The following is a 56,791-nucleotide window of genomic DNA, read 5'->3' as shown; positions in this document are numbered from 1 at the left end:
CGCCACGCCGAGGAACGCCCAGCGCCAGTCGAGATACTCGGCGACCGCACCGGCGAGGAAGGGACCGACCATCGACGGCACGACCCATGCCGCGGCGAAGGCAGCGAAAATCCGACCGTGCAGGTGGGGCGGATACAGCCGGGCGACCACGACGTACAGTGCGACCGTCTGCCCTCCGGTCCCGAGGCCCTGGACGAGTCGTCCGATCAGGAACTGATGCATCGTGACGGCGAAGCCGGAGATCAGCAGGCCGATGATGAAGAGGGTCACGGCGACGTACAGGGCACCGCGCGGTCCGCGGGCATCCGACCATGCTCCGGTCGCGACCATGCCGATCACACTCGTCGCCAGAGTGCCGGCGAAGGCGACGGCGAACAGAGCCTCACCGTTCAGCGCTGCGCTCACGATCGGCATCACGGTGGTGACCGCGAGGGCTTCGATCGCCCCGAGGAAGATCAGCGCGACCGCGCCGAGGGTCACCCAGATGCGTTGGCGGTCCCAGATCGTCGCGGCGTCCGCCGGGGCGGTCATCGACCGACGAGCGCCGCGATGCGCTCGATGGCCTCGGTGAGGATCTCCGGGCTGGTGCCGAAGTTCAGCCGCACGTGGCCCGCGCCCTCCGCACCGAAGGCCGGCCCGAAGTGCAGGGCGACCTTGGCGTCCTTCAGGATGCGCCGCGCGGGATTGTCTCCCCATCCCAGCGCGGAGAGGTCGATCCACGCGAGGTATCCGGCATCGGGGAGGCGATAGCGCGCGCCGGGGAGGCGCGCGGCGAGAAGGTCTTCGAGCAGCACCCGGTTCTCGTCGAGAGTGCGCAGCAGTCCATCGAGCCAGGCGTCGCTCTCCTCAGAGAAGGCGGCGACAGCGGCGAGCAGACCGAACTGCCCGGTACGCCACTCCACCTCGACCGGAAGCCCGCGCACGACGGCACTCGTCTCGTCGTCGGCCGTGACCATGAGAGCGCACTTGAGCCCGGCGAGGTTGAACGCCTTGCTCGCGCTCACCACGGCGTAGCCCACCCGCTGCGCGGCGTCGTTCACGGCGAGGAAAGGGGTGAACCCCGTGCCCGGCTGAGCGAGCGGGGCATGGATCTCGTCCGAGACCACCGCGACGCCGAACTCGTCGGCCAACTCCGCGAGAGCAGCGAGGCTGTCGCGGTCATGCACGGTGCCGGTGGGGTTGTGCGGGTTGCAGAGCAGGATCGCGGTCGCGCCGTCATCGAACGCCGTGCGGATGCCGTCGAGATCGAGCTCCCACCCGGTTCCGGTATCGCGAAGCGGTACACGCTCCACCTCTGCACCGGCCTCGGCCACCAGATCGTAGAAAGGCGGGTACACCGGCGGCGTGACGACGATGCGCTCTCCCGGCTGGGTCACGCGACGGAGGATCTCGACGATCCCCATGCTCACGTCCGCCGTGCTGCGCATCCGGGCGGGATCAGGCTCCCACCCGTAACGCCGGGACGCGAAGGACGCGAACGACTCGGCCAACGGGGTCCGCGAGGCGATGTATCCCGTGTCGCCGATCTCGACGGCACGCTGCAACGCCGTCGAGATGGCCGGAGCCAGCGGGAAGTCGGTCTCCGCGACGAACAACGGCAGGACGTCTGCGGGGTACTCCCGCCACTTCTCGCTGCTGCGCTCGCGGAGCTCCGCCAGAGGCAGGGCCTTCACCTGAAGCATTCTCTCTCCCGAGGTTCCGACACGCGCCGTCGCGGTGTCATCCGATCCGACGCGCGCCGACAACGCCTTCCGGCAATGCTCCTGCGCGGGTCAGATCGCGAAGCCGAGGGCGCGCATCATGTCGCGCCCGTCGTCGGAGATCTTCTCCGGACCCCACGGCGGCATCCACACCCAGTTGATCCGGAAGCGATCGACGACGTTGTCCAGAGCCTGAGCAGTCTGGTCCTCGAGGACGTCGGTGAGCGGGCATCCGGCACTGGTCAGCGTCATGTGGATGACGAGAGCGTCGTTCTCGTCATCCCAAGCGAGATCGTAGATGAGGCCGAGGTCGACGACGTTGATCCCGAGCTCGGGATCCATCACGTCTTTGAGGGCCTCGGTGACCGCGTCGTACTTCTCGTCCGTGAGGGTCGCTGTCATGCGATCAGCCTACGCCTCGATCGGAGCTGCAGGGTCGAGGAAACGGTCGTATCCCTCGTTCTCCAGCCGGTCTGCCAGCTCGGGGCCGCCCTCTTCGACGATCTTGCCCGCGACGACCACGTGGACGAAGTCGGGGCGGATGTAGCGGAGGATGCGGGTGTAGTGCGTGATCAGCAGCACGCCGAGTCCGGTGGACTCCTTCGCGCGGTTGACACCCTCGGAGACGATCTTGAGCGCGTCGACGTCGAGGCCGGAATCGGTCTCGTCGAGGATCGCGAACTTCGGCTTCAGCACCTCGAGCTGCAGGATCTCGTGGCGCTTCTTCTCGCCACCGGAGAAGCCCTCGTTGACGTTGCGCTGCGCGAACTTCGGGTCCATGCGCAGGTTCGACATGGCCGCCTTGACGTCCTTGGTCCAGCCGCGGATCGCCGGTGCTTCGCCGTCGAGCGCCGTCTTGGCGGTGCGGAGGAAGTTCGTCACCGTGACGCCGGGGATCTCGACCGGGTACTGCATCGCGAGGAACAGGCCGGCGCGGGCCCGCTCGTCGACGCTCATCTCCAGGACGTCCTGGCCGTCGAACGTGATGGATCCCGAGGTCACCGTGTACTTGGGGTGACCGGCGATCGTGTAGGCCAGGGTCGACTTGCCGGAGCCGTTGGGGCCCATGATGGCGTGGGTCTCACCGGTGTTCATGGTGAGGTTGATTCCGTTGAGGATCGGGGTGGTCCCCGCCTCGGTCTCGACCGTCACGTGCAGGTCGCGGATCTCGAGAACAGACATTCTTCAGACTTCCTTAATCACAGTCGGATCGATGAGCACGTCATCGCCGTCGATCTGGACGACGTAGACCGGGACGGGCTCATAAGCGGGGAGATTCTGGGGCTTGCCGGTGAGCAGCGAGAAGGCGGAGCCGTGTGCCCAGCACTCCACCGTGTCGCCCTCGACGAAGCCTTCAGACAGCGAGATGTCGCCGTGGGTGCAGGTGTCGCCGATGGCGTGGATGACACCCTCGCCGTCTTTGATCACCGTGATGGGCACGCCGCCCGGGTCCACGCGCAGAGGCATGTCCTGTTCCAGGTCGGCGACGCCGCAGACGCGCTCGGCGGTCATGCACTCACCTCGGCGAGCTCCGTCTCGATGGCTGCGAGCAGCTCGGCCTCGAGGGCGGGGATGCCCAGGCGCTGCACGATGTCGGTGAGGAATCCGAGCACGACGAGGCGTCGCGCCTCTTCCTCGGTGATACCGCGCGCCTGCAGGTAGAACAGCTGCTCGTCGTCGAAACGACCGGTGGCGCTCGCGTGACCGGCACCGAGGATGTCACCCGTCTCGATCTCGAGGTTCGGGATCGAGTCGGCGCGTGCACCTTCGGTGAGGACGAGGTTGCGGTTCGCCTCGTAAGAGTCGGTGCCCGTCGCGTCGGCGCCGATGAGGACGTCGCCGATCCAGACGCTGTGCGCGCCCTGACCCTGCAGCGCGCCCTTGTAGAGGACGTCGCCCTTGGTGTGCGGGCCCTTGTGGTGCAGGTACACCTGGCTCTCGAGGTGCTGCCCGGCGTCTGCGTAGGAGAGGCCGTAGAGGTAGCCCTCGGAACCGGCGCCGGCCAGCTCGACGTTCGGGTTGACGCGCACGATGCCGCCGCCGAAGCTCACGACGAAGTGCTTGAGCGTCGCATCGGCGCCGACCCGAGCCTGGTGTGCGGCCGCGTGAACCGCGTCGTCCTCCCACTGCTGAAGGCTGATGACCGTGAGCTTCGCGCCGTCGCGGACGATGATCTCGACGTTCTGCGCGTACTGCGCGGAACCGGTGTGCTGGAGCACGACCGTCGCAGAGCTGTGCTCCAGTGCCTCGATCACGATGTGCGCGTCGGCACGGCGCTGCGCTCCGAGACCCGCGATGGAGATGAAGACAGGCTCGGCGACCTCTTCCTCGCGCGGGATGCGCACGTGGAGTGCCTCGGTGCTCCCCTGCCACGCGACGGCGGCCGTCACGTCTTCCGCGAGGAAGACCTCGCCACGGGGAGCCGCACCGATGGCGAGCGGAGCGGCGATGTACTGCTCCCCCGCGCCGTACGTGTAGCTGACACCGTCGTTCGGCGACGCCACCTCGAACAGCGAGGTGAGCTGCGCGACCGGGGTGTGCTTCCAGTTGACCTCGCGCCCGGTCGGGGCACCGAAGTCGGCGGGCTCGAAGGAGTGCGGCCGCTCCGAGCGGGTCTGCACCGGGACGAAGCCCGCGGCGGCGACCTGGGCCGCCGGGTCGATGTGCGCGCCTTCGGGCGCGTTGCTGTGCTGCGCCTCGGCAGGCGCTGTCGTCGAGGCCGTCACTAGCCGACCGATCCTTCCATGCCCATCTCGATGAGCTTGTTCAGTTCCATCGCGTACTCCATGGGCAGCTCACGCGCGATCGGCTCGATGAAGCCGCGCACGATCATCGCCATCGCCTCGTCCTCTGGCATGCCGCGGGACTGCAGGTAGAACAGCTGCTCCTCGCTCACCTTCGAGACCGTGGCCTCGTGGCCGAGCTGCACGTCGTCGACACGGATGTCGATCGCCGGGTAGGTGTCGGAGCGGGACTTGGTGTCCACGAGCAGGGCGTCGCACCGCACGGTGTTCGCGGAGTGGTGTGCCGCAGCATCCACTCGCACCTCGCCGCGGTAACCGGCGCGTCCCCCACCGCGGGCGATCGACTTCGAGACGATCGACGACTGCGTGTACGGGGCCATGTGGATCATCTTCGCGCCGGCGTCCTGGTGCTGACCGGGACCGGCGAAGGCGACCGACAGCGTCTCGCCCTTGGCGTGCTCGCCCATCAGGTAGATCGACGGGTACTTCATCGTCACCTTGGAGCCGATGTTGCCGTCCACCCACTCCATGGTCGCGCCCTCGTACGCCACGGCGCGCTTGGTGACCAGGTTGTAGACGTTGTTCGACCAGTTCTGGATCGTCGTGTAGCGAACGCGGGCGTTCTTCTTCACGATGATCTCGACGACGGCCGAGTGCAGGGAGTCCGACTTGTAGATCGGAGCCGTGCAGCCCTCGATGTAGTGGACGTAACTGTCCTCGTCGGCGATGATCAGCGTGCGTTCGAACTGACCCATGTTCTCGGTGTTGATGCGGAAGTACGCCTGCAGCGGGATCTCGACGTGCACGCCCTTGGGAACGTAGACGAACGAGCCGCCGGACCACACGGCCGTGTTGAGAGCTGCGAACTTGTTGTCGCCGGCGGGGATCACGGTGCCGAAGTACTCCTCGAAGAACTCGGGGTGCTCGCGCAGCGCGGTGTCGGTGTCCATGAAGATGACACCCTGCTGCTCCAGGTCCTCACGGATCTGGTGGTAGACGACCTCGGACTCGTACTGCGCCGCGACGCCGGCCACGAGGCGCTGACGCTCGGCCTCGGGGATGCCGAGTCGCTCGTAGGTCTCACGGATCTCGGCGGGAAGGTCTTCCCACGTCTGCGCCTGCTTCTCGGTGGAGCGGACGAAGTACTTGATGTTGTCGAAGTCGATCTCGCTGAGGTCTGCACCCCAGGTCGGCATCGGCTTGCGTCCGAAGAGCTGGTACCCCTTGAGGCGGGTCTTCAGCATCCATTCGGGTTCGTTCTTGAGGCCCGAGATCCCACGGACGACGTCTTCGGAGATACCGCGTTTCGCGATGGCACCCGCAGCATCCTCATCGTGCCAGCCGAATTCGTACACCCCCAGACCGTCAAGCTCCGGGCGGTCGATCAGCACATCCGACATCCAACACTCTCCTCACAGGTCCCAAACGGTGTCATCCGCCCCGACACACCTGATCCCCGTCGAGCCTGCGGGAGCGGGTGCCGTTGGTGGGCCCTCATCACCGGCGCTTCCATCGCGCCTAAACTGTTGACGATGCTTCAGCGCTGTCAGCGCTCATCGCAACAATCCGATTCTACAGGTTCCGCCTGACAGACGGGCCATGCCCGCCGCGTCTCGTGCGGTCCGGAGGACTTATGCCCGACACGATGATCCCCGCCACCTCGACGACGCAGGGGGTCCCCCCTCGTTCCTCGTCCTGGGGTCGTGCGTTGACGGTCTTCGCGTGGTTGTCGTTCATCAGCGAGACGATCATCATCGGCACCGGCGGGGCCGTGCGGCTCACCGGCTCGGGCCTCGGGTGCTCGGACTGGCCGCTGTGCACCCCGGACTCCCTCGTGCCGATCCTCGAGGTGCAGGGCATCCACGGGATCATCGAGTTCGGCAATCGACTGATGACCGGCGTCGTCGGCATCATCGCCCTGGCGGTCGTGCTGCTGGTCCTGCATCTGTTCAGCGGAAAGCGCGGCCTGGTCAACGCCCTCTGGTTCGCACTGGGTGGGATCGTCGCGGCTGTCGCAACGTTCGCCATCGCCACTCCCCTGCATTTCCCCGCCTCGCCGATCGCCCTCGCCGTCCTGCTGGTCGCCGTCATCGCTGCAGCCGTCCGCTCGGTGCGCACTACTCCCACCCGGCGCGACCTCGTCCTGCTCGCCTGGCTCACCCTGATCGGCGTGGTGGCCCAGGCGCTCGTCGGCGGCATCACGGTCCTGACCGGCCTCAACCCCTTCATCGTGGGCTTCCACTACACGTCCTCCCTGCTGCTCGTCTGCATCACGGCGGCCTTCCTCGTACGCCTGAAGACCTCGCCCGGACCTCGCGAGCGCGCCGTTCCCGTCTGGTTCGCCGCCGTCACCCACGTGACCGGTCTCGCCCTGGCCGTCACGATCGTCTTCGGTGTGCTGACGACCGGATCCGGTCCGCACTCCGGCGATGCCGACGTGCTGCGCCACGGGTTCGACGCGACCGTGCTCGCGCACGTGCACTCGTGGCCGGGCTACATCCTCGCGGCGCTGGTCCTGTTCCTGACGGTCTCCGCCTGGGTGCTGCGCCTGGAGCCTCGACGCTGGCTGCTCGTGCTCGTGCTGGCGATCCTCGTGCAGGTCGGGGTCGGCATCTGGCAGGCCAGAGAAGGACTCCCCCCGCTGCTCGTCGGCATCCACATGGTCCTGGCCTCGCTCTCGGCAGCCGCCTACACCGTCGTGGTGCTGCGCCTCAAGCGTCCGGTACCCGTCGACGCCTGAGGGCCCGCACAGTCGTTCCATAGCTTCCACATCGCGGACTCATCAGCGCATCCGCGAGGGTGGGCGACATGAACAAGTCACTCACACGAAGCATGGGGTTCTGGCTCCTCCTGGTCGTCTCCCTCGCCACCACGGCGGTCGGCGCCTGGTTGATCTCGGGTCAGATCGGCACGATGACGACCACGTTGCTCGATGGCACGGCCACCGGCGTCGAGGTCTACGTCGGCCAGTCGCTCGTCGTGGTGGGTGCCGGAGTGCTCGCGGCCGGAATCGTCGGCATCCTGCTGACGCTCGCGCTCGTCGCCGCGCGATCGCTCGTCCCTGCACCGGCACCGGCGGTCGTCGAGGCCATCGACTGGACCGTCGAGGCTGAGGAGACGCCCGCTCCCGTCGCCACGACCCCGTCTGCGGACACGACCCCCGCGAGCGGAGATGTCGTTCACGAAGACGAGGTCACCAGAGACGACGCCCCGGCCACCGACGCGAACCCGGACAGCTCACCCTCGATCACCCGCTGATCGACCACCGGGCAGGAAACGACGAAGCGGCGCCGAGGAATTCCTCGGCGCCGCTTCGTCGTTCGGAATCAGTGTCAGAACGGGAGCAGCGGATCGACCGCGACCGCGACGAAGATCAGCGTCAGGTAGGTGATCGAGGCGTGGAACACGCGCATCGGACGCGGCTCGGTGCCGTGGACCGCACGGTTGTAGAGGCGGTGCGACTCGTAGATGAACCATCCGCCGAAGACCGCAGCGGAGATCGTGTACACGAGGCCCATGTTCGCGATCGGTACCAGCAGGAGCGAGCAGGCGACGGTCGCCCACGCGTAGAGGATCACCTGGAGGCCGACCTGCGAGGCATTGCGCGTGACGCCGAGCATGGGGACGTCGACGTCCTCGTAGTCGTCCTTGTACTTCATCGACAGCGGCCAGTAGTGCGGCGGCGTCCAGAGGAAGACGAGGAGGAAGAGGATGAATGCCGGCCAGTCGAGCGAACCGGTGACCGCGGACCAGCCGATCAGCACCGGGAAGCAGCCCGCGATGCCGCCCCACACGATGTTCTGCTCGGTGCGGCGCTTCAGGATGATCGTGTAGATCACGACGTAGAAGAAGATCGCCGTGGCCGAGAGGGCCGCCGTGAGCCAGTTGGTCGTGGCGAGCAGCCAGACGGTCGAGGCGATGGCGAGCGTCCACGAGAAGACCAGGGCACCGCGAGGGCTGACCTCGCCTGTGACCAGCGGACGGTTCTCGGTGCGGTGCATGTGCGCATCGATGTCGCGATCGAGGTACATGTTGAAGGATGCGGCGGAACCGGCGCTCAACGAACCGCCGATGACGGTCGCCAACACGAGCCACAGGTTCGGCAGTCCCCCCTGCGCCAGGAACATCACCGGCACGGTCGACACGAGCAGGAGCTCGAGGACACGCGGCTTGGTGAGCGTGATGTAGGCCTTCACCGTGCGACCGATGGACGACTTCCTCACGGTCTGATCAGACATCGTCGAGATCTCGATCGCCTCCTCCGCACGTGTGACCGGACAACCTCTCCAGTGTATGACACTGGATGACGTGTTCCGGCTCGCGGGCCCGCGTAGCGCAAGTCACCTCACCGCTATGCTGAAACCACTCGCGCGCCCGGCGATGTGCACACCTCTCCGTGATGATGCGGATGCGCCAGGGAATACGGGCGCCCTCGAAACTGTCGGAAAGGGCATGAACGTGTCGGAATTGCAGTGGGATGAGATCGATCGGCGCGCGGTGGACACCGCACGAATCCTGGCGGCCGATGCCGTGGAGAAGGTCGGTAACGGTCACCCCGGCACAGCCATGAGCCTCGCTCCGGCGGCATATCTCCTGTACCAGCGCGTGCTGCGCCACGACCCGAACGATGTGGACTGGCTCGGTCGCGACCGCTTCATCCTCTCTGCCGGCCACTCCTCCCTCACCCAGTACGTCGAGCTCTACCTCGGCGGCTTCGGGCTTGAGCTCGACGATCTGAAGGCACTGCGCACCTGGGGCTCGCTGACACCGGGCCACCCGGAGTACGGCCACACCAAGGGCGTCGAGATCACCACCGGTCCGCTCGGACAGGGCCTCGCCTCGGCCGTGGGCTTCGCCTACGCCGCCCGCTACGAGCGCGGTCTCTTCGACCCCGAGGCCGCGGCGGGAACCAGCCCGTTCGACCACTTCGTATACGTGATCGCCGGAGACGGCGACCTGCAGGAGGGCGTGACCAGCGAGGCCTCCTCGCTCGCAGGCCACCAGCAGCTCGGCAACCTGATCGCGATCTACGACTCGAACCAGATCTCCATCGAGGACGACACGAACGTCGCCTTCACCGAGGATGTCGCGAAGCGCTACGAGTCCTACGGCTGGCAGGTGCAGGTCGTCGACTGGAAGAAGACCGGCGAGTACGTCGAAGACGTCGCCGAGTTGCACGCCGCCATCGAGGCTGCCAAGGGCGAGACCGCCAAGCCCTCGCTCATCATCCTCAAGACGATCATCGGCTGGCCGTCGCCCGGCAAGCAGAACTCCGGCAAGATCCACGGCTCCGCTCTCGGCGCCGAAGAGCTGGCCGCCACGAAGAAGGTCCTCGGGTTCGACCCCGAGCAGAGCTTCGTCGTCGCCGACGACGTGATCGCGCACACCCGCGGACTCGCGGCCCGCGCCGCCGAGGCCCGTGCCGCATGGCAGGAGTCGTTCGACGCCTGGGCCGCGGCGAACCCCGAGAAGAAGGCACTGCTCGACCGCCTCGAAGCACACCAGCTCCCCGACGACATCACGAGCGCGCTGCCCGTGTTCGAGGCGGGCAAGGAAGTCTCGACCCGCGCGGCATCCGGCCAGGTCATCAACGCCCTCGCCGCTGAGCTCCCCGAGCTGTGGGGCGGTTCGGCCGACCTCGCAGAGTCGAACCTCACGACGATCAAGGGCGCGCCCTCGTTCATCCCCGCGGAGTGGTCGACCCACGAGTGGTCGGGCAACCCCTACGGCCGGGTGCTGCACTTCGGCATCCGCGAGCACGCCATGGGCGCGATCATCAACGGCATCGTGCTGCACGGACCCACCCGCGCGTTCGGCGGCACCTTCCTCATCTTCAGCGATTACATGCGCCCGCCCGTCCGTCTCGCCGCGCTCATGAACGTGCCGAGCATCTTCGTCTGGACGCACGACTCGGTGGCCCTCGGTGAGGACGGCCCCACCCACCAGCCGATCGAACAGCTGGCAACGCTCCGTGCGATCCCGAACTTCACGGTCGTGCGACCTGCGGACGCGAACGAGACGGCCGCCACATGGCTGGAGATCCTCCGTCGCCACGAAGGACCGGCAGGCATCGCGCTGACGCGCCAGAACATCCCGGTGTTCGCGCGTGGCGAGGGCGCGGCATCGGGCGACACGTTCGCCTCGGCGGACAACGCGGCCAAGGGTGCCTACGTGCTCGCCGAAGCACCGAACGGCACGCCGGACGTCATCATCGTGGCCACGGGCTCCGAGGTGCAGCTGGCGGTCAACGCCCGTGAGGCACTGGCTGCCGAAGGCGTGAACGTGCGCGTCGTCTCCGCCCCGTCGCTGGAGTGGTTCGACGAGCAGGACGCGGAGTACCGCGAGAGCGTGCTGCCGGCCTCCGTCACCGCCCGCGTCTCCGTCGAGGCGGGCTCGGTGCTCAGCTGGCGCGGCATCGTGGGCGACCGCGGCCGCTCGGTCGGCATCGACCACTTCGGCGCCTCCGCCGACTACAAGACCCTCTTCGAGAAGTTCGGCATCACCACCGAGGCCGTCATCGCGGCCGCCCGCGAGACCATCGCGGCCAACAGCACCAAGGAGAACGCATGAGCACCCCCACCGCACAGCTCGCCGCCGCCGGCGTCAGCATCTGGCTCGACGACCTCTCCCGCACGCGCATCGCCTCGGGCAACCTGGCCGATCTGATCTCGTCGCGCAACGTCGTGGGTGTCACGACCAACCCGACGATCTTCGCGAATGCGATCACCGACAAGAACGACACGTCGTACGACGCACAGGTCACCGAGCTCGCCGCCTCGGGCGCGACGGCGGAGGAAGCGGTCTTCGCCGCGACCACGCAGGACGTCGCGGCAGCCCTCGACGTGTTCCGTCCCGTCTGGGAAGCCTCGAACCACGTCGACGGCCGCGTCTCGATCGAGGTCTCCCCCGACCTCGCGCACGACACCGCGGGCACGGTCGCGCAGGCCAAGGAGCTGTGGGCCAAGGTCGACCGCCCGAACCTGCTCGTCAAGATCCCCGCGACCAAGGCCGGCCTTCCGGCCATCGCCGAGGCGATCGGGGCGGGGATCAGCGTCAACGTCACGCTGATCTTCAGCCTGGAACGCTACGCCGAGGTCATCGAGGCCTACCTCACCGGTCTCGAGACGGCGAAGGCCGCAGGCATCGACCTGTCGACCATCCACTCCGTCGCCTCGTTCTTCGTGTCGCGTGTCGACACCGAGACCGACAAGCGCCTCACCGCGATCGGCACGGATGCCGCCGAAGCGCTCAAGAGCAAGGCCGGTCTGGCCAACGCACGCCTCGCCTACGAGCTGTTCGAGAAGACCTTCGCCGGTGACCGCGCCACGGCGCTGCTCGACTCCGGTGCGAACCTGCAGCGTCCGCTGTGGGCGTCGACCGGTGTCAAGGACCCGGCCCTTCCCGACACCCTGTACGTCACCGAGCTCGTCGCCCAGGGCGTGGTCAACACGATGCCCGAGAAGACGCTCGAGGCGACGTTCGACCACGGCGTCGTCACGGGCGACACGATCACGGGCGGTTACGAAGAGGCACGCGCCGTGTTCGCCGGCCTCGCCGAGGTCGGGATCGACTTCGCCGATGTCACCCAGGTGCTGGAGGACGAGGGCGTCGCGAAGTTCATCGACTCCTGGCACGACCTGCTGACGCAGGTCGCCGAGGGTCTGGAGTCGCAGCGATGACGTTCTCGATCCACACGTCCGGTGCAGCACGCGCCGCGATCGATGAGACGGTGCCCAGCCTCGTCCACGATCTGGTCGCCTCTCGCATCACCGGCGGGGACGCGACGCTCTGGGGGCCGGCCGCCGAGGCTGAGGCATCCGTCCGGCTCGGATGGGTGGAAGCCGTGTCGATCTCGCGTCCGCTGGTCGCCGAGATCGTCGCGCTGCGCGCCGACCTCAACGCCAAGGGCGTCACGCGCGTCGTGCTCGCGGGCATGGGCGGATCCTCGCTCGCCCCCGAGGTCATCGCACAGACCGCCGGAGTGCCGCTGACCATCCTCGACTCGACGGCTCCGGGCCAGGTGCTCGCCGCTCTCGACGAGGGCCTCGCCGACACGGCGCTGGTGGTCTCTTCGAAGTCCGGCTCCACGGTCGAGACCGACTCGCAGCGTCGCACCTTCGAAGCGGCGTTCCGCGACCTGGGCATCGACCCCGTCGAGCGCATCGTCGTCGTCACCGATCCCGGCTCTCCGCTCGATGTCTCGGCCCGCGAGGCGGGATACCGCGTCTTCAACGCGGACCCCAACGTCGGCGGACGCTACTCGGCGCTCACCGCCTTCGGCCTCGTGCCGTCGGGGCTCGCCGGTGTCGACATCGACGAGCTGCTGAACGAGGCCGAGGCCTCGCTTCTGGAGGTCGCCGTCGACTCGGCAGACAACCCCGCCCTTCGTCTGGGCGCGGCGATCGCGGCGACGGCACCCCGCCGCGACAAGCTCGGCCTCATCACCGACGGCACGCACATCAAGGGCCTCCCGGACTGGATCGAGCAGCTGATCGCCGAGTCCACCGGCAAGGAGGGCACCGGAATCCTCCCGGTGGTCCTGCTCCCGGTCTCCCCCGAGCTCGACCCCGTGCCCGCGGACCTGCAGATCGTGCGGCTGGTCGACGACGCCAACGAGTTCCACCTGCACGAGCGTCACGAGGGCGAGATCCTCGTCAGCGGGACGCTGGGCGCTCAGCTCATCGTGTGGGAGTACGCGACGGCGATCGCCGGTCACCTGCTCCACATCAACCCGTTCGATCAGCCCGATGTCGAATCGGCCAAGATCGCCGCGCGCGGGCTCCTCGACGCACGCCCGGAGCCGACGGCTCCCGCGTTCATCGAGAACGGCGTCGAGGTGCGGGTGTCCGACCCGGCTCTCGCCGCCTCCGGCAGCGTCGAGGGCGTGCTCGATGCGCTCTGGGCCCAGCTCCCGGCAGACGGATACGTGTCGATCCAGGCCTACGTCAACCGTCTCGAGGTGCCGCAGCTCCAGGGGCTGCGCGAACTCGTCGCGGCGGACTCCGGACGACCCACGACCTTCGGATGGGGACCGCGGTTCCTGCACTCGACCGGCCAGTACCACAAGGGCGGGCCCGCGCAGGGCGTGTTCCTGCAGATCCTCGAGCGCACCGAGGTCGACCTCGAGATCCCGGACCGTCCGTTCACCTTCGGACAGCTCATCCAGGCGCAGGCCGCCGGTGACGCCGCCGTACTCGCCGAGCACGGCCGCCCCGTCGTGACGCTGACGATCACCGAGTCCTCCGACGACGTGCTCGCCCTCTTCGAAGCCGCACAGAAGTAACAGCAGGAGAATCCCCCACCGATGTCTGTTCCCATCTCGCGCGGGCACAACCCGCTGCGTGACCCCGATGACCGCCGTCTCAACAGGATCGCCGGGCCCAGTGCCCTCGTGATCTTCGGCGTCACCGGAGACCTCTCACGCAAGAAGCTGATGCCCGCGGTCTACGACCTCGCCAACCGCGGACTGCTCCCGCCCGGGTTCGCCCTGGTCGGATTCGCCCGCCGGGACTGGGAGGACCAGGACTTCGCGCAGGTCGTCTACGACGCCGTCAAGGAGCACGCGCGCACACCGTTCCGCGAGGAGACCTGGACCCAGCTGCTGCAGGGCATCCGCTTCGTCTCGGGCGAGTTCGACAATCCGGACTCCTTCCGCAAGCTCCGCGAGACCATCGAGAAGCTCGACGTCGAACGGGGGACGATGGGCAACCACGCGTTCTACCTGTCGATCCCGCCGAAGGACTTCCCGCTGGTGGCGAAGCAGCTCAAGGAGTCCGGTCTCGTCGGCGAGAACAGTGACGACGACGAGCGCTGGCGTCGCGTCGTGATCGAGAAGCCCTTCGGCCATGACCTCGAGTCGGCGCGGGCGCTCAATGCCGCGCTCGAGGTGGCCTTCCCGGCCGACTCGATCTTCCGCATCGACCACTACCTCGGCAAGGAGACGGTCCAGAACATCCTGGCGCTGCGCTTCGCGAACGAGCTGTACGAGCCGATCTGGAACCGCAACTACGTCGACCACGTGCAGATCACGATGGCCGAGGACATCGGCGTCGGCGGACGCGCGGGTTACTACGACGGCATCGGTGCGGCCCGTGACGTGATCCAGAACCACCTGCTGCAGCTGTTGGCTCTCACCGCGATGGAAGAGCCGATCAGCCTCTCGGCTGAGCACTTGCGCGCCGAGAAGGAGAAGGTGCTCGCGGCGGTGCACGTGCCGGACGATCTCTCCCTCGCGACCGCTCGCGGTCAGTACGCGGGCGGGTGGCAGGGTGGCGAGAAGGTCACCGGCTTCCTGGAAGAAGAGGGGATGAACCCCGAGTCGACCACGGAGACGTACGCCGCGATCAAGCTCGAGATCGACACGCGCCGATGGGCGGACGTGCCGTTCTACCTGCGCACGGGCAAGCGTCTCGGACGCCGGGTGACCGAGATCGCCGTCGTCTTCAAGCGTGCGCCTCAGCACCTCTTCGGGCGCGGAAACGCGTCGGAGCTCGGGCAGAACGCCCTCGTCATCCGCGTCCAGCCGGATGAGGGCGTCACGATCCGCTTCGGGTCGAAGGTTCCCGGCAGCGGCACGAACGTGCGCGACGTGACGATGGACTTCGGATACGGTCACGCCTTCACCGAGGCGAGCCCCGAGGCCTACGAGCGTCTGCTCCTCGATGTCCTCCTGGGCGATCCGCCGCTGTTCCCGCGGCACGAGGAGGTCGAGCTCTCCTGGAAGATCCTCGACCCCGTGGAGAAGTACTGGGCAGCCGAAGGCGGCCCGGTCGAGCAGTACGCGCCCGGCTCATGGGGACCGTCATCCGCTGACGACCTGCTGGCCCGCGATGGACGAGTCTGGAGACGCCCGTGATCATCGACCTTCCCGACACCACCGTCAGCCAGGTCGCGAAGCAGCTGGTCAAGGTCCGCGAAGAGGGTGGAGCCGTCGCCCTCGGCCGCGTGCTCACGCTCGTGATCGCTGCGCGCAACGGCGTCGCAGAAGCGGCTATCGACGCCGCGAACGACGCCTCACGAGAGCACCCGATGCGGGTCATCGTCATCACCACAGGTGAGGGCGAGTCACGCCTGGACGCGCAGATCCGCGTCGGTGGAGATGCCGGCGCCAGCGAAGTCGTGGTCCTTCGCGCCTTCGGAGACGCCGCCAGCAACGAGGAGAGCCTGATCACCGGCCTCCTGCTGCCCGATGCTCCCGTGGTCGCCTGGTGGCCGGAGGCGGCCCCCGTGGCGCCTGCGCAGTCACCGCTCGGCAAGATCGCGCAGCGACGCATCACCGATGCCGCCACCGCGAACGACGTCCGCGACCGGCTCGCGCTCCTGGGCGAGACCCACGCCCCCGGCGACACCGATCTGTCGTGGACGCGTCTGACCCACTGGCGCGAGCAGCTCGCCGCTGTGCTCGACCAGCCGCCGTACGAGCAGATCACCGGCGTCGAGGTGCGCGGAGCCGCGGCCTCCCCGTCGACCGCGCTGCTGGCCGCCTGGCTGCAGATGGCGCTCGATGTTCCGGTGCGCTGGTCCTATGAAGACCCCGAGCACTGGGCGGAGGGCATCAAGTCGGTGCGCCTCACACGCGAGTCCGGCGACATCCTTCTGGAGCGCCCGACTCCCGGCGTCGCCGTGCTCACGCAGCCGGGACAGCCGAACCACGACTTGCACCTGCCGCGACGCACTCTGCGCGAGTGCCTCGCAGAGGAGCTGCGTCGACTCGACCCGGACGTCCTGTACGGTCGAGTCATCACCGAGGGCTGGGAGAAGCTGGGTCCGCCCGAGACAGGAGAGTGACGTCGATGACGACATCGTCCGCAGAGAAGCGGGTCGTGGTGGAAGCCACGCCCGCAGCCCTCGCCACCCGAGTGGCCGACCGGTTCCTGACACGGGTGCGCGCGCGCACGCGCAATGGTCGGATCGCGCACATCGCCCTCACGGGCGGTTCGATGGGCGGTGCGGTGCTGCGTGCGGCGTCCGAGCACCCGCGAGCGGCGGAGATCGACTGGTCGCTCGTGCACTTCTGGTGGGGTGACGAGAGATTCGTGCCGCGCGACGACGTCGATCGCAACTCGCTGCAGTCCCGACAGGCTCTCCTCGACCACATCCCTGTGCCCCAGGAGAACGTGCACGAGGTCGCCGGCCCTGACACCGGCTTGACCCTCGACGAGTCCGCGGCGGCGTACGCGGCGGACCTGGCGCGGTTCGGTACCGACGAGCATCCGTGGCCCTCTTTCGCCGTGTGCTTCCTCGGGGTCGGCCCCGACGGGCACATCGCCTCCCTCTTCCCGGATCGGGAGGAGGTCACGGTGACGGATGCCGCAGTCCTCGCCGTCCGCAACTCGCCGAAGCCGCCGCCCGAGCGTGTCACGCTGACCCGCCCGGTAATCAACTCGTCGAAGCGGGTCTGGCTCGTGATGACGGGTGCCGACAAGGCTTCGGCTCTCGGCCTCGCTCTCGCGGGGGCGAGCTACTCGAGCGTACCCGCCGCCGGCGCCAAGGGGCGCAAGCGCACGGTGTTCTTCGTGGACGAAGCCGCGGCCTCCGAGGTCTCGGCCGACCTGATCGATCAGGCCTACTGAGTCGGTGCCGCCACGCGCGGCCGCTCAGTTCGCTGTCGCTAGGGTCGCTCTGACGAACCGTCGTGCCACGGCGGCGTCTGCGGACGTCCCGAGCCGTCCGAGTGCTCCGGAGCACTCGTCGCGGCGGGCTGCGACGAGGAAGCCTCTCCAGGGCCGCCCTGCGAGGATCCGCCTGGTGTGCTGCCTCGCTGGATTCCCAGATCCTGGCTGTCGCTGAGCACCTGAGGGTGATAGCGGGCGAGCCCGACCACGCCCCAGACGGCGATCCCTCCGGCGACGGCGAAGATCACGAGCACCCACCACGGAGCCGCAGAGGCTTCGCCCAGCACGACCATTCCGATGAGCACGGCGACGAGAGGGTCGACGACCGTGAGCCCGGCGATCACGAGGTCGGGCGGACCCGAGCTGTACGCGGTCTGCACGAAGTATGCGCCGACAGCGGCCGCCGAGACGAGGGCGAGCACGCAGATCCCGGTGATCCATTCGAACTGACCGGCCTCGATGCGCTTGATGACGACCTTGGCCAAGGTGGCGACGAACCCGTAGAGGATTCCCGCGCCGATCACGTAGAACAGGGCGCGCATCCGGCGGCGCAGGATCAGCCAGCAGGCGCCGAGGACGATGATGACTACGAGCAGGAGCGCCAGGATCGTGAAGAGCTCACGGTCGGTGACCTCCTGCTCGGTCGCGTAGATCGCCGCGAAGAACACGAAGAGGAAGATGCCACCCACGCAGCACACGATGGCGGTCAGCGACTGCCGCGTCGGCGAGTGGCCGGAGATCCGCGCGTTCAGCAGCGTCGTGATCACGAGGGCGATCGCCCCGAGCGGCTGGACGACGATCAGCGGCGCCTGCACGAGGGCGGCGAGCTGACAGACCACGGCGAGTCCGAGCATCAGCGTGCCGATGAGCCATGACGGACGGGTCAGGAGGCGCTTGAGCTGATCGAGACTCAGGCCCGAGGCGCCGTTGGCACCGCTGAGGCGTTCGACCTTCTCGACGCCGCGGTGCTGGTACTGGGCGCCGAGGGACATGAAGACGGCGCCTGCGAGAGCGAGCGGGATGCCGAGCAGCAGCCCCGGGTTCTGGAACGCGCCGACGAGCTGATCGCCGACGTCCTCGACCGCGTTCATCCACACCCCAGCATTCACAGTACGACCCTACCTGGCGAGTGCCGCCGACTAGGGTTGTGACGTGGCTGTACTTCCGATTCGCATCATGGGCGACCCCGTCCTGCACTCCCCCGCTTCCCCCGTCGACGAGATCACCGACGACGTCCGCGCCCTCGTCGCCGACATGTTCGAGACGATGGACACCGCCCCAGGGGTCGGTCTCGCCGCTCCGCAGGTCGGAGTGCCCCTGCGCATCTACACGTACGCCTATGTCGATGACGACGACCACCCCTGGCGCGGCGTTCTCATCAATCCCACACTCTGGATGGTGCCGCTCGAACCGGGTGAACCCGACCCGGATCTCGAATCCGAGGGTTGCCTCTCGTTCCCCGGCGAGCGGTTCCCGCTGCGCCGGTCGGAGCGCGTCCACGTCACGGCCACCGACCTGGAAGGGCAGCCGGTCTCGATCGATGTCGACGGGTGGCGTGCCCGCATCATGCAGCACGAGTTCGATCACCTCGACGGCATCCTGTACGTCGATCGCCTGTCGGACAGCGACTGGAAGACCGCGCAGAAGATCGCCCGAAAGCGCGGGTGGGGACGCCCCGGCGCGAGTTGGATGCCCGGCGTCGACGACCTCGAAGGCTGAGCGCTCCCAGCCGAACCACAGCATCCTTCGAGTTGCGTCACAGACTCGCCGGGGGTTAGCGTGTTCGCGGCGGGGGCTTTTCGCATGCCTCCGCATCACGCTTCGGAGGGGAAACAGATCATGATGAAGATGCGCACTCGACGCGCCCTGATGCTCGCAGGATCGGCAGTGGCGCTCTCGGTCGCCCTCAGCGGGTGCAGCGCTCTCAACGGCATTCTCGGCGGCGGTTCCGGCGACGCCAACCGCGACGAGGAGAGCGGCCAGGTCACGGAGAGCTCGAACGTCGGCGTCTTCTCGGTGAAGCTGGGCGACTGCATGCTCGACACCGGTTCCGGCACGATGACCGAAGCCAACATCCTCCCCTGCACCGACCCGCACGACCAGGAGGTGTACTACGAGATCACGATGCCGGATGGCGAGTTCTCCGACACCGACATCGACGCGGCGACGCAGGAGTGCATCGGAGACGCGTACACGACGTTCGTGGGCGTGGCCTACCAGGACTCCGCATTCGATGTCACCACGCTCGTTCCCACCAAGGACTCGTGGGAGCGGAACAACGATCGCGTGATCCAGTGCATCGTCTTCGACCCGGCTGGGCAGACCACGGGTTCGCTGGCCGGCGCCGCGCGCTGATCCACCGTCGACGAAGAGGGCCTCGCCATCCGGCGGGGCCCTCTTCGTCGTTCCGAGGGGTTCAGCCGTCCGACGCACGCAGCGCGAGCCAGGCGGCGACGCGATCGTCGGGGTCCGACAGCGACAACCCGATCAGGTCCTCGATCCGTCTGATCCGCGCGGCCAACGTCTGCCGGTGGATCCGCAACCGCGTGGCGCTCTCACCCCAGGCGCTGTTCGTGGAGAGGAAGACGCGCAGGGTCTCGATGAGCTCGGGTTGCTGCTCGACGCCGCGCAATGGATCCAGAAGCCGACCGATCCGCTGCGTCTGGTCCGCATCCAACTGTCCGAGCACGAACGACACCGTCGGGATCGATGCGTAGCGGACGACGCGCTCCCCACCCGCACGAGCCGTCTCGCAGGCCTGTCGGGCCTCGTCGACACTGCGGGCGAGCGCATCCGTCGTGGCCGGGCGCCCGAGTCCGAGATAGAGCGTCGAGGCGAAGGCCTGCGCCCGATGCGCGATCTCCTGCGCATGATCCTCGCGCACGACGCCGCGGATGAGTCCTCGTTGCGCGGCGAAGACATGCTCGGCCCCGAGTTCGTCGAGCCACAGCGCGAGCAGGTGCTCGACGTCCACTCCGCTCGTGCGTGAGGCCAGGGCGAACCCCACGAGGCTCCGCTCGTGCACGCCCCAGCGTCGGAGAAGCCGTGTCGCCTCCTCCCCTCCCTCCAGCACGGTCTCCAGCATCATGGATCGGCCCAGGCGTTCGAGGTGGCTGCTGTCCCGGGTGCGCATCAGGAGATCGAGCAACGCTGCGGCCTGAGAGCTGAGTTCCCTCCCTCGACCGGAGCTGTCGTTGCGCGGCGCGGTGACCAGCTGCGCGGTGATGTCCTGCCCCGGACCGACAGGATGCACCTGAAGCGCGCGGTGGCGCACCCGCACGGGGCGGCCGACAGCGACCGCGATCGCATCGTCGATGTGCAGGCTCCCCGCGCCTGCGGTCGTGATCACCTCTCCGTGGCGGTCGAGGAGCACCGCCCATCCGTCGATCCGGTGCGCGAGTTCGGCGATGACGCCGGTGATCCCGCTGCGTCGAGCGGCGAGGGTGAGCACCCGCATCGCCGAGGTGATCGCTCTCGCCTCGGCCGCCTGGTCGACGGCGAGCAGGGTCGTCAGCGTCGGCATCAGCAGCTCGTGCGACGTGCCCGCTCGGACGATAGCGGTAACGCCGCCCTCCTCGAGCATGCGCCGGACCGCTGGCGTGTCCGCGCCGGTGACCACGACCACGTCCCGGAAGAGGGTGAGCCGGTCCGCATCGTCGGCGAGTTCGTCCCACTGCGCGGCGTCGACGACGACGAGAGTGGCGAACAGGCGGTCGGTCGGAGCGCCGAAGGACTCGAGAGCGACGACCGAGTTCACATGCCGGGCACTCGACACCCCGCCATGCAGCAGCTCGCCTTGGAGGTATCGCGCCACGGAGGCGACATCACGAGCCACACCTTGATCATACAAAGTGTGAACGGGTGGCACCCCATCCACATATTTGTCGGATGCCCGACGGTCAGCACTCTCCTAGCATCGTCGGCATCCCCTCTCCACCCGAAGGATGTCATGAAAGCTGTAGTCTTCCGCGATCCCCAGTCACCGATCGAGTTCGTCGACGTCGACCTCGCACCCCCGCGCGCGGGTGAGGTGCGCGTGCGCATCGCCGCTGCCGGCGTGTGCCACTCCGATCTGCACGTCAAGCGCGGCGAGTGGGATGCCGCCGCTCCCCTGGTCATGGGCCACGAAGGTTCCGGCGTGGTCACCGAACTCGGCGAAGGAGTCACGACCCTCGCTGTCGGCGATCACGTCGTCCTGAGCTGGGTACCGCCGTGCGGTGAGTGCCGCTACTGCCGAGCCGGTCACGAGGCCCGGTGCCAGAAAGTCGCCACGGTCGTCGCTCCCCTCGGAGTGCTGTTCGACGGCACGTCCCGCCTCAGCCGCGACGGTGAACCGCTGCACCACTACCTCGGCGTCTCCTCGTTCGCGGAGGAGGTCGTGGTTCCCGCATCCGGTGCGGTCAAGGTCCGAGACGACGCCCCGCTCGACGTCGTCGCCGTCGTCGGCTGCGCCGTAGCCACCGGCGTCGGCGCGGTGCTCAACACAGCCGCCGTCGAGCCCGGCTCCACCGTCGTCGTCATCGGTTGCGGCGGCGTCGGACTCAACGTCGTCCAGGGCGCACGACTCGCCGGCGCCGAGCGCATCGTCGCGATCGATGTGCGTCCCGAGAAGACCCAGATGGCGCTGCAGTTCGGTGCGACCGACCGTATCGACGCGTCGCAGGGTGACGCCGTCGCCCAGCTGCGCGAGCTCATCCCCGACGGCGTCGACTACGCGTTCGACGCGATCGGTCGCACGTCCACGACCGAGCAGTCGATCCAGATGCTCGGTCTCGGCGGCGCCGCCGTCATCGTCGGGCTTCCTCCCACGGGCGCCCGCGCATCGTTCGAGCCCCTCGTCCTGGCCGAGGCCGATCAGCGCATCCTCGGCTCGAACTACGGCTCCGTGCGCCCCTCGATCGACGTTCCCGCTCTCGTCGACCGATACATGGACGGCCAGCTCAAGATCGATCCCCTGATCTCGGGGCGGCGCCCGCTGTCCGAAGCCGCCGCCGCGCTCGACGACCTCGAGGCCGGATCCGCGCTTCGCACGCTCCTCATCCCCTGACCGCCCTCGGCGGACCCCACCCCCACCCCTGAAACCCGAATCCAGGAGAACCATGTCAGACACCGTCGTCGCCCCGCCTGGCGCACCCAAGGATGCCGGTCTTCGCACCGGCGTCATGAGCGGACCCGAACTCGCCGCCCAGGCCATCGCCAACATCGCCCCCAGCGCCGTCATCGCCTTCACCGCAGCGGCGATCTTCCTCGGTGCGGGTAACGGCACCATCTACGCCTTCGCTCTCGCCACCATCGTCATCCTGTGCGTGGGCTACTGCGTGGTGGTGTTCGCCCGCAAGCACGCCTCGGCCGGGTCCCTCTACACCTACGTCTCGAAGGGACTCGGCCCGTTCGGCGCGTTCCTCGCCGGCGTCACGCTGCTGATCGGCTGCTTCGGCATCGCCGCGGCCTCGCTCAGCGGATCCGTCAGCTACATGGCGCAGTTCCTGAGCATGCTCGGCCTCCCGGCACAGGGACTCGGCTGGGACATCGGTCTCGCCATCGTGCTCGGCGGCCTGGCGACGCTGTTCACCATCCGCGGCATCCGCCTGTCCGCCCGCGTCTCGCTCGTCCTCGAGCTCGTCTCGGTCGGGATCATCCTCGTGCTGCTGATCGCCGCTCTGGTCTGGGCCGGCCCGGCCGCGTGGGACCCCGCGCAGGTGCTCGCCACCGGTTCGTCGTTCCAGGGCGTCGCCTCCGGCATGGTGCTCGGCATCCTCGGCTTCGTGGGCTTCTCCTCGGCCGACGCGCTCGGTCGTGAGGCCAAGGAGCCGTACAAGGCCATCCCCCGCGCGATCATGTGGAGCGCGCTCGGTGTGGGTGTGCTGTACGTCTTCGCCGCGTACACGCAGATCACCGTGCTCGGAGACGATCTGGCCACCTCGTCCAGTCCTCTGGAGAGCATGTCGGCCCTGATCGGCATGCCGGGCTGGTTCGCCGCCGTGCTCACGTTCGGCGTCTCCGCGTCGTTCTTCGCCGTGGTCGTCGCCCCGCTCAACGTGATCGGACGCATCGTCTACGTGATGGGCAAGGAGGGCGTCGTCGCGGAGCGGTTCGGACGCACGCACGAGCAGCATCTGACGCCGCACCGCGTGCTCATCATCGCCGGCGCTGCGGCCGTCGCGGTCGATATCGTGCTGCTGGTCTCGGGCGCCGCGACCGGAGAGATCCTCGTCTGGGTCAACACCTGGGGCACCTACGGCTACATGGTGGCCTACGCCCTCGTCGCGATCGCCTGCGTCGTCTACACGCAGCGGGCGAAGATGCGCAACGGCCTCGTGAAGGCGTGCGCGACCGTCGCCGTCGTCACGATGGGGTACGTGTTCTTCGCGAACGTCTGGCCGGTGCCGGCATTCCCCTACAACGTGATCCCGTACGTGTTCCTGGCGACGGTGGCCCTGGCCCTCACGCGATACGCCTACCTGGCGCGTCGTCGCCCCGATGTCATCGCCCGCATCGGCAACACCGAGACGAGTGCGATGGACGGCGTCGGCTGATCCTCTCTCGCCACCGTGCAGAAGAGCCCCTTCCATCGAAGGGGCTCTTCTGCGTCCAGCCCATTGCTCGACTTCACGGGGAAACGAGAGAAGCCCCCTCCGTGGAGGGGGCTTCTCTCGTTGGCTCCCCGGCTTGGACTCGAACCAAGAACCTGCCGGTTAACAGCCGGCTGCTCTGCCAATTGAGCTACCGAGGAATGTGCACCGCTGAGCGGGCAACTCGACAAGCTTAGCAAACTCCGGGAGGTGTTCACGACACCGAGGCGCCGTTCGGGGATGCCGGGCGTGTCGGACTCAGTGCCGTGAATCCGACTCCGCGTTCGGCACCCAGAGCAGATCCTTGCCCACGCCACGGGCGACCACGTGCCCACTGCGGAGCATCAAAGTCTCGGCATTCAGCTCGCGGATGAAGTCGGCGTCGTTGGTCACCAGGAGAGCGGCCATCGACTGCTCCTTGCGGCGACGGGTGATCGCATCGAAGACGACCGGCCGCACCTCGAGGTCGAGGTTCGCGAGCACCTCGTCGGCGATGAGCACCTTCGGCTCCAAGACGAACGACCGGGCGATCGCCACACGCTGACGCATACCTGCGCTGAGCTCATAGGGGAACTTCGCCGCCGTGCCGAGGGGCAGGTGCAGCTCGTCCAACAGCGTCGCCACACGGATCGAGAGCGCCTTCGTGTTCACCCGACGCTCGCGGATGAGGATCGGCTCCGCGATCACCTCGTTCACGGTGAGCCGCGGCGGCAGGTCGGCGCCCGCACCCTGCGGTACGAATCCGGTGCGATAAGTGAGGATCCGGTGCTTGCGGCCAGGCCGGCGCACATCGACGCCGCACACCTGGGCCCTCCCTCCGACGACCTTGACCGAGGGATCGGTGGAGCCGGCGAGGGCGGCGACCAGCGTCGACTTGCCGGAGCCGGTGGGCCCAGCGACGCAGATCAGACCGCCGGGCGCGAGCGAGAAGGTGACGCCGTCGACGGCACGCGTCGGCATCCCGTGGCCGATGCGGTCGATCACCAGATCAGAGCAATCGATCGCGTTCGTGGATTCGGGCCTGCGGGACATGACTCCATCCTGCCCTCTGCGCGATGCCGGTCGGGGTTACGACTCGGCGAAGCGCTGACGCTCCGCATCGATGTCGCGCAACCGCATCCGCAGCGCGCGGCCTCCGTCGGAATCCGCGGGCACTCGCTGCACCGCACCGAGGAGCTCCTGCTTCTCGCGCTCGAGCTGACGGAGCACGAGTCGACGGGTGAGGTCGGCCACGGTGGCGACGGCTCGCTCTTCGTCGCGGGCGGGGAACGGCGTCATCAACAGCTCGCCCGCGAGCGAACGATAGGGCTCACGCACGCTGTTCACCGCCTCGGTCACCCACCCGGCCCTGGTGCGGTCGGGGGCGGCGGCGACGGCCTCGCGCACGGCGTCGAGACCGGGGGTCCGGAACGGCGCCTCCAACGCCCTGTTGAGGAGGGCCTGATCGACCTGATGGCCGTACTGCAGGGCGCCCATCAGCGCGTCGCGTTCGACGGCGACGTCGGGACTGCGCGGCAGGCTCGACAGAGTGACCGGAGCGACGACGGGAGCGCCCGTCACCGCATCCGTCAGCGGAGCCTCCCGACGCACCTGCTGCGGAGTCGACGCGCCGCGTGCCGCGCGTTCGACCTCGCTGCGCACCTCCGTGGGATCCATCCCGAGCCGGCGCGCCAGCACCCGCTCGTATCCCGGGCGAAGAAGCTGGTCGCGGATCTCGGCCACGATGGGCGCGGCCGCACGCAGCGCGCCGACCCGCCCCTCGACGGTGGAGAGGTCGAAGCCGCCGAGCTTGCGGTCGATCGCGAACTCGAACATCGGCTGCTTCGCGTCCATCAGCCCGCGCACGGCCGCATCTCCGCGCTGGAGTCGCAGGTCGCACGGATCCATGCCGTCAGGGGCGACGGCGACGAAAGTCTGCGCGTTGAACCTGTCGTCCTCCGTGAATGCACGCAGGGCCGCCTTCTGTCCCGCCTCGTCTCCGTCGAAGGTGAAGACGACCTCGCCCGAGGCGTTGTCGTCGCCCATCACCCGGCGCAGCACCTTGATGTGCTCGGTGCCGAACGCCGTGCCGCAGGTGGCGATCGCGGTCGTGAGACCCGCGAGGTGGCAGGCCATCACATCGGTGTACCCCTCGACCACGACGACACGGCGAGGATCCCCGCGAGCGATGTCGCGCTTGGCGAGGTCGAGCCCGTAGAGCACCTGCGCCTTCTTGTAGATCGGCGTCTCGGGGGTGTTCAGGTACTTCGGCCCCTGGTCGTCGTCGAACAGTTTGCGCGCGCCGAAACCGATGGTCTGTCCCGACACGTCCCGGATCGGCCACACCAGCCGCCCGCGGAAGCGGTCGTACACGCCGCGCTGTCCTGTCGAGACGAGACCCGCGTTGCTGAGTTCCTCGCGCGTGAATCCCTGCGCGGTGAGGGCCTTGAGCATCCCGTCCCACCCGCGCGGGGCGAAACCGACGCCGAAATGCGCGGCAGCACCCGCATCGAACCCGCGCTCGCCCAGGAAGCGACGCCCGGCCTCGGCATCGGGGGTGAGCAGTTGCGCGCGGAAGAACTCCGCCGCCGCGGTGTTGGCAGCGTACAGACGGCTGCGACCGCTGGTCTCGGGAGCCGCTCCCCCGTCTTCGTAATGCAGCGTGTATCCGATGCGCCCGGCGAGACGCTCCACGGCCTCGGTGAAGCTGACGTGGTCCATCTCCCGCAGGAACGAGTAGACGTCGCCGGATTCCCCGCAGCCGAAGCAGTGGTAGTACCCCACCTGCTGGCGCACATGGAAGCTCGGGCTCTTCTCGTCGTGGAAGGGACACAGTCCCTTGAGGGATCCGACCCCGGCCGATCTGAGAGCCACACGCTCACCGATGATGTCGGCGATGTTCGTCCGCGCCTTCACCTCGTCGACGTCGGCCTGCAGGATCCGCGGCATCAGTGCGCCCCTTCGACCACGGGCAGCCGCTCGGCGTGCGCCTGCGCGCCCGGACGGGGGTGACGCGGAGTCCAGATCCCGACCTCGGCCGGATCGATCTCGCCGACGAGCCGGTTGTGCCAATCGATCGCGCTCTGGTCGGTGAGGCTCGCGATCTGATCCACCACGACCCTGGCGCGCTCGGCGTCGTTCTGCGCGGCGACGAAGTCGGCCGCGAATGCAGGCTCGAGCACATCGGAGCCCGCGGACCACAGCGCGTCGGTCGACCAGAGGGCGTCGGCGAGCCGCTTGAGCACGCGTCGCTGCTCCTTGTAGACGCCCTTGCGGGCTTCGATCGTGACGATCGCCTGGCCCATGATGCCCTTGAGGACCGCGATCTCCACCTCGATCACGCGTGGCACGACGACGTGGGCGTTGTAGCGCACCAGGGCGGTCGAGCCGTACGCCTCCTTCGTGGCGGAGACCGAGGCACGGGCGAAACGTCCGATCAGGTCGCTCGTCAGGTTCTTGAGTCGTGCGAGTGCCTGACGGGAGCGGTCGAACGACGACAGCCACATCGGCTGCGATGCCAGGCGGTACAGAGCATCGGCGAGCTCGTCGCGCGTGAAGTCGTAGCCCACCCACTGCTGGATGCGTCCGACGAGGGCATCGTGCTGGCGCGGATCGGCGAGCTGAGCGACGTCGACGTAGCCGTTGACGATCGCATCCTCGAAGTCGTGGACCGAGTAGGCGATGTCGTCGGAGAGGTCCATGATCTCGGCCTCGATGCAGCGCAGACGCCCCGGCGCCCCCTCGCGCATCCAGCGGAAGACCGCCTCGTCTTCGGGGTAGACGCCGAACTTCAGGCGACCACCCGGGTCCGGAACCGGGCTGTCGACCGTCCACGGGTACTTGCACGTGGCGTCGAGACTGGCGCGGGTGAGGTTCAGTCCGACCGAGCGGTCATCGTCGTCGAGGACCTTCGCCTCGAGTCGGGAGAGGATGCGCAAGGACTGCGCGTTCCCCTCGAACCCTCCGATGGGCTCGGCCCATTCGTTGAGCGCCCGCTCGCCGTTGTGGCCGAAGGGAGGGTGGCCCAGGTCGTGGCTGAGGCACGCGGTGTCGACGACATCGGCCGAGACGCCGAGGGCGACCGCGAGCTCACGCCCGACCTGTGCGACCTCCAGGGAGTGCGTCAGGCGGTTGCGCGCGAAGTCGGCTGTGCTGGCGGGGCTGAGCACCTGCGTCTTCGCGGCGAGCCGGCGCAGCGCTGCGGAATGCAGCACCCGCGCGCGGTCGCGGGCGAAGTCGTTGCGCTCGGAACGGTGGGTCTCAGCGAAGAAGCGCTCGGCGTCGCGCGCGTCATAGCCGTCGGCACGCAGGCCGACCTGGGGATCAACCACCACTGTTCTCGATCTCCGCTCCACGCATCATCTCGGAGGCCGACGACGCGAGCTCCCGAGACTCCAACCACTTGTCGGGCAGCGCCGTGCGCTTGGGGTGACCTGACCGACCGCGCTGGCCCTCGGCATCCGCGCCCGGGTACGGCGCGGTGTGGTCGAGGCGCCCGAGGAAGTCGTCGATCTCCGCGAGGCTGGACGCGGTGGCGAGCCCCGTGCGGATGTCGCCGCCGACCGGATACCCCTTGAAGTACCAGGACACGTGCTTGCGCACATCGCGGCACCCGCGGTCCTCATCCTCGAAGAACTCGACGAGAAGCTCTGCGTGACGCCGGAAGGCGTTCGCGACGAATCCGAGCGTGGCATCGACGGTCTTGCCCTCGCCGCCGAAAGCCGTCGCCAGCTCGCCGAACAGCCACGGGCGTCCGAGGCAGCCGCGTCCGACCACGACGCCGTCGCAGTCGGTCTGGGCCATCATGCGCACCGCGTCGTCGGCCGACCAGATGTCGCCGTTGCCCAGCACAGGAATGCTCGTGACGGCCTGCTTGAGCTCGCCGATGGCATTCCAGTCGGCGAAGCCGGAGTAGAACTCGCTCGCGGTGCGGGCGTGGAGGGCGACCGCAGCCGCACCGGCATCTTCGGCCGCGCGCCCGGCGTCGAGGAACGTCAGGTGATCGCGGTCGATGCCCTTGCGCATCTTCACCGTGAGCGGCACGTCACCTGCGGCCTTGACGGCCTGGTCGACGATGTCGGCGAACAGCTTCGATTTCCAGGGCAGCGCCGCTCCCCCGCCGCGGCGGGTGACCTTCGGCACCGGGCACCCGAAGTTGAGGTCGATGTGGTCAGCGTGATCCTCGGCCACGATGATGCGCACCGCCTCGGCGATGGTCTTCGGGTCGACGCCGTAGAGCTGGATCGACCGCGGCGTCTCCGACTCGTGATGGCGGATCAGCCGCATCGTGGTCTCGTTGCGCTCGACCAGGGCACGCGAGGTGATCATCTCGCTCACATAGAGCCCGGCGCCGTACTCACGGCACAGACGCCGGAAGGCGGTGTTGGTGATCCCCGCCATGGGGGCGAGGACGACCGGCACGTCGAGATCGATCGGACCGATGCGAAGGGGGCGGGCGGGGGCGGTGGCGAGAGTCATGTCCCCTCCATTCTCCCAGACGCAGAGCCACGAGGGATGCTGCGATCTAAGCTGTGAAGTATGACCGATTCCGCGCTCCGCACGATCCCGTTCACCGACGCGAAGGGCGAGGAGAAGACCCTCGACGATCTCGGCGCCGACGTGGTGCTGGTCGTGAACGTCGCCTCCAAGTGCGGCCTCACGCCCCAGTACGAGCAGCTCGAGGAGCTGCAGCGTCTGTACGGCGACCGCGGGTTCACGGTCGTCGGCTTCCCGTGCAACCAGTTCTTCGGCCAGGAGCCCGGCTCGGTGGACGACATCCTCGAGTTCTGCTCGACGACCTACGGCGTCACGTTCCCGGTCAACGACAAGGTCAAGGTGAACGGGAAGAACGCCGCGGAGCTCTACAAGGCGCTCAAGGAGACCCCGGACGCCGGTGGCAAGGCCGGCCGGGTGGAGTGGAACTTCGAGAAGTTCCTCGTGCTGCCGGACGGGGACGTCCTGCGCTTCCGCCCGAAGCAGAAGCCGGACGCCCCCGAGATCGTCAGCGCGATCGAAGCGGCTCTGACCCGCTAGACCGCTGCGGTCTCCGTCTCGCTCTCTCCGCGCTTCGACCAGAGGTCGCGAAGGACGTTCTCGAATGCGGCGGGCGGCTGGGCGCCGCTGATGCCGTACTGGCCGTCGACGACGAAGAACGGCACGCCCTGGATGCCGTAGGCGCGAGCCTGAGCCTGGTCCTGGCGAACGGCCGGAAGGAACTCTTCGCTCTCGAGCGCCGCACGTGCTCGATCGGCGTCGAGGCCGACCTCGACCGCGAGGTCGACGAGGTCGTCGATGCGCCCGACGTGCTTGCCCTCGGTGAAGTAGGCGGACATGAGCCGCTCCTCCATCTCGTGCTGACGCCCCTCGGCCTTCGCGAAGTGCAGCAGCTCGTGTGCCTTCACTGTGTTGGTGTGCTGCAGCAGATCGAAGCGGTACTCGAGCCCCGCGTTCGCGGCCACGCCGGTCACGTTCGACAGCATCTGCTCGACCTGCTCGCGCGGCATGCCCTTGTGCCCGGCGAGGAAGTCGACCTCGTCACCGTCGAAGTCGACGGGAGTGTCGGGCGAGAGCTCGAACGAATGGAAGGTGATGTTGACCTGCGGCGCATCCTCATCGGCCGCGACCGCTTCGAGACCCTTCTCGAGGTTGCGCTTGCCGATGTAGCACCAGGGGCAGGCGATGTCGGACCAGATGTCGATGGAGATGGGTTCAGTCACACTTTCATCCAACCGCATGCGCCTATGAGCTATTCCTCGGCGCCGCGCCAAGGTGGGTAGGATTCTCGGATGCTCTGCGCCGACGATCCGCTCCCGTTCACCCCGGAGCGGGTGCTGGTGGCCGGCGTCTCCGGATCGGGGAAGACCACGTTGTCTGGTCGCATCGGCGCACTGTGGGGACTGCGCCACATCGAGATCGACGGCCTGTTCCACGGGGCGAACTGGACTCCGAGGCCCGAGTTCCTCGACGACGTGCGCGCCTTCGCCGCCGAGGATCGATGGGTCACCGAATGGCAGTACACGAGCAAGGGCACCGACGCGATCCTCGCACCGCGCGCCCAGCTCGCGCTCTGGCTCGACTACCCCTACCGTGTGGTGCGCGGCCGTCTGATGCGGCGCACCCTGGCCCGAGGCATCCTGCGGCGAGAGCTCTGGAACGGCAACCGCGAGAAGGGACCGTGGAACCTCCTCAACCGCGATCCCGAGGAGAACATCCTGGCGTGGCAGAGGGCGACACTGCACAAATGGCACGAGCGGTTCCCGGAGATGCAGGAGCGCTTCCCGCACCTCACCGTCGTGCGGCTACGGCATCCGCGGGAGACGGAGCGATGGCTGCGGTCTCAGGCCGACGCGTCAGGAGTGTCGATCGCGCCGCCGAAGCGGCGGTCCCGGGCGAGGTAGACGCCGATCGCCCGCCACAGTTCCTCACGTGAGAAGTCGGGCCAGAGCGTGTCGAGGAACACCATCTCGGCGTATGCGGACTCCCACAGCAGGAAGTTCGAGGTGCGCTGCTCCCCCGAGCTGCGCAGGAACAGATCGACGTCCGGCATGTCGGGCACGTAGAGGTTCCGACGGATCATCTTCTCGCTGATCGCCTTGGGCTTCACGCGCCCGGCGGCGACGTCTTCGGCGATGGCCCGCATCGCATCGACGAGCTCGACCCTGCCGCCGTAGTTCACGCACATCGTGAGGGTGAGCACGTCGTTGTCGCGGGTCAGCTGCTCGGCGTACTGCAGCTCCTTGATGACGCTCCCCCACAGCCGGGGCTTGCGGCCGGCCCAGCGGATGCGCACGCCCCATTCGTTGAGCTGGTCACGACGGCGATGCAGCACATCGCGGTTGTAGCCCATGAGGAAGCGGACCTCTTCCGGAGAGCGCGCCCAGTTCTCGGTGGAGAAGGCATAGACCGAGAGGTGCTTCACCCCCGCCTGTATCGCGCCGGCGACTACGTCGAGCAGCACCTCCTCGCCCGCTTTGTGTCCTTCGATGCGAGTGAGTCCCTGGCGGTTGGCCCAGCGTCCGTTCCCGTCCATCACGATCGCGACGTGCGCGGGTACGGCGCGGAACGCGGGCGGATGCACGCCCGTCCAGTCCAGCGGGCGATAGGCCACGGCGTCTTTGTGCGTGTACGGCTTCGGGCTCATCGTTCTCCTCCTGAAGTGATGTCGGACACGTGGGCGAGCGAGCGGATGCCGCGCTCCAGGTGCCATTGGGCGTAGGCGGAGACGAGTCCGGACGCAGCGGCGGTGTCGGCGTGTGGAGCGGCGTCGATCACGTCCCACTCCCCCGCGATGAGCGATCGGAGCAGGCCCAGTGTCTTCTCGGCGACGCGTGGGCTGCCGGCGGGGGCGCAGTTCTGGCACACCACGCCGCCCAGCTGCGCGACGAACCGCGAGTGCGGCCCTGGTGTGCCGCACCGTGCGCACTCGTCGAGCGAGGGCGCCCACCCGGACAGCGACATGACCCGCAGGAGGTACGAATCGAGGATGCTCCGGGCGACGTGCTCACCGCGCGACAGCGCCCGCAGTCCACCCACGAGGAGCAGGTACTGATCGGGAGTCGCCTCCGCGTCGCTCAGGCGGTCGGCGGTCTCGACCATGGCGTTCGCCGCGGTGAAGCGGTCGTAGTGCGCGGCGATGTCCGTTCCGTAGGAGCCGAGCGACTCGGCCTGCTGCACGATATCGAGGGAGCGACCCTGGTAGAGCTGCACGTCGGCCACCATGAACGGCTCGAGCCTGGCACCGAATTTCGACGACGTCCGGCGCACGCCCTTGGCCACCGCCCTGACCTTGCCGTGGCGTCGCGACAGCATCGTGACGATGCGATCCGCCTCACCGAGTTTGTGGGTGCGCAGGATCACCGCTTCGTCTCGATAGGTGGGCACCCTTCGATTATCCTCCGTGCGCGAGAATGGACGCGTGACCGAACCGCTCTTCACCATTCCGCTGTGGGCGGACCTGCTCGGCGTCGGCCTCGGCGGGGTCCAGGGCGCGATGTTCGCATCGGGGTTCCAGGGCCAGCGTCGGCTCGATTGGCTGGGTGTCGCCATCATCGGCATCATGATCGGCATGGGCGGAGGTCTGATCCGCGACATCCTGCTCGGACAGACGCCCGCGACGCTCCAGAACCAGTGGTATCTGGTGACAGCAGGCGGCGCCGCGCTCCTCGGGATGCTGCTGTCCGGCCTCTTCACCCGCCTGAACACGGCGATCGTCGTGCTCGATGCCGTGGTGATCGGCATGTTCGGCGCTTTCGGGACGAGCAAGGCCCTCGCATTCGGCATCCCCGAGGTGCCGGCCGTCTTCATCGGCGTCTGCGCCGCCGTCGGCGGCAGCGTGCTCCGCGACATGCTGATGGGCCTGCCGACCGCGATCATGCACGTCGGCTCGCTCTACGCTGTGGCCGCCGGCGCGGGGTGCACGTTCATCGTGATCGCCGTCGCTCTGGGGATGCCGATCACACTCGCCGCGGTCGTCGGCATCGCGGTCACCGCTGTCATCCGGGTCCTCGCCGTGACCTTCGACGTCTCCCTGCCGGAGCAGCGGCGCATCTACCGTCGCAAGGTCGCCGCCGAGACGGGTGCCATCGCGATCGTCAAGCCCGGCATCGACCTCTGACGCGGGCGGCATCCCGAGCCCGGCTCACGCCGTGACGACGAGGAGACCGCACGCGCCGACGTGCCCTGCGCGGACGACCGTCAGCGCAGATGCAGGCGACGGCGGCCGGGATCCGCAGGGGATTCCGGCCGCCGTCTGTGCGTGGACGATCAGACCGCCGCGAGCTCCTGCTGACGCGTGCGGATCGAGCGGTTCACTCCCGACACGATCGCCTTGAGCGACGCCGTCGAGATGTCGCCGTCGATGCCGACGCCCCACAGACGCTGGTCACCGACCTGCAGTTCGACGTAGGCCGCGGCCTGCGCGTCACCGCCGGCGCTGAGAGCGTGCTCGACGTAGTCGTACACCGTGATGTCGAAGCCCTGTGCGCGCAGCACCTCGACGAAGGCAGCGACCGGACCGTTGCCGTTGCCGGTGACAGACACCTGCTGGTCGTCGTCGCGCAGCACGACATCGAGCACGACCTCGCCGGACATGTCGCTGCGGGTCTGCGTCGCGAGCAGTTCGAAGCGTCCCCACTTGGCCGCGGTGTCGGCGGCGGGCAGATACTCGTCGTTGAAGATCGACCAGATCTGGTCGCTCGTGACCTCGCCGCCCTCGGCATCGGTCTTCGCCTGCACGACACCGGAGAACTCGATCTGCAGCTTGCGGGGCAGGTCGATGGCGTGGTCGGCCTTCAGCAGGTAGGCGACGCCGCCCTTGCCGGACTGCGAGTTGACGCGGATGACGGCCTCGTACGAACGCCCCAGATCCTTCGGATCGATGGGCAGGTACGGCACCGCCCACTCGATGTCGTCGACCGTGACGCCCTCGGCCTCGGCACGAACCGCCATGGCCTCGAAGCCCTTCTTGATCGCGTCCTGGTGCGATCCGCTGAACGCGGTGAAGACCAGGTCGCCCGCCCACGGGCTGCGCTCGGGCACCGGCAGCTGGTTGCAGTACTCGACCGTGCGCTTGACCTGGTCGATGTCGCTGAAGTCGATCTGCGGGTCGATGCCCTGGGTGAACAGGTTGATGCCCAACGCGACGATGTCGACGTTGCCCGTGCGCTCTCCGTTGCCGAACAGGCAGCCCTCGATGCGGTCCGCGCCGGCCATGTAGCCGAGCTCAGCGGCAGCGATCGCGGTACCGCGGTCATTGTGCGGGTGCAGCGACAGGATCACGTTCTCGCGATGCGCGAGGTGGCGGCTCATCCACTCGATCGAGTCGGCGTAGACGTTGGGCGAGGCCATCTCGACGGTCGCCGGCAGGTTGATGATGACCTTGCGGTCGGGGGTGGGCTCGAAGACCTCGATCACCTGGTTGCAGATGTCGACGGCGAACTCGAGCTCGGTGCCGGTGTAGCTCTCGGGCGAGTACTCGTAATAGACCTTCGTGTCGGGAATGGTCTTCTCGAACTGACGACACAGGCGTGCGCCCTCGAGCGCGATGTCGATGATGCCCTGCTTGTCGGTGCGGAACACGACTTCGCGCTGCAGCACGCTCGTGGAGTTGTAGAGGTGCACGATGGCCTGCTTCGCGCCGGCGATCGACTCGTAGGTGCGGGCGATGAGGTGCTCACGCGCCTGGGTCAGCACCTGGATCGTGACGTCGTCCGGGATCAGGTTCTCTTCGATGAGCTGGCGGACGAAGTCGAAGTCCGTCTGGCTCGCCGAGGGGAAGCCGACCTCGATCTCCTTGTACCCCATGCTGACGAGCAGCTCGAACATCACGCGCTTGCGCTCGGGCGACATCGGGTCGATCAGGGCCTGGTTGCCGTCGCGGAGGTCGACCGCGCACCAACGGGGCGCCTCGGTGATGCGGGCGTCGGGCCAAGTGCGGTCAGGCAGGTGGACGTTGATCTGCTCGTGGAACGGCCGGTACTTGTGGATCGGCATCGCGGACGGGCGCTGAGTGTTCTGCATGATGGGGCTTCTTCTCTTCGTCAAGATGAACGGGCCAACACAAGCGCCGCGACGAGGAAGGCCCTAGCTTTAGGACTCGTCGCGGCAGCTAAGAAGAAGCAGACCGCCGAAAGGCATGAGGTCATGGTAGCAGGGATGCCATGACGGTTTCGACGAGGCTGAGACGATCACGGCGGTGACGACACTCCCCGGTATGAGCACATCGCAGCGTCGCCTGGCCATCGCCGCGGCCTCAGCCGTCGGCCTCCTGTTCCTGAGCGCGTGCACGTCGGGCCCCGGAAGCTCCGCTGCCCCGACGAGCACGACGGTGCCCTCCGACCAGCGCCTCGAGAACGTCCGCCCCGATCTCCCTGACGGGCGCGTCATCGGGGTGGGCACGGTGCTGGACGTGGCCGGCGACGTGCAGCTGTGCATGGGCGCGATCAGGGAGTCGTACCCTCCGCAGTGCAGCGGAGTCCCCCTCGACGACTGGTCCTGGGAGGGCGTGGAGGGAAGCGAGTCCAGCGGGGAGACCACCTGGGGGGCCTATGCCGTGTATGCGACCTTCGACGGCGAGCGACTCACCAACACCGACGTGCCCATCATGCTCGCGCTGTACGACCCGATCGCTCCGGAGGATCCGACGGGCGGGGTGGACGGCGCGACGCCGAGCGATGAGCTCACCCGGATCCACGACGACATCTCCGCACGTCTCGGCGAGGAGGCACTCGCTCTCCGCACCGATCGCGGGTACGTCTGGCTGAGCGTCGTGTGGGACGACGGAAGCATGCAGGATGCCGTCGATGCCGAGTACGGCGACGACGTCGTGATCGTGACCTCCGCGCTCCGCGAGATCGACTGAGCGCCACTGGCACTATGCGATCATTGCCACATGCATGACCCCCTGGTCGCGACGCGATGAGAATCGAGTTCCTCATCGGCGGATTCGGTGTCCTCATCGGAGTCCTCGTGACGTTGCTCTCCCGGCAGACGACCGACCTCATCGTCGCGGGGAACTACGTCATCGCATCCCATCGTGGAGCAGCGGTGAATGCGGTGCAACGCCCATGGACGACGCGGCTGATCGGCCTGGGATTCGTGGTCATCGGAGCGGCTCTGGTCGTGTTCAGCGCGAACGAGGCCCCGACTCCTCGAGGGACACCCGCTGAGCCGTGGGAACTCATCCTGCCAATCGTTGCTGCGGTCGTTCTGGGAGCATTCGGACTCGGCGTCCTGGCTTCACGACGCCGTCTCACCGCCGTCGTCGCGAGGCGGCTGAGGGCGAATGGGGGCGAGATCTATGAGGGCGATCATGCAGTCAGGTCTGCCCGTACGATCGTGCTGTCGTTCGCTGTGTGGATCTTCGTCGTCGCCGTGTTGATCTCTGCGGCTGGCGTCATCCTCTACTTCCGGGCATAGCCGGAGGCGCTTGAAGCGTCGGAAGCTCGTCCGAACGACATCCGCCCTTAACGCTCGGGGACCAGTGCGAGCTTGCCGCCGGGGTGCCCGGTGGCGAGGAGCCGATGCGCCGCGGGTGCCTCGCCCAGGGCAAAGGTACGGGCCACGGGGACGACGAGATCACTGTGCTGCGCCAGAGCGATCAGCTCGCCACGCACCTCGTCGCGGAAGCGGGCGCTTTCGGGCATCGAACCCGCGATGAACGTGATGCCGTCGGTCGCGGCTCTACCGGCAGCGGCGATCGTGACGATCCGCCGACGGTCTCGGACGAGTTCGAGGGACACGTCGACAGCCTCGTTCGTCCCCACCGCATCCAGCGCCGCGGCGATCGGATCGCCCGCCAGATCGCGCACGCGACCGGCGAGCCCCGGGCCGTACTCCACCGGAATGCCCCCGAACCGTCGCACCTCCTCGAAGCGGGCCTCGCTCGCCGATCCGATGACGCGGACGCCACGGAGTCGCGCCTGCTGCAACACACTCACCCCGACAGCGCCGGAAGCGCCATGGAGAAGGATCGTCTCCCCCGGCGCCGCACCGGTGACGGCGAGCATCTCCGCGGCGGTCGTGCCGACGAGCAGCAGGTTCGCCGCCTCAGGATGCGTGAGAGTCGACGGCTTCGCGAACACCTTCTCGGCGGGCACGGTGATCTCTGTCGCGTAGCCGCCGCGCACGCGGAAGGCGATGACCTCGTCACCGATGTCGACGGCGCCCGAACCGATCCGGGTGTCCGCGCCGATCGCCGAGACCTCCCCCGAGATCTCGTACCCGATCGGGACGGGCAGTTCGGCGCCCGGGCGGGCGGCAGCCACATGCTTCGCGTCGGCGGGGTTCACCCCCGCGGCACGGACGCGGATCCTGACCTCGCCCGTTTCGGGAGCAGGGACGTCGTGTTCGACGAACTCCCACGTCTCAGGAAGGCCCCACGCCGTCGCCAGCCATCGCCAAGCCATCATCATCCCTTCGCGAGGACGTGTCGAGCATCACCCAGAGAGCTCGAGAGCCCGAGAGCTGCTCAGAGCACGCACCTGATCAAGTTCGGAGTTCCTGAGACGTTCGTCCAACCTCCCGCATTCGCGGTCGCCAGCACCGTCGTGCCGTTTCGAGCTTGTGCATAGCCCGTGCTGCGGGCATTGGCCAAGGAACGCATGGCGTACTGAGACGAGTTCGGTACGGGGAGACTCGTCGAGCAGGCGCCCCAACTGACATACATATTGACCAGGGACGCAGAAGTGTAGGCGCAGATCTTGCCGGTAGCACAGCTCCCGACTGATCGGGCCGCCAGCCCCGCGGAGCCCAGCACCCGCAGATCCATGTCCCACTCCGCCCAGTAGGCGTGGGTGGCATCGATCACGACACCACCAGGGATCTGACTCAGGGCCTCCGCGATCTCCGGATGGACATTATCCATGTCCGTGCTCGCACTCGCCATCGACGGCGTGATCATGGTCGTCAGAAGCGAAGCGATCGTCATCGCGGCAAGAACAGTCAGCTTCTTCACTCCGCCGCACCTTCACCCAGACCCCACATGCGATAACCCGTCACTGCCCCGACGGGGGCCCCTGCGACGTCACGCAGGGCTATGGTCTCCAGCCCGACGATCCGCCCGGTGTCAGCCGATACGAGAAGCACGTTGCTCGCGTCACCGTCTCCCGACACCATCCGCATCCCTAGAACGGAACGGCCGAGTCGGTCGGTCGCGATGCCGAGTCCCTCGACTCCCGCCGTGTTCTCGACGATGGACAGGAGTTCGGCATGCTGCGCGTTGGTGAGAGTCCACTGCTCGATGAGCGATGTGATCGCCGTGGCGACCTCGAACGCGTTCGGCGAATCCGGCATCCCGAATGCGTGGAGCGCCGCCATGAGCTCATCGTGCGACGCACCCGGTGCCTCCGGAACCGGCGTGCTGAACTCTCCTGGTGACATCACGAGATCCATGGTCACCTCACCGCTGCTGCGGACCTCGGCGCTGTTGTTCGCGACGGCGTCAGTGGATTCATACGGCACGCCGGCGTACATCACCACCCGCCCGGAGAGATCCGCGTTCCAGGTGAGCACAGAGAACTGCGGCGTGATCTTCGCGTCATCGAGAGAGAGGGTCCACGATGCGGCGCGCACGTGACGCTCCGGTTCCGCGGGCCCCGGAACCGCCGCGAGATCGACCTCGGCGGCATCGACGATCTCCGCAACCGTCTCCGATTCACCGAAGGCCAACGGAGACGGAGTCCCTGCGACCGCGGCTCCCGTGGGCATCATCAGCGTGAAGGCCAACGCAGCGCATGCGGCCGCGGCGACGAGACCCGAAGCCCATCCGACAGCACGCACTCGACGACGACTCGGTGCCGTGCTCGTGCGGAGGATGCGGTCACGAGTGGCAAGCGCCCGGACATCGGGCGCAGCGTCACGGGGCGTCGGCGCGGGGTCGGCGTCGCTCAGCATCCGTTCGAGCACGGCGTTGTCAGTCATCACCTGTTGTCCACCCCCTCCAGTCCCAGCTCCGCACTCAGGCGATCCCGCGCGCGATCCAGCGTCTTGCGAACCCGGAACTCGGAAGCGCGCATCAACTCCGCGATCTCCCCCACCGCGAGTCCATCCCAGTACGTGAGCATGATGATACGCCGCTGAGCTGGGGTGAGGACAGACAAGGCCCGGAGGACTTCGACGCGGTTCCGTTGATCCGGCGGAGCATCATCGCATGAGACGCCCACATGCACCGCGTCGAGCGCGCCATACGGAGTGGACGATCGACCCGAACGCGCACGTAGCCGCCGATCCGCGGCGCGCAGCAGCCAGACGCGACTCGGCGGTCGCGCGGGTCTGAGCTTCGTCCACGCGAGAAGGAACACCTCCGAGACGATCTCGGTGACTTCCTCCTCCGCACCGACCACACCCTCGATGTGATGGCGCACTGCCGCCCAGTGCTCGTCGAACACTCGGGTGAAGACCTCGGTGCGCAGCGGATCCGGGTCTTCGCTGCGACCGCTCATGTCGCCGGGGTCGGCGGTCTTCCCGCCGCCATCGACGTGGTGCCGGACGTCATCTCAGAATCCGAGCCTGCCGAGCTGCTTCGGATCGCGCTGCCATTCCTTCGCGACCTTCACATGCAGCCCGAGGAACACGCGTGTTCCCAGCAGCTCTTCGATCCCGACACGCGCGCGTGCACCCACCTCGCTGAGCCGCTTTCCCTTGTGCCCGATGATGATCGCCTTCTGGCTGTCCCGTTCGACCACGATCGAGGCATGCACGTCGGTCAGGTCGGTGCCCTCCCGGGGTGCGATGTCGTCGATCACGACGGCGATCGAGTGCGGAAGCTCATCGCGCACGCCCTCGAGGGCGGCCTCGCGGATCATCTCCGCGATCCGATCCTCTTCCGACTCGTCGGTCGTGATGCCCTCAGGATACAGCGCAGGACCCTGCGGCATCAGCGAGAGGATCTCGTCAGAAAGCACGTCGAGCTGCTCACGGGTCAGCGCGGACAGCGGGATGACCGCGGCCCAGTCCTCCCGGAGCGAGTCGACCTCCATCAGCCGCTCGGTGACCTCGTCGCGCCCGGCCGCATCCATCTTGGTCACGATCGCGATCTTCTTCGCGCGCGGGTAGCCGTCGAGGGAGGCGGCGATCCGCCGGTCTCCGGGGCCGACCTTCTCGTTGGCGGGTACACAGAAGCCGATCACGTCGACGTCGCCCAGCACCTGCTCGACGAGATCGTTGAGCCGCTCGCCGAGCAGCGTACGCGGCTTGTGGATGCCGGGGGTGTCGACGATGACGAGCTGCCCCTCCGGCCGGTTGACGATTCCGCGGATCGCCCGACGCGTCGTCTGCGGCTTCTCGCTGGTGATCGCGATCTTCTCGCCGACGAGCGCGTTGGTGAGCGTCGACTTCCCGACATTGGGGCGGCCGACGAAGGTCACGAACCCGCTTCGAGTGTCGTCAGTCATCGTCTCGATCTCCTTCATCCTGCACATCGTCGGGTTCCCCCGCCGCACGTTCCACGAACACCGTCGCGATCCCTCGCCCACGACCGCGCGATGCGCCGCCCGTGAGCACCAAGCCTTCCACGGTAGCCGTCGCCCCGGGCTGCGGAACCTGTCCCAGCGCCTTGCCGAGCAGACCGCCGATCGAATCGACGTCCTCGTCCTCGAGCTCGAGACCGAACAGATCGCCGACATCCTCGAGCGAGAGTCGGGCGCTCACGCGGTATCGCCCGTGACCGAGATCGACGAATTCCGCCGATACCTGATCGTACTCGTCGGAGATCTCGCCGACGAGTTCCTCGATCAGATCCTCCAGAGTGACCAGGCCAGAGATCCCCCCGTGCTCGTCGATCACCAGACACACGTGCACGGCGTCGCGCTTCATCTGCTGCAGGAGCGTCTCCGCGCGCATCGACTCGGGGACGAAGGTCGCAGGGCGGGCGATCGGCCGGATCGACGCCGAGCGCCACGCACTGTCGTCGCGGTACGCGAACTGCACGAGATCCTTGAGGTACAGCACTCCTACGACGTCGTCGGCATCGTCATCGACGACGGGCATCCGGGACACACCGCGGTTCAGGAAGAGCGACATCGCCTCGTCCGTGGTCGCCGTCGCATCGACCGTGACCATCTCCGTGCGGGGCACCATCACGGCGCGGACGAACTGATCGGTGAAGTCGAAGACCGAGTGGATGAGATCGCGGTCGTCCTCCTCGATGAGGTCGTTCGACGCCGCCTCGTCGACCATGCTGAGCAGTTGGTCCTCGCTGGTGAAGGAGCTGCGGCCCGTGCCGGGCGTCACGCGGTTGCCGAGCAGGACGAGCCCCTGCGCAAGCGGTCCGAGGAAGATCCGGAGCCCTCGCACGATCGAGGCCGTGCCGCGGATCATCGCCTCCGCGTGCTGGCGACCGAACGACCGAGGACTCGCTCCCACGAGCACGAACGTGATGGCCGTCATGAGGACGGCGGCGGCGAGCATCGCCCACCAGTTGTTGTCGATCAGGATCGTGAATGCCACCGTCACGAGCACGGCCGCTGTGACCTCCGCGAGCACGCGGATGAAGGCCACGGCGTTCACGTGCGCGTCGAGGTCAGCGGCGATGCGACCCAGCGCCTTGGCTCTACGACCCTCTGTCGCCATGTCGGCGAGCCCGGCGCGCGATGTGACTCCGTATGCGGCGTCGATCGCGGACATGAGACCGCCGAACGCCACCAGCAGCACGGCGGCGATCAGGAGGAGAGCCGCGGTCATCGCCGGCGTTCAGCTGCGGCGAAGCCCTGGATCAGCTCCTTCTGCAGCCCGAACATCTCACGCTCCTCGTCGGGCTCGGCGTGATCGAAACCGAGGAGGTGCAGCAGCCCGTGAGTGGTGAGCAGGATGAGCTCGTCCATCAGAGTGTGGCCCGCAGCCTGAGCCTGCGTCTCGGCCACCTGCGGGCAGAGCACGATGTCGCCGAGCAGGCCGGGAGCCGTCGGACGGTCCTCGGTTCCGGGACGCAGCTCGTCCATCGGGAAACTCAGCACGTCGGTGGGACCGGGCTCATCCATCCACTGCACGTGGAGGGCTTCCATGGCTCCCTCGTCGACGAGGACGATCGCCACCTCGGCATCCGGGCTGACGTGCAGCTGCGCGAGGTTGAAGTCCGTCAGCCGCTGCAGCACGGCCTCGTCGACGTCGATGGCCGACTCGTTGTTGATCTCGATCATGAGAGTCCTCGTTTCGGCGCGCGGTCACGCGGTCCTGGTCGTTGTGCTCCCCTGCGCTCGGCCCGATTGGCGAACTCGGCCGCCTGTTCGCGCTCGAACCGCTGCGCGGTGCGTTTCTCGTCGTATTCGCTGTACGCGTCGACGATGCGTCCGACCAGCGAATGCCGCACGACGTCGTCACTCGTGAGCCGGGAGAAGTGGATGTCGTCGATGCCGTCGAGCACGCGGGTCACCAGGCGGAGTCCCGAGGATCCCTGCGGAAGGTCGACCTGCGTGATGTCACCGGTGACGACCATCCGCGTGCCGAAGCCGAGACGGGTCAGGAACATCTTCATCTGCTCTGGGGTGGTGTTCTGCGCCTCGTCGAGCACGACGAAGGAGTCGTTGAGGGTACGGCCGCGCATGTAGGCGAGAGGTGCCACCTCGATCGTGCCGGTCGCCATGAGGCGCGGGACGATCTCCGGGTCCATCATCTCGTTGAGCGCGTCGTACAGCGGGCGCAGGTACGGATCGATCTTGTCGGTCAGGGTGCCGGGGAGGAAACCGAGCCGCTCCCCCGCCTCGACGGCGGGACGCGTGAGGATGATGCGGGTGACCTCTTTGCGCTGGAGCGCCTGCACGGCCTTCGCCATCGCGAGGTAGGTCTTGCCGGTACCGGCGGGACCGATGCCGAACACGATCGTGTTCTCCTCGATCGCGTCGACGTACTCCTTCTGCCCGAGGGTCTTCGGACGGATGACCTTGCCGCGGGTCGTCAGGATGGCCTCGCCCAGGACCTCGCTCGGACGCGGGCCCCCCTCCTGCCGCAGCATGCGTGCTGAGCTGGAGACATCGCTCGGGGCCAGATCATGCCCTGCCCTGGTCATCTCGAGAAGCTCTTCGACCAGTGTCTTCGCCTTCGCGACCGCATCGGCGGTGCCGCTGAGTGTGATCTCGTTGCCGCGCACCAGCACCTGGACGTCACGGTGCTCCTTCTCCAGCATCCGCAGAAGCCGGTCCTGCGGCCCGAGCAGCTGGACCATCGCGACGCCGTCGGCGTAGATCTTCTCGACCGCCTCGGGCGGCTGGCCGCCGAGGCTCCGCTCCTGGGGTTCGTGGTTCTCAGGCACCGACGCTCTTCTCGGTCAATCCGCCGGCCAGCACATGCGCGTGGACGTGGAAAACGGTCTGTCCGGCGTTGGCGCCGGTGTTGAAGACGAGGCGGAAGTCGCCGTCTTCGGTGTGCTCCTTGGCGAGCGTCCCCGCGAAGGCGATCATCTCGGCCAGCAGAGCGGGATCCCCCGCAGCGAGTTCGGTGACATCGCGGTACTCCGCCGACTTCGGCACCACGAGCAGATGCACCGGTGCCTGCGGGGCGATGTCGCGCAGAGCGAAGAGGCGGTCGGTCTCGCCGATGATCTCGGCAGGGATCTCCCCGTTCAGAATGCGCGTGAAGATCGAGGTGTCCGTCATGCCGACAAGTCTACTGACCACAGCGACCCCGCAGCCGTGAGCCCGTCGTCGTGTGCTCGCGGTGCCGTCACCATCGCCCGAGCGCGACCGACAGCACGGCGATCGCGGCAGGTCCCGCCGTCGAGGTGCGCAGCACCGTGTCGCCGAGGAGCACACGTTCGGCCCCCGCCTCCGACAACCGGCGGAGCTCCTCCTCGGAGATCCCTCCCTCCGGCCCCACGACCAGCACCAGGTCACGGCCGTCCGGCTCGATCTCCGACAGTCGCACGGGCGCGGTCGGATCGAGCAGCAGAACGCGCTGCTCACGCGCCCGCTCGGCGAGCTGCGTGGTCGACACCGGCGCGACGACGTCGGGGAGCCAGGCGCGGTGAGCCTGCTTTGCGGCCTCGCGCACGATGGTCGCCCAACGTTCGCGGCCCTTCGCCGCCTTCGGTCCCTCCCAGCGCGACACGCTCCGGCTCGCCTGCCAGGGCACGATCTCGTCGACGCCGAGTTCGCACGCGGCCTGCACGGCGAGCTCGTCGCGATCGCCCTTCGCCAGCGCCTGGACCAGAACGATCCGCGGCGTGGGCGCAGGATGCTCGAGGCGCTCCGCGATGCGCACATCGACGCGAGCGGGAGACACCTCCTCGGCGGTCCCGGCCAACCACACTCCGGCACCGTCGCCGACCGTGACCGCCTCGCCGACGCGAAGTCGTCTCACGACGGCTGCGTGCTTCGCCTCGGCCCCGGTCAACGACACGAGGTCGCCGACAGCGGCATCCGTCGACGACTCGACGAGGAAATGCAGTGCCATGATCAGTGGCTGCGGAAGCGGTCGCGGAGCTTGGAGAAGAGTCCCTGCTGGAACTGTGCCAGCTGCGGCTCGGGCGACTTCGCCTTCTTCGCGAAGTCCTCGATGAGCGCCCGCTGCGCGGAATCCAGCCGCGTGGGAGTGAGCACCTGAACGCCGACGCGCAGGTCGCCCCGCTGCGTGCCACGAAGCGGGGTGATGCCCCGGCCCTTGATCGTGAGCACGTCGCCGGACTGCACGCCGGGGCGGATCTCGAGGTCGACCTCGCCGTCGAGCCCCTGGATCTTGGTCTCGGTGCCGAGGATCGCATCCGTCATGGACACCTCCAAGGTCGCGAGCAGGTCGTCGCCGTCACGGCTGAAGGCCGCGTGCGGGTTGACCGTCACCTCCACGTAGAGGTCTCCGTTCGGTCCGCCCGCCTTGCCGACCTCGCCGGAGCCGGGCAGCTGCAGACGGAGTCCGGTCTCGACGCCGGCCGGGATGTCGAGCGACACTGTACGGCGCGAACGCACACGGCCCTGGCCGCCGCAGGTGCCACAGGGGTACGGGATCGTCGTGCCGTAGCCCTCGCAGGTGCCGCAGGGCTGGGAGGTGACGACGTTGCCGAGCAGGCTGCGCACCTGACGCTGCACGTGACCGGAGCCGCCGCAGATGTCGCAGGCGACCGGGGAGGTGCCCTCCTGGCAGCACGAACCCTGACACGTCTCGCACAGCACCGCCGTGTCGACGTCGATGTCACGGTGCGCTCCGAACACGACGTCTCCGAGATCGAGCGTCACGCGGACGAGGGCGTCCTGGCCCCGCTCTCGGCGCGAACGCGGACGCGCACCGCGTCCGCCGCCCTGCGAGGCGCCGAAGAACGTCTCGAAGATGTCGCCGAACCCGCCGAACCCGCCGAAGTTCCCCGCAGCGCCGTCTCCGCCGCCCATGTCATAGCGTCGGCGGGAGTCGTCGTCGCTGAGCACGTCGTACGCGTGCGTGACGAGCTTGAACTTCTCCGCAGCGTCTTCTCCCGGGTTCACATCCGGGTGCAACTGCCGTGCGAGACGTCGGTACGCCTTCTTGATCTCGTCGGTGGAAGCGTCTCGGGACACCCCGAGAACCTCATAGTGGTCCGCCACGATCGCCTTTCTGCGTGTGTACTGTCGGCGACCGCGTCAGCGGCCGGCCTCGTCTTCATCGAGCATCCGCGACAGGTAGCGGGCCACGGCCCGCGCTGCGGCGAGGTTGCTCGGGTAGTCCATGCGCGTCGGCCCCATCACGCCGACTCGCGCCGTGCCACTGGGCGCGGCGTAGTTGCTGGCGACGATCGACGCCTCACCGAGCCCGAACGGGGCGTTCTCGGTGCCGATGCTGGCGGCGAGCCCGTGCTCGTCCGTCACCATCTCACTCATCAGACGCAGCAGCGTGACCTGCTCCTCGATGGCTTCGAGGAGGGGGTGGATGCTGCCGCGGAAGTCCTGCTCCCGGCGCGCGAGGGTCGCCGCTCCCGCCATCACGAGACGCTCCTGACGGAATCCGCCGAGCTCGTCCACGACGACACCGGCGAGCGTGCGCAGCACCGCATCCTGGGGCTTCTCCTCGGCGGCCAGCAACGCCTGCAGACGGTCGGAGGCCTCGCCGATGCCCTGACCGGTGATCAACGCGGACAGTCGGGCGCGAAGCACCGCCATATCGGCATCGTCGATCGCCTCCGGGAGGACGGCCATGCGCTGAGAGACTCCACCCGCATCCGTCACCAGCACGATGAGAAGCCGATTCGGCGCCAGCGCGACCAGCTCGACGTGCGTGACGTGCGCGCGCGCGAAGGAGGGGTATTGGGCGAGCGCGACCTGCCCTGTCAGCTGCGTGAGCACCCGCACCGTGCGGACCATCAGGTCATCGAGGTCGGCAGGCTCGCCGAGGAACGACTCGATCGCCGAGCGCTGAGCCGACGAGAGCGGTCGCAGCTGGGCGAGGTGATTCACGAACACCCGATAGCCCTTGTCGGTGGGCACGCGCCCTGACGAGGTGTGCGGAGCCGTAATGAGCTCTTCGTCCTCGAGCAGCGCCATGTCGTTGCGGATCGTCGCCGCGGAGACGCCGAAGGAGTGCCGGTCGACGATGGATCGGCTGCCGACGGGCTCGTGGGTCTCGACGTAGTCCTGCACGATCGCGCGGAGAACCTGGAGTCCTCGCTCTGTGACCATCACCCTTCCCTTCCGCTGGCACTCGGACGTTCAGAGTGCCAATCCTACCCCGTGCAGCTCGGGATTCTCCGTACCTCGGGCGCACGACCCTAGGATGACGCTCATGACCACCTCGCCCCAGGCCACCTTGTCGAGCGGCATCGTCCGCGGCACCGAGGAGGCCGGGATCGTCCGCTACCTCGGCATCCCCTACGCGCAGGCGCCGTTCGGAGAGAACAGGTTCCGCGCGCCGCGTCCGGCCTTGGCCTGGGAAGGGGTGAGAGATGCGACGCGGTTCGGCCCGACCCCTCCCCAGGTTCCCTACGCCGGTGCCATCGGCGAGCTGCTGGGCTCCGTGCGCATCGACGGCGACGACATCCTCACCGCGAACGTGTGGGCGCCATCGGACGCTTCCGGTGCGCCGGTGCTGCTGTGGATCCACGGCGGCGCCTTGGAACGAGGCACCGCTGCGCTGCCCCTCTACGACGGCACGGTCTTCGCCACGGCGGGCATCGTCTTCGTCTCGATCAACTACCGACTGGGTTCGGAGGGTTTCTCGGTGTTGGAGGGCGCGCCCCGAAACCTCGGTCTGCGCGATGCCGCCGCCGCGCTGGAGTGGGTGCACCGTGAGATCAGCGCGTTCGGCGGTGATCCGGCGCGGATCACCGCGATGGGCGAGTCGGCCGGCGGAGCGATCGTCGCCGGCCTCCTCGCTCGCGACAGCTCCCGCGAGCTGATCAGCAGGGCCATCATCGAATCCGGGCCGCTCCAGGCGCAGACGGCGCGGAAGGCGGGACGGGTGACCGCGCAACTCGCGAAGCGGCTCGGGGTACGAGCGGACCGCGAGTCCTTCGCGGCGCTGACACCCGAGCATCTCCTGGAAGCACGCAGGGCGCAGGCCGCGGGCTCGTCGCCGCTCGGCGGAGCACCGGGCTACCAGTTCGCGATCGACCCCGACAGCCTTCCCCGGTCGCCGCACGAGGTTCTCGCAGAGATCGACACTCCTCTACTCATCGGCAGCAACACCGACGAGTATCGGCTCTGGTTCCCACCCGAGGCGCTCGCGGGCATCAGCGAGTTCAAGATGCAAGCCGCCCGGATCCTCTCCCGGATTCCCCGGCGCGCGGTCGCCGAGTACCGCTCGGCCTTCCCCGGAGCGATCACCGGAGAGATCTTCGGGCAGCTCGTCACCGACATGATGCTGCGGGCGCCCCTGAGTCGGGTGGCGGCCGCTCGCCCAGACGCGACGCACGTCTACGAGTTCGCATGGCCGAGTCCGGTCCGAGACCTGCGTGCGGCCCACGCGCTGGAACTCGGCTTCGTGTTCGACCGGCTCGAGGATGCCGAGGCCCAGCGCATGGCCGGCCCTGACGCTCCCCGTGGACTCGCCGCCGAGATGAACGCCGCGTGGGTCGCGTTCGTGACCACGGGCGACCCCGGCTGGCCCGCGTACGGATCGGGTCGCCGGACGCGACTCTTCGATGCGGACAGTACGACGGTGGCGCAGCGACGAACAGCCGCGATGGATCTGCTCCCCGGCTGACGGCGGCCGTCGGTCAGTCGGTCAGTTCGCGAACCACGGCGTCGGCGAGAAGGCGACCGCGCAGGGTCAGCCGGATGCGTCCCTGGAGCGCCGCGACCGGGTCGATGAGCCCGTCGGCCATGAGCCCGGCGACTCTGCTCCGGTTCGCGCTCGGCACGTCATCGACGGCGATCCCCTCGCGGATGCGGCTGAGCAGCAGGATGCGCTCGAGCGTGCGCGACTCGTCGTCCGGGCGCTCGGTTCCGGCCGCCGGCGATTCGGCTGCCGCCAGACGCTGCGCGTAGGCGGCCGGGTGCTTCACGTTCCACCAGCGCAGACCGGCGACGTGGCTGTGCGCACCGGGACCGAAGCCCCACCAGTCGCTCCCCCGCCAGTACGCGAGGTTGTGGCGGGAACGGCGATCGGGCGTGCGCGCCCAGTTGCTCACCTCGTACCAGTCGAAGCCGCCGTCTGCGAGACGGGCATCGGCGAGCTCGTACATGTCGGCCTGGAGGTCGTCATCCGGAGTCGGAACCTCGCCGCGGCGGATCTGGCGGGCGAGCTTCGTGCCGTCTTCGATGATGAGCGCGTAGGCGGAGATGTGGTCGGGTTCGAGCACCAGCGCGGCATCGAGGGAGGCCTCCCAGTCGGACAGCGACTCACCCGGGGCCCCGTAGATCAGGTCGACGCTCACCGCGAGCCCCGCGTCCTTCGCTGCGGCGACGGCGGTGCGCACGTTCTCCGGGCGATGGGTGCGATCGAGCGCGGCGAGCACGTGCGGAACGGCCGACTGCATGCCGACCGACATCCTCGTGACTCCGGCTCGCGCCAGAGTGCTGGCCACCTCGGGCGTCACGGTGTCGGGATTCGCCTCGACCGTGACCTCCGCTCCATCGGCGAGGCCGAAGGCACCGGTCACCGCTTCGAGCATGCGCGCGAGGTCGCCTGCGGGAAGAAGCGTCGGCGTACCGCCGCCGAAGAAGACCGTGTCCATCGGCCGCAGCGCTCCCGCGTCGCCCAGCACTCGACGGGCGAGCGCGATCTCGGAGATCAGGGTCGAGGCGTAGTCCTCCTGCTTCGCCCCGCGCAGTTCGGTCGACGTGTAGGTGTTGAAGTCGCAGTACCCGCAGCGCACAGTGCAGAAAGGAATGTGCAGATACGCGGAGAACGGCACCGTTGTATCGATCGGAAGATCGGCCGGCAGGTGCCCGTCCGCGGGCGCGGGGTCTCCGAGAGGAAGCGGTCCCGCCATCAGAGCGGGGTCGCGTAGAGCGGGGAGATCGCCCGGAGGTAGCGTGCGAAGAGCTCACGGCGGCGACGCTTCACGAGCGCCGGAATCGTGCGGTAGAGAAGACCGTTCGGCGCGTCGAACGCGCGGACGGTGAACCACACCTCGTCGTTGTCCTCGCGCCAGTCCACATCGAAGGACTCCTCGCCGCTGACCACCGATCCGCCGACCGTCCCGAGGACGAAGCCGACGCGTCGGGTCTCCTCCGTGACGGAGATCACTCGCAGCTCGGAATCGGCGCGCATGCCGGCGACGCGTCCTCGAAGGTGCAGCGTCATCCCCGCGCCGACGAAGGGCATGCCCTCCGCGTCGTAGCGGGGCTCGACGTCGCGCTTGCTCGGCGCGATCGGATTGCCTTCGGCATCGAAGCTCACGCCCGCATAGGCAGGCCCTGGCGCAGGACGCACGTCTTCCACCGACAGTCCGGCCGCACGCTGCGCGGTCCACGACAGAAGGGCTTCACCGGCGGTCTGGAAACGTTCGATGCCGCTGCCGATGCGCCAGGACTCCTCCGCCGGGATGCTGCGCTCCGGCGGGTACTGCATCAGGTCGGGCGCATGGGTCGCACCCACGGCCGCATAGTCCACCGTGTCGTCTCGGAAAGTCCCGCGCCGCATGACTTCCACCCTACTTCGCGTTGCCTGAGCGAACACCCCCACGCGCCGCGGGGCGTCATATCCCGCGGGCGCGATCGAGGCTCGCTACTTCTTGTCCTTGCCTTCGACGTCGCCCGAGAGCGCGGCGATGAACGCCTCCTGGGGGACCTCGACGCGGCCGACCATCTTCATGCGCTTCTTGCCCTCCTTCTGCTTCTCGAGGAGCTTGCGCTTGCGGGTGATATCACCGCCGTAGCACTTGGCGAGCACGTCCTTGCGAATAGCGCGGATCGTCTCGCGCGCGATGATGCGGGCACCGATCGCGGCCTGGATCGGCACCTCGAACTGCTGGCGAGGGATGAGCTTGCGCAGACGCTCGGCCATCATCGTGCCGTAGGCGTAGGCCTTCTCGCGGTGGACGATGGAGCTGAACGCGTCGACCTTCTCGCCCTGGAGGAGGATGTCGACCTTCACGAGGTCGGCTTCCTGCTGCCCTGAGGGCTCGTAGTCGAGCGAGGCGTAGCCCTGCGTCTTCGACTTGAGCTGGTCGAAGAAGTCGAACACGATCTCGCCGAGCGGCATGTTGTAGCGCAGCTCGACGCGCTCCTCGGAGAAGTACTCCATGCCGAGCAGCGTTCCACGACGCGACTGGCACAGCTCCATGACCGTGCCGACGTAGTCCTTGGGCAGCAGGATCGCCGCCTTGACCATCGGCTCCGACACCGACCCGATGCGCCCGTCGGGATACTCGCTTGGGTTGGTCACGGTGACGGTCTCGCCGGTGTCGCTCGTCAGTACCTCGTAGATCACGCTGGGCGCGGTCGTGATGAGGTCGAGGTTGAACTCGCGGGCCAGACGCTCGGTGATGATCTCGAGGTGCAGCAGTCCGAGGAAGCCGCAGCGGAAACCGAAACCGAGCGCGACCGAGGTCTCCGGCTCGTACACGAGGGAAGCGTCGGAGAGCTTGAGCTTGTCGAGGGCCTCGCGCAGCTCGGCGTAGTCGCTGCCGTCGATCGGGTACAGCCCGGAGAAGACCATCGGCTTCGGGTCGGTGTATCCCGGCAGGGCCTCGGATGCCGGCTTCCGCGACGTGGTGATGGTGTCGCCGACCTTCGACTGGCGCACATCCTTCACACCTGTGATGAGGTAGCCCACCTCGCCGACGCCGAGCCCCTTGGTCGGAGTCGGCTCCGGGCTCGACACGCCGACCTCGAGGGCTTCGTGGTTCGCTCCGGTGGACATCATCTGGATGCGCTCGCGCGGTGACAGGCTTCCGTCGACCATGCGCACGTAGGTGACCACACCGCGGTAGGCGTCGTACACCGAGTCGAAGATCATCGCGCGGGCCGGAGCATCCGCGTCGCCGGTCGGCGCGGGGATCTCCTGGACCAACCGGTCGAGCAGCTCTTCGACGCCGACACCGGTCTTGCCCGAGACGCGCAGCACGTCCTCCGGCTTGCCGCCGATGAGTGAAGCCAGCTCCTTGGCGTACTTCTCCGGGTCGGCGGCCGGCAGGTCGATCTTGTTGAGCACCGGGATGATGTGCAGGTCGTTCTCGAGCGCCAGGTAGAGGTTTGCGAGAGTCTGCGCCTCGATGCCCTGTGCGGCGTCGACGAGCAGGATCGCTCCCTCACAGGCCGCGAGCGAACGCGAGACCTCGTAGGTGAAGTCGACGTGACCGGGCGTGTCGATCATGTTCAGAGCGACGGTCTGACCATCGAGCTCCCACGGCATCCTGACCGCCTGGCTCTTGATGGTGATGCCGCGCTCGCGCTCGATGTCCATGCGGTCGAGGTACTGCGCACGCATGTCGCGATCGGAGACGACTCCGGTGATCTGGAGCATGCGGTCGGCGAGCGTCGACTTGCCGTGATCGATGTGGGCGATGATGCAGAAGTTACGGATCTGCGCAGCCGGCGTCGCAGCAGGCTGAAGAGGAGTGAGAGCGCGTGGGGACATGTCCACTCGATTCTACGGTCAGGGGAGGCTAATCCCCGATTCGGGCATACCGGTGATAGTCTCCCGAAGTTGCCAGGGAAAATCCGTGACACCGGATCCCGCAAGCGATAAGACTCCGTCATACACCCCGTGATGGTCGTCGCGTCGCAGAGTTCGGTGGATGGCGATTGTGTATCCAACTGACTCAGCGTTGCGTCGGCAGATCCCGAGCGCGTCTGTAGAAGAGAAAGACTGACCCCCCTTGATCAAGTACCTCCTGCGCCGAGCACTCGGCTGGCTGCTCATGATCGTGGTCGCCACGAATCTCACGTTCTTCCTGGCGTGGGGCTTCCTGGATCCGCGCAGCAACTACGTCGGGCGCCGACCTCCGCTTTCCCCGGAGCAGATCGACAACGTCCTCATCCCCCGCAACCTCAGCGACACGGTTCCGCTGATCGAGCGGTGGTGGAACTGGTTCAGCGGCATCCTGATCCGCTGGGACTGGGGTGTGAGTCCCACCGGTCAGTCGGTGAACGAGCAGGTCTCGTACCGCATGTGGGTCAGCGCCGAGCTCGTTCTCGGGGCCACGATCATCGCGGCGGTGCTCGGCATCTGGCTCGGTGTCTACACCGCCTCGCGTCAGTACAAGCTCGCCGACCGCATCGGCCAGGCGACCTCGATCATCACGATGAATGTGAACATCATCGTCGCCGGACTCGCCGTGGTGCTCCTCGCGATCTCCCTCAACGAGTGGACCGGCGTCCGCATCTTCTACGTCACCGGCTCCTCGAGCCCCGGCGTCACCGGCTTCTTCCCCGTGCTGGTCGACACCCTGCAGCACCTCACGTTGCCCACGATCGCGCTCGTGATCGTCGGCTACGCCCAGTACCACTTCCTGCAGCGGTCGCTGCTGCTGGACAACATCAACGCCGACTACGTGCGCACCGCCCGGGCCAAGGGGCTGACCAAGGCGCAGGCGGTCCGCAAGCACGCCCTGCGCACGTCGCTCATCCCGGTCGCGACGCAGGTCGCGTTCACGATCCCGACGATCTTCACCGGCGCGATCCTGACGGAGCGCATCTTCGCCTGGCAGGGCATGGGGCGGTACTTCCTCGACACCATCAACAACAACGACATCAACGGCGTCGTCGCCGTCGCCGCTTTCGGCGCCGTGCTGACAGCGATCGGTGCGGTGCTCGCCGACATCATCGTCGTCGTTCTCGACCCGCGAGTGAGGGTGAGCTGATTATGACCACCGATATGATCGATCCCCTCGTCGAGCCGCCGGCAGCGCCGTCCAGCGCCGACCGCGCCGCGGACAAGTCGCTGTCCAAGTGGACGCTCTACACGCGCCGGTTCATGCGCAACAAGCCGGCCGTCGGCGGCGTCGTCGTCCTGCTCGTGCTGGTCCTCTTCTCCACGCTGGGTCCGCTGCTGTCGCCGTACGCCGTCGACAGCATGGACTTCCTCGCGCTGAGCCAGCCGCCGTCCGCGGCGCACTGGTTCGGGACCAACGGTGCCGGCAACGACACCTACACGCAGACCGCCATCGGCCTGCAGCGATCCCTCATGATCGCGATCACGGTCTCGGTGGGAACGACGATCCTCTCCGCGCTCGTCGGTACCGCCGCCGCGTACTTCGGCGGCTGGTTCGAGCGAATCGCGCTGCTCGTCATCCACTTCATGATGGTCGTGCCGACCTTCCTCCTGCTGTCGATCATCTCGAACGACTCCGGCGGCGTGTGGTGGGTCATCGCGTTCGTGATGATCTTCGTCAGCTGGTTCTTCCCCGCTCGCATCATCTGGACGATGACGCTCTCGCTGCGTGAGCGGGAGTACGTCCAAGCCGCGCGCTACATGGGCGTCCGCGGCCTGCGCATCGTGACGCGTCACCTGATCCCGAACATCGGATCCCTGCTGGTCATCAACTTCACCCTCGGCATCGTCGCGGCGGTGACGACCGAGACCGGCCTGTCCTTCATCGGCTTCGGTGTGAAGATCCCCGATGTCTCGCTCGGCTCGCTGATCGGTGAGGGCAGCTCCTCGATCACCAGCTCGCCGTGGCTGTTCTACTTCCCCGCGTTGGTCCTCACCATGCTGACCGTGTCCATGGCGCTCATCGCCGATGGACTGCGCGATGCCCTCGATCCCACTTCGGCTGCAGGAGGCCGCGCATGAGCCCCGTACTCTCCGTCCGCGACCTCAAGGTCAGCTTCGCTTCCGAGGCAGGCCGCGTCGACGCCGTGCGCGGCGTCTCCTTCGACCTCGAAGCGGGAAAGACCCTCGGCATCGTCGGCGAGTCAGGCTCCGGCAAGTCCGTCACCTCTCTCGCGGTGATGGGCCTGCTCGATGAGAACGCCAAGGTCTCAGGGTCGATCGTGTTCGACGGCCAGGAACTCCTGGGCAAGACCGACGCGCAGCTCTCCACCATCCGCGGCAACGGGATCTCGATGATCTTCCAGGACCCGCTGACCTCTCTCACCCCGGTGTACACGATCGGCGCGCAGCTGATCGAGGCGCTGACGGTGCACCGCAACCTCAGCATCAAGGAGGCGACGGCGCGCTCGATCGATCTCCTCAAGCTGGTCGGCATCACCGAGCCCGAGAAGCGGATGAAGTCCTTCCCGCACGAATTCTCGGGCGGCATGCGGCAGCGCGTCGTCATCGCCATCGCGATGGCCAACGACCCGAAGCTGATCATCGCCGACGAGCCCACCACGGCTCTCGACGTCACGATCCAGGCGCAGATCCTCGACCTGATCGAGAAGGCCCAGGCCGAGACCGGTGCCGCCGTGATGATGATCACCCACGACATGGGAGTCGTCGCCCGCACGGCCGACGATGTGATGGTCATGTACGCCGGCAAGCCGGTCGAGCAGGCGCCGGTGCGCGAGCTGTTCCACCAGACCCGCATGCCCTACTCGATCGGTCTCCTCGGTGCCATCCCTCGTGTGGACAAGGCGGAGAAGGAGCCTCTCACCCCGATCAAGGGCAACCCTCCCCTGCTGATCAACCTGCCGGATGCCTGCCCGTTCGCCGACCGCTGCCCCATCGTCATGGACGCGTGCCGCACCAGCGAGCCCGAGCTCCTGCCGGTCCTCACCGGCGGCGAGGAGCACCGTGCAGCCTGCATCCGCGCGAACGAGATCACCGACGGCGGCCTGCTCGGAGGTCTGCCCGTGTACCCCGTTCGTGAGGCACCCGAGAGCCCGCTGACCCGGCTCCCCCGCGAACAGCGACCGATCACCCTCGAGGTGAAGAACCTCACCAAGACCTTCCCCCTGCTCAAGGGTGCGTTCCTGAAGCGCAAGGTCGGCGAGGTGCACGCGATCAAGGGCATCAGCTTCGACGTGCGCGAGGGAGAGACCCTGGCCATCGTCGGCGAGTCCGGCAGTGGGAAGACCACGACGCTCCTCCAGATCATGGACATGGTCAAGCAGACCGAGGGCGACATCGTGATCGCGGGAACCAGCGTCAACGACATCCGCAGCCACAAAGTGGAGCGGGCGCTGCGCCGCGACATCCAGATCGTGTTCCAGGATCCGATGGGCGCCCTCGACCCCCGCATGACGGTCGCGGACATCATCTCGGAGCCGCTGTCGGCCATCGGTACGCCGAAGGCCGAGGCGCACCGGCGTGTCAAGGAGCTGATGGACCTCGTCGGACTCAACCCCGCGCACAGCGACCGCTTCCCGCAGGCGTTCTCCGGTGGACAGCGTCAGCGCATCGGCATCGCCAGGGCGCTGTCGACCAACCCGAAGATTCTGGTGCTCGATGAGCCGGTCTCCGCGCTCGACGTGTCGATCCAGGCCGGTGTCATCAATCTGCTGGACGACCTCAAGGTCAAACTCGGACTGTCGTATCTGTTCGTGGCCCACGACCTGTCCGTCGTCCGACACATCGCCGACCGGGTCGCCGTGATGTATCTCGGCGACTTCGTCGAGCACGGCGACGTGGACGATGTCTTCGACAACCCGCAGCACCCGTACACCAAGGCCCTGCTGTCGGCGATCCCTGTGCCGGACCCCGACATCGAGCGCACCCGCGAGCGGATCGTGTTCGATCCGGCGACCATGTCGGCCCGCCCCGCTGCCTCCTGATGACGAGCGCATCACCGTCCGGTAACGGTTAGCCCATATTCACTCGCCGCCCGGGCAATCGGGGATTCGGCGAACTATTCTCCCCTTATGACACGCCGCAAGGCGAAAGGAGCACCATGAAGCAGTACAAGCTGATGGGAGCGCTGGCACTCACCGGCGCTTTCGCACTCGCGCTCAGCGGGTGCGCTACCGGCACCACCGGTGGTAGCGACAAGGGCGACAGCGGCGAAGCAGCCGGTGTCGAGATGGCGAACTACAACCCGCAGCCGCGCGAGAACCTCAAGGAGGGTGGCACGGTCAACTTCGCCATCCGCGAGGTCCCGCCGCAGCTGAACTCGTTCAACAGCGACGGCAGCGCCGACACCGCGCGCATCGCCGCGTGGTACATGCCGCAGATCATCCTCATGAAGCCGGATGGCACGCAGTACAAGAACGACAACTACCTCTCCGAGTGGAAGAACGAGGTGAAGGACGGCAAGACGGTCCTGACCTTCACGTTCACCGACGAGGCGCACTGGAACGATGGCACCGACATGGACTGGACTGCCATCGACGCCACGTGGAAGGCCAACCGCTCCTACGACGAGGGCTTCAACCCGAACGCGACCGACGGCTACAAGGACATCGAGTCCGTCGAGCAGGGCGACACGGCCAAGACCGCCATCGTCACCTTCAAGGGCGAGTTCGCCTGGC

55 protein-coding genes and 1 tRNA gene (2 of these 56 only partly in view) are annotated in these 56,791 nt (G+C 67.8%); 22 read left to right on the top strand and 34 right to left on the bottom strand.

What is annotated here, in order from left to right; all coding sequences use genetic code 11:
* The 7 genes from ASC55_RS01370 to sufB form a co-directional block, all read right to left on the bottom strand.
* Positions 1-531 carry the 5' portion of an MFS transporter gene (locus ASC55_RS01370; protein ID WP_055872412.1) on the bottom strand. Its footprint begins 840 nt before the window's first position, so only the first 531 of its 1,371 coding nucleotides appear in the window; it begins with the start codon at positions 529-531; the stop codon falls past the left edge of the window.
* Positions 528-1,682 (bottom strand): MalY/PatB family protein, encoded by a 1,155-nt coding sequence (locus tag ASC55_RS01365; RefSeq protein ID WP_055873092.1) that lies wholly within the window; start codon positions 1,680-1,682, stop codon positions 528-530. The genes ASC55_RS01370 and ASC55_RS01365 overlap by 4 nt, the downstream gene beginning before the upstream one ends.
* Positions 1,683-1,772: 90 nt before the next feature.
* On the bottom strand, positions 1,773-2,102 hold the full coding sequence (locus ASC55_RS01360; RefSeq protein WP_017830405.1) for a metal-sulfur cluster assembly factor: 330 nt from the start codon (positions 2,100-2,102) through the stop codon (positions 1,773-1,775).
* Between the two features lie 9 nt (positions 2,103-2,111).
* Positions 2,112-2,882, bottom strand: a complete 771-nt coding sequence (gene sufC, locus ASC55_RS01355) for a Fe-S cluster assembly ATPase SufC (protein ID WP_017830404.1) — start codon at positions 2,880-2,882, stop codon at positions 2,112-2,114.
* A gap of 3 nt (positions 2,883-2,885) precedes the next feature.
* The gene (locus ASC55_RS01350) at positions 2,886-3,212 is read right to left on the bottom strand and encodes a non-heme iron oxygenase ferredoxin subunit (RefSeq protein WP_017830403.1); all 327 of its coding nucleotides are present in this window, start codon (positions 3,210-3,212) and stop codon (positions 2,886-2,888) included.
* Positions 3,209-4,426, bottom strand: coding sequence for a Fe-S cluster assembly protein SufD (gene sufD / locus ASC55_RS01345; RefSeq protein ID WP_055867751.1), 1,218 nt, complete (start codon positions 4,424-4,426; stop codon positions 3,209-3,211). Before sufD ends, ASC55_RS01350 begins: the two co-directional genes overlap by 4 nt.
* Positions 4,426-5,844, bottom strand: coding sequence for a Fe-S cluster assembly protein SufB (gene sufB / locus ASC55_RS01340; RefSeq protein WP_055867748.1), 1,419 nt, complete (start codon positions 5,842-5,844; stop codon positions 4,426-4,428). The genes sufD and sufB overlap by 1 nt, the downstream gene beginning before the upstream one ends.
* Positions 5,845-6,077: 233 nt before the next feature.
* Between sufB and ASC55_RS01335 the strand changes: the two genes are divergently transcribed.
* Together ASC55_RS01335 and ASC55_RS01330 are read left to right on the top strand one after the other, a co-directional pair.
* Positions 6,078-7,184 (top strand): COX15/CtaA family protein, encoded by a 1,107-nt coding sequence (locus tag ASC55_RS01335; RefSeq protein ID WP_055872411.1) that lies wholly within the window; start codon positions 6,078-6,080, stop codon positions 7,182-7,184.
* 68 nt (positions 7,185-7,252) lie between these two features.
* Positions 7,253-7,702, top strand: coding sequence for a tetraspanin family protein (locus ASC55_RS01330; RefSeq protein ID WP_235563068.1), 450 nt, complete (start codon positions 7,253-7,255; stop codon positions 7,700-7,702).
* A 74-nt stretch (positions 7,703-7,776) separates the two neighbouring features.
* On the opposite strand, the gene ASC55_RS01325 is transcribed toward ASC55_RS01330, so the two are convergent.
* Positions 7,777-8,697 carry a heme o synthase gene (locus ASC55_RS01325; RefSeq protein ID WP_371861307.1) on the bottom strand — a complete coding sequence of 307 codons (921 nt, stop codon included), beginning with the start codon at positions 8,695-8,697 and terminating at the stop codon, positions 7,777-7,779.
* A gap of 205 nt (positions 8,698-8,902) precedes the next feature.
* Between ASC55_RS01325 and tkt the strand changes: the two genes are divergently transcribed.
* From tkt to pgl, 6 genes are read left to right on the top strand one after another with little or no spacing between them, the layout of a single operon-like run.
* Positions 8,903-11,014, top strand: a complete 2,112-nt coding sequence (gene tkt, locus ASC55_RS01320; protein WP_055869143.1) for a transketolase — start codon at positions 8,903-8,905, stop codon at positions 11,012-11,014.
* Positions 11,011-12,123 carry a transaldolase gene (tal, locus tag ASC55_RS01315; RefSeq protein WP_055867735.1) on the top strand — a complete coding sequence of 371 codons (1,113 nt, stop codon included), beginning with the start codon at positions 11,011-11,013 and terminating at the stop codon, positions 12,121-12,123. The genes tkt and tal overlap by 4 nt, the downstream gene beginning before the upstream one ends.
* A complete protein-coding gene (locus ASC55_RS01310) occupies positions 12,120-13,727 on the top strand; it encodes a glucose-6-phosphate isomerase (RefSeq protein WP_055872409.1) in 1,608 nt (535 codons plus the stop codon). The genes tal and ASC55_RS01310 overlap by 4 nt, the downstream gene beginning before the upstream one ends.
* A 21-nt stretch (positions 13,728-13,748) precedes the next feature.
* Positions 13,749-15,299: a glucose-6-phosphate dehydrogenase gene (zwf, locus tag ASC55_RS01305; protein ID WP_055872408.1), complete on the top strand. Its 1,551-nt coding sequence runs from the start codon at positions 13,749-13,751 to the stop codon at positions 15,297-15,299.
* Positions 15,296-16,231, top strand: a complete 936-nt coding sequence (locus ASC55_RS01300; RefSeq protein WP_055867726.1) for a glucose-6-phosphate dehydrogenase assembly protein OpcA — start codon at positions 15,296-15,298, stop codon at positions 16,229-16,231. Before zwf ends, ASC55_RS01300 begins: the two co-directional genes overlap by 4 nt.
* A gap of 5 nt (positions 16,232-16,236) precedes the next feature.
* On the top strand, positions 16,237-17,016 hold the full coding sequence (gene pgl, locus ASC55_RS01295; protein ID WP_055873090.1) for a 6-phosphogluconolactonase: 780 nt from the start codon (positions 16,237-16,239) through the stop codon (positions 17,014-17,016).
* Between the two features lie 38 nt (positions 17,017-17,054).
* Here the strand turns inward: pgl and ASC55_RS01290 are convergent, their stop codons facing one another.
* Positions 17,055-18,149: a DMT family transporter gene (locus ASC55_RS01290; RefSeq protein WP_055873086.1), complete on the bottom strand. Its 1,095-nt coding sequence runs from the start codon at positions 18,147-18,149 to the stop codon at positions 17,055-17,057.
* 61 nt (positions 18,150-18,210) lie between these two features.
* Between ASC55_RS01290 and def the strand changes: the two genes are divergently transcribed.
* A complete protein-coding gene (gene def / locus ASC55_RS01285; RefSeq protein WP_082524191.1) occupies positions 18,211-18,777 on the top strand; it encodes a peptide deformylase in 567 nt (188 codons plus the stop codon).
* 129 nt (positions 18,778-18,906) lie between these two features.
* Positions 18,907-19,413, top strand: coding sequence for a septum formation family protein (locus ASC55_RS01280; protein WP_235562496.1), 507 nt, complete (start codon positions 18,907-18,909; stop codon positions 19,411-19,413).
* 61 nt (positions 19,414-19,474) lie between these two features.
* Here ASC55_RS01280 and ASC55_RS01275 read toward each other — a convergent pair whose 3' ends face one another.
* Positions 19,475-20,893: a PucR family transcriptional regulator gene (locus tag ASC55_RS01275; RefSeq protein ID WP_055872407.1), complete on the bottom strand. Its 1,419-nt coding sequence runs from the start codon at positions 20,891-20,893 to the stop codon at positions 19,475-19,477.
* A 114-nt stretch (positions 20,894-21,007) separates the two neighbouring features.
* On the opposite strand from ASC55_RS01275, the gene ASC55_RS01270 reads away from it, so the two are divergent.
* Both ASC55_RS01270 and ASC55_RS01265 read left to right on the top strand, forming a co-directional pair.
* Positions 21,008-22,105 carry an alcohol dehydrogenase catalytic domain-containing protein gene (locus ASC55_RS01270; protein WP_055867714.1) on the top strand — a complete coding sequence of 366 codons (1,098 nt, stop codon included), beginning with the start codon at positions 21,008-21,010 and terminating at the stop codon, positions 22,103-22,105.
* 52 nt (positions 22,106-22,157) lie between these two features.
* Positions 22,158-23,594 carry an APC family permease gene (locus ASC55_RS01265; protein ID WP_055872406.1) on the top strand — a complete coding sequence of 479 codons (1,437 nt, stop codon included), beginning with the start codon at positions 22,158-22,160 and terminating at the stop codon, positions 23,592-23,594.
* A gap of 121 nt (positions 23,595-23,715) precedes the next feature.
* Here ASC55_RS01265 and ASC55_RS01260 read toward each other — a convergent pair.
* The 5 genes from ASC55_RS01260 to dusB form a co-directional block, all read right to left on the bottom strand.
* Positions 23,716-23,791 (bottom strand) — tRNA-Asn (locus ASC55_RS01260).
* Between the two features lie 97 nt (positions 23,792-23,888).
* Positions 23,889-24,662, bottom strand: coding sequence for an ATP-binding cassette domain-containing protein (locus ASC55_RS01255; RefSeq protein ID WP_017830385.1), 774 nt, complete (start codon positions 24,660-24,662; stop codon positions 23,889-23,891).
* Between the two features lie 36 nt (positions 24,663-24,698).
* Positions 24,699-26,558, bottom strand: coding sequence for a DNA primase (gene dnaG, locus ASC55_RS01250; RefSeq protein WP_055867709.1), 1,860 nt, complete (start codon positions 26,556-26,558; stop codon positions 24,699-24,701).
* A complete protein-coding gene (locus ASC55_RS01245) occupies positions 26,558-27,943 on the bottom strand; it encodes a deoxyguanosinetriphosphate triphosphohydrolase (protein WP_055867706.1) in 1,386 nt (461 codons plus the stop codon). The genes dnaG and ASC55_RS01245 overlap by 1 nt, the downstream gene beginning before the upstream one ends.
* On the bottom strand, positions 27,933-29,087 hold the full coding sequence (gene dusB / locus ASC55_RS01240) for a tRNA dihydrouridine synthase DusB (protein WP_055867704.1): 1,155 nt from the start codon (positions 29,085-29,087) through the stop codon (positions 27,933-27,935). Before dusB ends, ASC55_RS01245 begins: the two co-directional genes overlap by 11 nt.
* Before the next feature lie 60 nt (positions 29,088-29,147).
* Here dusB and ASC55_RS01235 point away from each other — a divergent pair, with 60 nt between their 5' ends.
* Positions 29,148-29,642 (top strand): glutathione peroxidase, encoded by a 495-nt coding sequence (locus ASC55_RS01235; protein WP_017830381.1) that lies wholly within the window; start codon positions 29,148-29,150, stop codon positions 29,640-29,642.
* On the opposite strand, the gene ASC55_RS01230 is transcribed toward ASC55_RS01235, so the two are convergent.
* Positions 29,639-30,325, bottom strand: a complete 687-nt coding sequence (locus ASC55_RS01230) for a DsbA family oxidoreductase (protein WP_055867703.1) — start codon at positions 30,323-30,325, stop codon at positions 29,639-29,641. The genes ASC55_RS01235 and ASC55_RS01230 overlap by 4 nt on opposite strands.
* A gap of 69 nt (positions 30,326-30,394) precedes the next feature.
* Here ASC55_RS01230 and ASC55_RS01225 point away from each other — a divergent pair, with 69 nt between their 5' ends.
* Positions 30,395-31,006 (top strand): AAA family ATPase, encoded by a 612-nt coding sequence (locus ASC55_RS01225; protein ID WP_055867701.1) that lies wholly within the window; start codon positions 30,395-30,397, stop codon positions 31,004-31,006.
* On the opposite strand, the gene ASC55_RS01220 is transcribed toward ASC55_RS01225, so the two are convergent.
* Together ASC55_RS01220 and recO are read right to left on the bottom strand one after the other, a co-directional pair.
* On the bottom strand, positions 30,946-31,749 hold the full coding sequence (locus ASC55_RS01220; RefSeq protein WP_055872405.1) for an isoprenyl transferase: 804 nt from the start codon (positions 31,747-31,749) through the stop codon (positions 30,946-30,948). The genes ASC55_RS01225 and ASC55_RS01220 overlap by 61 nt on opposite strands.
* Positions 31,746-32,489 carry a DNA repair protein RecO gene (gene recO / locus ASC55_RS01215; RefSeq protein WP_055867697.1) on the bottom strand — a complete coding sequence of 248 codons (744 nt, stop codon included), beginning with the start codon at positions 32,487-32,489 and terminating at the stop codon, positions 31,746-31,748. The genes ASC55_RS01220 and recO overlap by 4 nt, the downstream gene beginning before the upstream one ends.
* A 34-nt stretch (positions 32,490-32,523) precedes the next feature.
* Between recO and ASC55_RS01210 the strand changes: the two genes are divergently transcribed.
* Complete coding sequence (locus ASC55_RS01210; protein WP_055869141.1) at positions 32,524-33,222, top strand: trimeric intracellular cation channel family protein; 699 nt, start codon at positions 32,524-32,526, stop codon at positions 33,220-33,222.
* Between the two features lie 149 nt (positions 33,223-33,371).
* On the opposite strand, the gene leuA is transcribed toward ASC55_RS01210, so the two are convergent.
* Complete coding sequence (gene leuA, locus ASC55_RS01205; RefSeq protein ID WP_055867695.1) at positions 33,372-35,126, bottom strand: 2-isopropylmalate synthase; 1,755 nt, start codon at positions 35,124-35,126, stop codon at positions 33,372-33,374.
* Between the two features lie 193 nt (positions 35,127-35,319).
* Between leuA and ASC55_RS01200 the strand changes: the two genes are divergently transcribed.
* Together ASC55_RS01200 and ASC55_RS01195 are read left to right on the top strand one after the other, a co-directional pair.
* Positions 35,320-35,967, top strand: coding sequence for a hypothetical protein (locus tag ASC55_RS01200; RefSeq protein ID WP_235563067.1), 648 nt, complete (start codon positions 35,320-35,322; stop codon positions 35,965-35,967).
* Between the two features lie 56 nt (positions 35,968-36,023).
* Entirely contained in the window at positions 36,024-36,524 is a 501-nt protein-coding gene (locus ASC55_RS01195) for a hypothetical protein (RefSeq protein WP_055872403.1), read from the top strand.
* A 47-nt stretch (positions 36,525-36,571) separates the two neighbouring features.
* Here the strand turns inward: ASC55_RS01195 and ASC55_RS01190 are convergent, their stop codons facing one another.
* The 12 genes from ASC55_RS01190 to hrcA all read right to left on the bottom strand — a co-directional run bounded on the left by ASC55_RS01190 (position 36,572) and on the right by hrcA (position 46,675).
* Positions 36,572-37,513, bottom strand: coding sequence for a quinone oxidoreductase family protein (locus ASC55_RS01190; protein ID WP_055873084.1), 942 nt, complete (start codon positions 37,511-37,513; stop codon positions 36,572-36,574).
* 62 nt (positions 37,514-37,575) lie between these two features.
* Positions 37,576-38,061: a hypothetical protein gene (locus ASC55_RS01185; protein WP_055872402.1), complete on the bottom strand. Its 486-nt coding sequence runs from the start codon at positions 38,059-38,061 to the stop codon at positions 37,576-37,578.
* Entirely contained in the window at positions 38,058-39,026 is a 969-nt protein-coding gene (locus tag ASC55_RS01180; protein ID WP_055872401.1) for a hypothetical protein, read from the bottom strand. The genes ASC55_RS01185 and ASC55_RS01180 overlap by 4 nt, the downstream gene beginning before the upstream one ends.
* Positions 39,026-39,493, bottom strand: a complete 468-nt coding sequence (locus ASC55_RS01175) for an RNA polymerase sigma factor (protein WP_235563066.1) — start codon at positions 39,491-39,493, stop codon at positions 39,026-39,028. Before ASC55_RS01175 ends, ASC55_RS01180 begins: the two co-directional genes overlap by 1 nt.
* Positions 39,494-39,601: 108 nt before the next feature.
* Complete coding sequence (era, locus tag ASC55_RS01170) at positions 39,602-40,498, bottom strand: GTPase Era (RefSeq protein WP_031206042.1); 897 nt, start codon at positions 40,496-40,498, stop codon at positions 39,602-39,604.
* Positions 40,491-41,786, bottom strand: coding sequence for a hemolysin family protein (locus tag ASC55_RS01165; RefSeq protein ID WP_055872399.1), 1,296 nt, complete (start codon positions 41,784-41,786; stop codon positions 40,491-40,493). Before ASC55_RS01165 ends, era begins: the two co-directional genes overlap by 8 nt.
* The gene (ybeY, locus tag ASC55_RS01160; protein WP_017830368.1) at positions 41,783-42,241 is read right to left on the bottom strand and encodes an rRNA maturation RNase YbeY; all 459 of its coding nucleotides are present in this window, start codon (positions 42,239-42,241) and stop codon (positions 41,783-41,785) included. Before ybeY ends, ASC55_RS01165 begins: the two co-directional genes overlap by 4 nt.
* Positions 42,238-43,263, bottom strand: coding sequence for a PhoH family protein (locus tag ASC55_RS01155; RefSeq protein ID WP_229778869.1), 1,026 nt, complete (start codon positions 43,261-43,263; stop codon positions 42,238-42,240). The genes ybeY and ASC55_RS01155 overlap by 4 nt, the downstream gene beginning before the upstream one ends.
* Before the next feature lie 79 nt (positions 43,264-43,342).
* The gene (locus ASC55_RS01150) at positions 43,343-43,693 is read right to left on the bottom strand and encodes an HIT domain-containing protein (protein ID WP_017830366.1); all 351 of its coding nucleotides are present in this window, start codon (positions 43,691-43,693) and stop codon (positions 43,343-43,345) included.
* 67 nt (positions 43,694-43,760) lie between these two features.
* Positions 43,761-44,489, bottom strand: a complete 729-nt coding sequence (locus ASC55_RS01145; protein WP_055872398.1) for a 16S rRNA (uracil(1498)-N(3))-methyltransferase — start codon at positions 44,487-44,489, stop codon at positions 43,761-43,763.
* Positions 44,490-44,491: 2 nt separating this feature from the next.
* Complete coding sequence (dnaJ, locus tag ASC55_RS01140) at positions 44,492-45,607, bottom strand: molecular chaperone DnaJ (RefSeq protein WP_055872397.1); 1,116 nt, start codon at positions 45,605-45,607, stop codon at positions 44,492-44,494.
* A gap of 36 nt (positions 45,608-45,643) precedes the next feature.
* Positions 45,644-46,675, bottom strand: coding sequence for a heat-inducible transcriptional repressor HrcA (gene hrcA, locus ASC55_RS01135; protein ID WP_055872396.1), 1,032 nt, complete (start codon positions 46,673-46,675; stop codon positions 45,644-45,646).
* Between the two features lie 103 nt (positions 46,676-46,778).
* Here hrcA and ASC55_RS01130 point away from each other — a divergent pair, with 103 nt between their 5' ends.
* Complete coding sequence (locus tag ASC55_RS01130) at positions 46,779-48,197, top strand: carboxylesterase/lipase family protein (RefSeq protein WP_055873081.1); 1,419 nt, start codon at positions 46,779-46,781, stop codon at positions 48,195-48,197.
* Positions 48,198-48,210: 13 nt separating this feature from the next.
* Here the strand turns inward: ASC55_RS01130 and hemW are convergent, their stop codons facing one another.
* From hemW to lepA, 3 genes are all read right to left on the bottom strand, one after another.
* Positions 48,211-49,428 (bottom strand): radical SAM family heme chaperone HemW, encoded by a 1,218-nt coding sequence (gene hemW, locus ASC55_RS01125; RefSeq protein WP_055872395.1) that lies wholly within the window; start codon positions 49,426-49,428, stop codon positions 48,211-48,213.
* Positions 49,428-50,081 carry a DUF1990 family protein gene (locus ASC55_RS01120; protein ID WP_055872394.1) on the bottom strand — a complete coding sequence of 218 codons (654 nt, stop codon included), beginning with the start codon at positions 50,079-50,081 and terminating at the stop codon, positions 49,428-49,430. The genes hemW and ASC55_RS01120 overlap by 1 nt, the downstream gene beginning before the upstream one ends.
* Positions 50,082-50,165: 84 nt before the next feature.
* Positions 50,166-52,019 carry a translation elongation factor 4 gene (lepA, locus tag ASC55_RS01115; RefSeq protein ID WP_017830359.1) on the bottom strand — a complete coding sequence of 618 codons (1,854 nt, stop codon included), beginning with the start codon at positions 52,017-52,019 and terminating at the stop codon, positions 50,166-50,168.
* Positions 52,020-52,260: 241 nt separating this feature from the next.
* Between lepA and ASC55_RS01110 the strand changes: the two genes are divergently transcribed.
* From ASC55_RS01110 to ASC55_RS01095, 4 genes are all read left to right on the top strand, one after another.
* A complete protein-coding gene (locus tag ASC55_RS01110; RefSeq protein ID WP_055867654.1) occupies positions 52,261-53,244 on the top strand; it encodes an ABC transporter permease in 984 nt (327 codons plus the stop codon).
* Between the two features lie 2 nt (positions 53,245-53,246).
* A complete protein-coding gene (locus ASC55_RS01105) occupies positions 53,247-54,176 on the top strand; it encodes an ABC transporter permease (protein ID WP_055867651.1) in 930 nt (309 codons plus the stop codon).
* The gene (locus ASC55_RS01100; RefSeq protein ID WP_055872393.1) at positions 54,173-56,098 is read left to right on the top strand and encodes an ABC transporter ATP-binding protein; all 1,926 of its coding nucleotides are present in this window, start codon (positions 54,173-54,175) and stop codon (positions 56,096-56,098) included. The genes ASC55_RS01105 and ASC55_RS01100 overlap by 4 nt, the downstream gene beginning before the upstream one ends.
* Before the next feature lie 116 nt (positions 56,099-56,214).
* Positions 56,215-56,791, top strand: partial view of an ABC transporter family substrate-binding protein gene (locus tag ASC55_RS01095; protein ID WP_055867645.1) — the 5' end (the start) only. It continues 1,133 nt past the right edge of the window; only the first 577 of its 1,710 coding nucleotides appear in the window; its start codon is at positions 56,215-56,217; its stop codon lies beyond the right edge, outside the window.

Source organism: Microbacterium sp. Root322, assembly GCF_001425645.1.
Classification (GTDB): domain Bacteria; phylum Actinomycetota; class Actinomycetes; order Actinomycetales; family Microbacteriaceae; genus Microbacterium; species Microbacterium maritypicum.
This window is presented reverse-complemented; position numbering and strand designations above follow the sequence as displayed.

Coding starts and splice junctions, on each gene's coding strand:
- ASC55_RS01365 (WP_055873092.1), bottom strand. CDS start 1,682: ATGCTTCAGGTGAAGGCCCTGCCTCTGGCGGAGCTCCGCGAGCGCAGC.
- ASC55_RS01360 (WP_017830405.1), bottom strand. CDS start 2,102: ATGACAGCGACCCTCACGGACGAGAAGTACGACGCGGTCACCGAGGCC.
- sufC (WP_017830404.1), bottom strand. CDS start 2,882: ATGTCTGTTCTCGAGATCCGCGACCTGCACGTGACGGTCGAGACCGAG.
- ASC55_RS01350 (WP_017830403.1), bottom strand. CDS start 3,212: ATGACCGCCGAGCGCGTCTGCGGCGTCGCCGACCTGGAACAGGACATG.
- sufB (WP_055867748.1), bottom strand. CDS start 5,844: ATGTCGGATGTGCTGATCGACCGCCCGGAGCTTGACGGTCTGGGGGTG.
- ASC55_RS01335 (WP_055872411.1), top strand. CDS start 6,078: ATGCCCGACACGATGATCCCCGCCACCTCGACGACGCAGGGGGTCCCC.
- ASC55_RS01330 (WP_235563068.1), top strand. CDS start 7,253: ATGAACAAGTCACTCACACGAAGCATGGGGTTCTGGCTCCTCCTGGTC.
- tal (WP_055867735.1), top strand. CDS start 11,011: ATGAGCACCCCCACCGCACAGCTCGCCGCCGCCGGCGTCAGCATCTGG.
- ASC55_RS01310 (WP_055872409.1), top strand. CDS start 12,120: ATGACGTTCTCGATCCACACGTCCGGTGCAGCACGCGCCGCGATCGAT.
- zwf (WP_055872408.1), top strand. CDS start 13,749: ATGTCTGTTCCCATCTCGCGCGGGCACAACCCGCTGCGTGACCCCGAT.
- pgl (WP_055873090.1), top strand. CDS start 16,237: ATGACGACATCGTCCGCAGAGAAGCGGGTCGTGGTGGAAGCCACGCCC.
- ASC55_RS01290 (WP_055873086.1), bottom strand. CDS start 18,149: ATGAACGCGGTCGAGGACGTCGGCGATCAGCTCGTCGGCGCGTTCCAG.
- ASC55_RS01280 (WP_235562496.1), top strand. CDS start 18,907: ATGCGCACTCGACGCGCCCTGATGCTCGCAGGATCGGCAGTGGCGCTC.
- ASC55_RS01270 (WP_055867714.1), top strand. CDS start 21,008: ATGAAAGCTGTAGTCTTCCGCGATCCCCAGTCACCGATCGAGTTCGTC.
- ASC55_RS01265 (WP_055872406.1), top strand. CDS start 22,158: ATGTCAGACACCGTCGTCGCCCCGCCTGGCGCACCCAAGGATGCCGGT.
- ASC55_RS01255 (WP_017830385.1), bottom strand. CDS start 24,662: ATGTCCCGCAGGCCCGAATCCACGAACGCGATCGATTGCTCTGATCTG.
- dnaG (WP_055867709.1), bottom strand. CDS start 26,558: ATGCCGCGGATCCTGCAGGCCGACGTCGACGAGGTGAAGGCGCGGACG.
- dusB (WP_055867704.1), bottom strand. CDS start 29,087: ATGACTCTCGCCACCGCCCCCGCCCGCCCCCTTCGCATCGGTCCGATC.
- ASC55_RS01235 (WP_017830381.1), top strand. CDS start 29,148: ATGACCGATTCCGCGCTCCGCACGATCCCGTTCACCGACGCGAAGGGC.
- ASC55_RS01225 (WP_055867701.1), top strand. CDS start 30,395: ATGCTCTGCGCCGACGATCCGCTCCCGTTCACCCCGGAGCGGGTGCTG.
- ASC55_RS01220 (WP_055872405.1), bottom strand. CDS start 31,749: ATGAGCCCGAAGCCGTACACGCACAAAGACGCCGTGGCCTATCGCCCG.
- leuA (WP_055867695.1), bottom strand. CDS start 35,126: ATGCAGAACACTCAGCGCCCGTCCGCGATGCCGATCCACAAGTACCGG.
- ASC55_RS01200 (WP_235563067.1), top strand. CDS start 35,320: ATGAGCACATCGCAGCGTCGCCTGGCCATCGCCGCGGCCTCAGCCGTC.
- ASC55_RS01195 (WP_055872403.1), top strand. CDS start 36,024: ATGAGAATCGAGTTCCTCATCGGCGGATTCGGTGTCCTCATCGGAGTC.
- ASC55_RS01190 (WP_055873084.1), bottom strand. CDS start 37,513: ATGGCTTGGCGATGGCTGGCGACGGCGTGGGGCCTTCCTGAGACGTGG.
- ASC55_RS01180 (WP_055872401.1), bottom strand. CDS start 39,026: ATGACTGACAACGCCGTGCTCGAACGGATGCTGAGCGACGCCGACCCC.
- era (WP_031206042.1), bottom strand. CDS start 40,498: ATGACTGACGACACTCGAAGCGGGTTCGTGACCTTCGTCGGCCGCCCC.
- ASC55_RS01165 (WP_055872399.1), bottom strand. CDS start 41,786: ATGACCGCGGCTCTCCTCCTGATCGCCGCCGTGCTGCTGGTGGCGTTC.
- ybeY (WP_017830368.1), bottom strand. CDS start 42,241: ATGATCGAGATCAACAACGAGTCGGCCATCGACGTCGACGAGGCCGTG.
- ASC55_RS01155 (WP_229778869.1), bottom strand. CDS start 43,263: ATGGTCCAGCTGCTCGGGCCGCAGGACCGGCTTCTGCGGATGCTGGAG.
- ASC55_RS01150 (WP_017830366.1), bottom strand. CDS start 43,693: ATGACGGACACCTCGATCTTCACGCGCATTCTGAACGGGGAGATCCCT.
- ASC55_RS01145 (WP_055872398.1), bottom strand. CDS start 44,489: ATGGCACTGCATTTCCTCGTCGAGTCGTCGACGGATGCCGCTGTCGGC.
- hrcA (WP_055872396.1), bottom strand. CDS start 46,675: ATGGTCACAGAGCGAGGACTCCAGGTTCTCCGCGCGATCGTGCAGGAC.
- ASC55_RS01130 (WP_055873081.1), top strand. CDS start 46,779: ATGACCACCTCGCCCCAGGCCACCTTGTCGAGCGGCATCGTCCGCGGC.
- hemW (WP_055872395.1), bottom strand. CDS start 49,428: ATGGCGGGACCGCTTCCTCTCGGAGACCCCGCGCCCGCGGACGGGCAC.
- ASC55_RS01120 (WP_055872394.1), bottom strand. CDS start 50,081: ATGCGGCGCGGGACTTTCCGAGACGACACGGTGGACTATGCGGCCGTG.
- lepA (WP_017830359.1), bottom strand. CDS start 52,019: ATGTCCCCACGCGCTCTCACTCCTCTTCAGCCTGCTGCGACGCCGGCT.
- ASC55_RS01105 (WP_055867651.1), top strand. CDS start 53,247: ATGACCACCGATATGATCGATCCCCTCGTCGAGCCGCCGGCAGCGCCG.
- ASC55_RS01100 (WP_055872393.1), top strand. CDS start 54,173: ATGAGCCCCGTACTCTCCGTCCGCGACCTCAAGGTCAGCTTCGCTTCC.